At 70.8% G+C, this 54862-nt stretch carries 52 protein-coding genes (2 of these 52 running past the window's edge); 17 read left to right on the top strand and 35 right to left on the bottom strand.

What is annotated here, in order from left to right; translation table 11 throughout:
• Positions 1-1488 carry the 3' portion of a transketolase gene (tkt, locus tag ACZ5MC_RS19330; RefSeq protein ID WP_464516540.1) on the top strand. It extends 510 nt beyond the left edge of the window, so the window shows 1488 of its 1998 coding nt (coding positions 511-1998); its start codon lies beyond the left edge, outside the window; its stop codon occupies positions 1486-1488.
• Positions 1489-1555: 67 nt separating this feature from the next.
• On the opposite strand, the gene ACZ5MC_RS19325 is transcribed toward tkt, so the two are convergent.
• Both ACZ5MC_RS19325 and ACZ5MC_RS19320 read right to left on the bottom strand, forming a co-directional pair.
• Entirely contained in the window at positions 1556-3310 is a 1755-nt protein-coding gene (locus ACZ5MC_RS19325; RefSeq protein ID WP_306602129.1) for a serine hydrolase, read from the bottom strand.
• 192 nt (positions 3311-3502) lie between these two features.
• On the bottom strand, positions 3503-3739 hold the full coding sequence (locus ACZ5MC_RS19320) for a hypothetical protein (protein ID WP_306602128.1): 237 nt from the start codon (positions 3737-3739) through the stop codon (positions 3503-3505).
• 203 nt (positions 3740-3942) lie between these two features.
• On the opposite strand from ACZ5MC_RS19320, the gene ACZ5MC_RS19315 reads away from it, so the two are divergent.
• Genes ACZ5MC_RS19315 through ACZ5MC_RS19305 form a run of 3 tightly spaced genes read left to right on the top strand, consistent with a single transcriptional unit; the run spans position 3943 to position 6495 of the window.
• A complete protein-coding gene (locus tag ACZ5MC_RS19315; RefSeq protein ID WP_306602127.1) occupies positions 3943-4905 on the top strand; it encodes an ABC transporter substrate-binding protein in 963 nt (320 codons plus the stop codon).
• 4 nt (positions 4906-4909) lie between these two features.
• Positions 4910-5716 (top strand): ABC transporter permease, encoded by an 807-nt coding sequence (locus tag ACZ5MC_RS19310; RefSeq protein WP_464516539.1) that lies wholly within the window; start codon positions 4910-4912, stop codon positions 5714-5716.
• Positions 5716-6495 (top strand): ABC transporter ATP-binding protein, encoded by a 780-nt coding sequence (locus ACZ5MC_RS19305; protein WP_464516538.1) that lies wholly within the window; start codon positions 5716-5718, stop codon positions 6493-6495. The genes ACZ5MC_RS19310 and ACZ5MC_RS19305 overlap by 1 nt, the downstream gene beginning before the upstream one ends.
• A gap of 6 nt (positions 6496-6501) precedes the next feature.
• Here the strand turns inward: ACZ5MC_RS19305 and ACZ5MC_RS19300 are convergent, their stop codons facing one another.
• From ACZ5MC_RS19300 to ACZ5MC_RS19285, 4 genes are all read right to left on the bottom strand, one after another.
• A complete protein-coding gene (locus ACZ5MC_RS19300) occupies positions 6502-7689 on the bottom strand; it encodes a CsgG/HfaB family protein (protein ID WP_306602124.1) in 1188 nt (395 codons plus the stop codon).
• Positions 7690-8001: 312 nt separating this feature from the next.
• Positions 8002-10668, bottom strand: coding sequence for a helicase-related protein (locus ACZ5MC_RS19295; protein ID WP_464516537.1), 2667 nt, complete (start codon positions 10666-10668; stop codon positions 8002-8004).
• Complete coding sequence (locus tag ACZ5MC_RS19290; RefSeq protein ID WP_306602122.1) at positions 10665-11570, bottom strand: RluA family pseudouridine synthase; 906 nt, start codon at positions 11568-11570, stop codon at positions 10665-10667. The genes ACZ5MC_RS19295 and ACZ5MC_RS19290 overlap by 4 nt, the downstream gene beginning before the upstream one ends.
• Positions 11567-12334 carry a TrmH family RNA methyltransferase gene (locus tag ACZ5MC_RS19285; protein ID WP_464516536.1) on the bottom strand — a complete coding sequence of 256 codons (768 nt, stop codon included), beginning with the start codon at positions 12332-12334 and terminating at the stop codon, positions 11567-11569. Before ACZ5MC_RS19285 ends, ACZ5MC_RS19290 begins: the two co-directional genes overlap by 4 nt.
• 53 nt (positions 12335-12387) lie before the next feature.
• Here ACZ5MC_RS19285 and rsmH point away from each other — a divergent pair, with 53 nt between their 5' ends.
• The 4 genes from rsmH to ACZ5MC_RS19265 all read left to right on the top strand — a co-directional run bounded on the left by rsmH (position 12388) and on the right by ACZ5MC_RS19265 (position 15874).
• The gene (gene rsmH / locus ACZ5MC_RS19280) at positions 12388-13404 is read left to right on the top strand and encodes a 16S rRNA (cytosine(1402)-N(4))-methyltransferase RsmH (protein WP_464516535.1); all 1017 of its coding nucleotides are present in this window, start codon (positions 12388-12390) and stop codon (positions 13402-13404) included.
• A 90-nt stretch (positions 13405-13494) separates the two neighbouring features.
• The gene (locus ACZ5MC_RS19275) at positions 13495-13632 is read left to right on the top strand and encodes a hypothetical protein (protein WP_464516534.1); all 138 of its coding nucleotides are present in this window, start codon (positions 13495-13497) and stop codon (positions 13630-13632) included.
• Positions 13633-13705: 73 nt separating this feature from the next.
• Positions 13706-15268, top strand: coding sequence for a serine hydrolase (locus ACZ5MC_RS19270; RefSeq protein ID WP_464516533.1), 1563 nt, complete (start codon positions 13706-13708; stop codon positions 15266-15268).
• A gap of 123 nt (positions 15269-15391) precedes the next feature.
• Entirely contained in the window at positions 15392-15874 is a 483-nt protein-coding gene (locus ACZ5MC_RS19265; protein ID WP_464516532.1) for a Rieske (2Fe-2S) protein, read from the top strand.
• Here the strand turns inward: ACZ5MC_RS19265 and ACZ5MC_RS19260 are convergent.
• Positions 15857-17470 (bottom strand): B12-binding domain-containing radical SAM protein, encoded by a 1614-nt coding sequence (locus ACZ5MC_RS19260; RefSeq protein ID WP_464516531.1) that lies wholly within the window; start codon positions 17468-17470, stop codon positions 15857-15859. The two genes, ACZ5MC_RS19265 and ACZ5MC_RS19260, sit on opposite strands and share 18 nt — an antisense overlap.
• 88 nt (positions 17471-17558) lie before the next feature.
• On the opposite strand from ACZ5MC_RS19260, the gene ACZ5MC_RS19255 reads away from it, so the two are divergent.
• Genes ACZ5MC_RS19255 through ACZ5MC_RS19240 form a run of 4 tightly spaced genes read left to right on the top strand, consistent with a single transcriptional unit; the run spans position 17559 to position 20015 of the window.
• Positions 17559-18170: a LemA family protein gene (locus ACZ5MC_RS19255; RefSeq protein WP_464516530.1), complete on the top strand. Its 612-nt coding sequence runs from the start codon at positions 17559-17561 to the stop codon at positions 18168-18170.
• Positions 18171-18175: 5 nt separating this feature from the next.
• Positions 18176-18901, top strand: coding sequence for a TPM domain-containing protein (locus tag ACZ5MC_RS19250; protein WP_306602114.1), 726 nt, complete (start codon positions 18176-18178; stop codon positions 18899-18901).
• A gap of 16 nt (positions 18902-18917) precedes the next feature.
• Positions 18918-19364: a TPM domain-containing protein gene (locus tag ACZ5MC_RS19245; protein ID WP_464516529.1), complete on the top strand. Its 447-nt coding sequence runs from the start codon at positions 18918-18920 to the stop codon at positions 19362-19364.
• 18 nt (positions 19365-19382) lie between these two features.
• Complete coding sequence (locus tag ACZ5MC_RS19240; protein ID WP_306602112.1) at positions 19383-20015, top strand: LysE family translocator; 633 nt, start codon at positions 19383-19385, stop codon at positions 20013-20015.
• Here ACZ5MC_RS19240 and ACZ5MC_RS19235 read toward each other — a convergent pair.
• On the bottom strand, positions 20005-20217 hold the full coding sequence (locus ACZ5MC_RS19235; RefSeq protein WP_306602111.1) for a hypothetical protein: 213 nt from the start codon (positions 20215-20217) through the stop codon (positions 20005-20007). The two genes, ACZ5MC_RS19240 and ACZ5MC_RS19235, sit on opposite strands and share 11 nt — an antisense overlap.
• An 18-nt stretch (positions 20218-20235) precedes the next feature.
• On the bottom strand, positions 20236-20976 hold the full coding sequence (locus ACZ5MC_RS19230; protein WP_464516528.1) for a tetratricopeptide repeat protein: 741 nt from the start codon (positions 20974-20976) through the stop codon (positions 20236-20238).
• Positions 20977-21342: 366 nt separating this feature from the next.
• On the opposite strand from ACZ5MC_RS19230, the gene ACZ5MC_RS19225 reads away from it, so the two are divergent.
• From ACZ5MC_RS19225 to lysS, 4 genes are read left to right on the top strand one after another with little or no spacing between them, the layout of a single operon-like run.
• Positions 21343-22488, top strand: coding sequence for a 3-oxoacyl-[acyl-carrier-protein] synthase III C-terminal domain-containing protein (locus ACZ5MC_RS19225; protein WP_464516527.1), 1146 nt, complete (start codon positions 21343-21345; stop codon positions 22486-22488).
• Positions 22485-23648: a bifunctional 2-polyprenyl-6-hydroxyphenol methylase/3-demethylubiquinol 3-O-methyltransferase UbiG gene (ubiG, locus tag ACZ5MC_RS19220; RefSeq protein WP_306602108.1), complete on the top strand. Its 1164-nt coding sequence runs from the start codon at positions 22485-22487 to the stop codon at positions 23646-23648. The genes ACZ5MC_RS19225 and ubiG overlap by 4 nt, the downstream gene beginning before the upstream one ends.
• 31 nt (positions 23649-23679) lie before the next feature.
• Positions 23680-24150 (top strand): hypothetical protein, encoded by a 471-nt coding sequence (locus tag ACZ5MC_RS19215; protein ID WP_306602107.1) that lies wholly within the window; start codon positions 23680-23682, stop codon positions 24148-24150.
• Positions 24151-24204: 54 nt separating this feature from the next.
• Entirely contained in the window at positions 24205-25734 is a 1530-nt protein-coding gene (gene lysS / locus ACZ5MC_RS19210) for a lysine--tRNA ligase (RefSeq protein ID WP_464516526.1), read from the top strand.
• Between the two features lie 6 nt (positions 25735-25740).
• On the opposite strand, the gene ACZ5MC_RS19205 is transcribed toward lysS, so the two are convergent.
• From ACZ5MC_RS19205 to ACZ5MC_RS19120, 18 genes are all read right to left on the bottom strand, one after another.
• Positions 25741-26517, bottom strand: coding sequence for an HvfC/BufC family peptide modification chaperone (locus ACZ5MC_RS19205; RefSeq protein WP_464516525.1), 777 nt, complete (start codon positions 26515-26517; stop codon positions 25741-25743).
• On the bottom strand, positions 26510-27337 hold the full coding sequence (locus ACZ5MC_RS19200; RefSeq protein WP_464516524.1) for an MbnB/TglH/ChrH family RiPP precursor modification enzyme: 828 nt from the start codon (positions 27335-27337) through the stop codon (positions 26510-26512). The genes ACZ5MC_RS19205 and ACZ5MC_RS19200 overlap by 8 nt, the downstream gene beginning before the upstream one ends.
• A gap of 1 nt (position 27338) precedes the next feature.
• Positions 27339-27623, bottom strand: a complete 285-nt coding sequence (locus ACZ5MC_RS19195) for a hypothetical protein (RefSeq protein WP_306602103.1) — start codon at positions 27621-27623, stop codon at positions 27339-27341.
• A 288-nt stretch (positions 27624-27911) separates the two neighbouring features.
• Entirely contained in the window at positions 27912-28814 is a 903-nt protein-coding gene (locus ACZ5MC_RS19190; RefSeq protein ID WP_464516523.1) for a hypothetical protein, read from the bottom strand.
• Positions 28815-28906: 92 nt separating this feature from the next.
• Positions 28907-30334: an acetyl-CoA carboxylase biotin carboxylase subunit gene (gene accC, locus ACZ5MC_RS19185; protein WP_306602101.1), complete on the bottom strand. Its 1428-nt coding sequence runs from the start codon at positions 30332-30334 to the stop codon at positions 28907-28909.
• Positions 30335-30338: 4 nt separating this feature from the next.
• Complete coding sequence (gene accB / locus ACZ5MC_RS19180; RefSeq protein ID WP_306602100.1) at positions 30339-30878, bottom strand: acetyl-CoA carboxylase biotin carboxyl carrier protein; 540 nt, start codon at positions 30876-30878, stop codon at positions 30339-30341.
• 19 nt (positions 30879-30897) lie between these two features.
• Positions 30898-31383 (bottom strand): transcription antitermination factor NusB, encoded by a 486-nt coding sequence (gene nusB, locus ACZ5MC_RS19175; RefSeq protein WP_306602099.1) that lies wholly within the window; start codon positions 31381-31383, stop codon positions 30898-30900.
• Positions 31383-31871, bottom strand: coding sequence for a 6,7-dimethyl-8-ribityllumazine synthase (ribH, locus tag ACZ5MC_RS19170; protein WP_306602098.1), 489 nt, complete (start codon positions 31869-31871; stop codon positions 31383-31385). Before ribH ends, nusB begins: the two co-directional genes overlap by 1 nt.
• 60 nt (positions 31872-31931) lie before the next feature.
• Positions 31932-33176, bottom strand: a complete 1245-nt coding sequence (locus ACZ5MC_RS19165; protein ID WP_306602097.1) for a hypothetical protein — start codon at positions 33174-33176, stop codon at positions 31932-31934.
• A gap of 58 nt (positions 33177-33234) precedes the next feature.
• Positions 33235-34245: an agmatine deiminase family protein gene (locus ACZ5MC_RS19160; RefSeq protein ID WP_464516522.1), complete on the bottom strand. Its 1011-nt coding sequence runs from the start codon at positions 34243-34245 to the stop codon at positions 33235-33237.
• A 7-nt stretch (positions 34246-34252) separates the two neighbouring features.
• Positions 34253-35119 (bottom strand): carbon-nitrogen hydrolase, encoded by an 867-nt coding sequence (locus ACZ5MC_RS19155; RefSeq protein WP_464516521.1) that lies wholly within the window; start codon positions 35117-35119, stop codon positions 34253-34255.
• Between the two features lie 118 nt (positions 35120-35237).
• Complete coding sequence (locus tag ACZ5MC_RS19150; protein ID WP_464516520.1) at positions 35238-36371, bottom strand: Kelch repeat-containing protein; 1134 nt, start codon at positions 36369-36371, stop codon at positions 35238-35240.
• 474 nt (positions 36372-36845) lie between these two features.
• On the bottom strand, positions 36846-37604 hold the full coding sequence (locus ACZ5MC_RS19145) for an NADH-quinone oxidoreductase subunit B family protein (protein WP_464516519.1): 759 nt from the start codon (positions 37602-37604) through the stop codon (positions 36846-36848).
• Positions 37604-39115, bottom strand: a complete 1512-nt coding sequence (locus tag ACZ5MC_RS19140) for a hydrogenase large subunit (RefSeq protein WP_464516518.1) — start codon at positions 39113-39115, stop codon at positions 37604-37606. Before ACZ5MC_RS19140 ends, ACZ5MC_RS19145 begins: the two co-directional genes overlap by 1 nt.
• Positions 39112-40545 carry a proton-conducting transporter transmembrane domain-containing protein gene (locus ACZ5MC_RS19135; RefSeq protein ID WP_306602091.1) on the bottom strand — a complete coding sequence of 478 codons (1434 nt, stop codon included), beginning with the start codon at positions 40543-40545 and terminating at the stop codon, positions 39112-39114. Before ACZ5MC_RS19135 ends, ACZ5MC_RS19140 begins: the two co-directional genes overlap by 4 nt.
• Positions 40546-40549: 4 nt before the next feature.
• Positions 40550-41185 (bottom strand): hypothetical protein, encoded by a 636-nt coding sequence (locus tag ACZ5MC_RS19130; protein ID WP_306602090.1) that lies wholly within the window; start codon positions 41183-41185, stop codon positions 40550-40552.
• Positions 41186-41188: 3 nt separating this feature from the next.
• A complete protein-coding gene (locus ACZ5MC_RS19125) occupies positions 41189-42118 on the bottom strand; it encodes a respiratory chain complex I subunit 1 family protein (RefSeq protein WP_306602089.1) in 930 nt (309 codons plus the stop codon).
• The gene (locus tag ACZ5MC_RS19120; protein WP_464516517.1) at positions 42115-44064 is read right to left on the bottom strand and encodes a proton-conducting transporter transmembrane domain-containing protein; all 1950 of its coding nucleotides are present in this window, start codon (positions 44062-44064) and stop codon (positions 42115-42117) included. Before ACZ5MC_RS19120 ends, ACZ5MC_RS19125 begins: the two co-directional genes overlap by 4 nt.
• 131 nt (positions 44065-44195) lie before the next feature.
• Between ACZ5MC_RS19120 and ACZ5MC_RS19115 the strand changes: the two genes are divergently transcribed.
• A complete protein-coding gene (locus tag ACZ5MC_RS19115; protein WP_464516516.1) occupies positions 44196-45167 on the top strand; it encodes a YoaK family protein in 972 nt (323 codons plus the stop codon).
• Here the strand turns inward: ACZ5MC_RS19115 and ACZ5MC_RS19110 are convergent.
• From ACZ5MC_RS19110 to ACZ5MC_RS19075, 8 genes are all read right to left on the bottom strand, one after another.
• The gene (locus tag ACZ5MC_RS19110) at positions 45151-47190 is read right to left on the bottom strand and encodes a transglutaminase domain-containing protein (protein ID WP_464516515.1); all 2040 of its coding nucleotides are present in this window, start codon (positions 47188-47190) and stop codon (positions 45151-45153) included. The two genes, ACZ5MC_RS19115 and ACZ5MC_RS19110, sit on opposite strands and share 17 nt — an antisense overlap.
• Positions 47187-48386: a hypothetical protein gene (locus ACZ5MC_RS19105; RefSeq protein WP_464516514.1), complete on the bottom strand. Its 1200-nt coding sequence runs from the start codon at positions 48384-48386 to the stop codon at positions 47187-47189. The genes ACZ5MC_RS19110 and ACZ5MC_RS19105 overlap by 4 nt, the downstream gene beginning before the upstream one ends.
• Before the next feature lie 771 nt (positions 48387-49157).
• The gene (locus ACZ5MC_RS19100) at positions 49158-49457 is read right to left on the bottom strand and encodes a hypothetical protein (RefSeq protein WP_464516513.1); all 300 of its coding nucleotides are present in this window, start codon (positions 49455-49457) and stop codon (positions 49158-49160) included.
• A gap of 80 nt (positions 49458-49537) precedes the next feature.
• Complete coding sequence (locus ACZ5MC_RS19095) at positions 49538-51103, bottom strand: hypothetical protein (protein WP_464516512.1); 1566 nt, start codon at positions 51101-51103, stop codon at positions 49538-49540.
• On the bottom strand, positions 51094-51828 hold the full coding sequence (locus ACZ5MC_RS19090; RefSeq protein WP_306602082.1) for an ABC transporter ATP-binding protein: 735 nt from the start codon (positions 51826-51828) through the stop codon (positions 51094-51096). Before ACZ5MC_RS19090 ends, ACZ5MC_RS19095 begins: the two co-directional genes overlap by 10 nt.
• Before the next feature lie 11 nt (positions 51829-51839).
• The gene (gene asd / locus ACZ5MC_RS19085) at positions 51840-52892 is read right to left on the bottom strand and encodes an aspartate-semialdehyde dehydrogenase (protein WP_464516511.1); all 1053 of its coding nucleotides are present in this window, start codon (positions 52890-52892) and stop codon (positions 51840-51842) included.
• On the bottom strand, positions 52889-53896 hold the full coding sequence (locus ACZ5MC_RS19080) for a M20 family metallopeptidase (RefSeq protein WP_464516510.1): 1008 nt from the start codon (positions 53894-53896) through the stop codon (positions 52889-52891). The genes asd and ACZ5MC_RS19080 overlap by 4 nt, the downstream gene beginning before the upstream one ends.
• 51 nt (positions 53897-53947) lie before the next feature.
• A protein-coding gene (locus tag ACZ5MC_RS19075; protein WP_464516509.1) for a type III PLP-dependent enzyme domain-containing protein crosses the window boundary here: on the bottom strand, positions 53948-54862 show its 3' portion. 228 nt of this gene lie beyond the right edge of the window; only the last 915 of its 1143 coding nucleotides appear in the window; its start codon lies beyond the right edge, outside the window; it ends in the stop codon at positions 53948-53950.

Here is a 54862-nt window from a genome sequence, read left to right as displayed (position 1 = left end):
GCCGCCAGCATCGCCGGGCACCTGGCCCTGGAGAAGCTGGTGCTTCTCTACGACAACAACAGCATCACCATCGAGGGCCGCACCGACCTGGCCTTCACCGAGGACGTGGGCAAGCGGTTCGAGGCCTACGGCTGGCGCGTGCTCCACGTGGCCGACGGCGAGAACATCGAGGCCCTGGCCCGGGCCTACGACGAGGCCCGCACCCCTTGCGGCAAGCCCACGCTCATCGACTGCAAGACCGTCATCGGCTTCCCCGCCCCCACCAAGAAGGACACCCACGGCGCCCACGGCGCCCCCCTGGGCGAGCCCGAGATCCGGGCCACCAAGGAGATCCTGGGCTGGGACCCCGACGGCCACTTCGTCGTGCCCGCCGAGGCCCAGGCCCACTGGAGCGAGTGCGGCACCCGGGGCGCCGCCCAGGAGGCCGCCTGGAAGGAGCTCTTCGCGGGCTACGCCAAGGCCTTCCCGGAGGCGGCCGCGGAGTTCGAGGCCTTCATGAAGGGCGAGATGGCTTCCGACTGGCAGGAGGCCCTCCCGGTCTTCCAGCCCGGCCAGGACCAGGCCACGCGCGAAGCCGGCGGCAAGGTGCTCAACGCCCTGGCGCAGAAGCTCCCCAACCTCATCGGCGGATCCGCCGACCTGGCCCCCTCCAACAACACCCACCTCAAGGACGGCGGCGACTTCGAGGCCACCACCAGCGGCCGGAACTTCCACTGGGGCATCCGCGAGCACGGCATGGGCGCCATCCTCAACGGCATGGCGCTCCACGGCGGGCTGCGGGTCTTCGGGGCCACCTTCCTGATCTTTTCCGACTACATGCGCCCCAGCGTGCGCCTCGCCGCGCTCATGGGCCTGCCCGTGGACTACGTGTGGACGCACGACTCCATCGGCGTGGGCGAGGACGGCCCCACCCACCAGCCCGTGGAACAGGTCATGACCCTGCGCATGATCCCGAACATGACCCTCATCCGCCCCGCCGACGCCAACGAGACCGTGGAAGCCTGGCGGGAGGCCATCCGCCACACCACCGGCCCCGTGGGCCTGGCCCTCACCCGCCAGAAGCTCCCGGTGCTCGACCCCGCCAAGGCCAAGGGCGCCGCCAAGGGCGCCTACGTCCTGGAGGAGGGCAGCTCGGCCCCGAAGCTCATCCTCATGGCCACCGGCAGCGAGGTGCACCTCGCCCTCGCGGCCCGCAGGGAGCTCGAGGCCCAGGGCGTCCCCACCCGCGTGGTATCCATGCCCAGTTGGGAGATGTTCGCGAGGCAGTCCGCCGCCTACCGCGAGGAGGTCCTGCCCAGGGCGATCACCGCCCGCGTCTCCATCGAGGCCGGCGTGACCTTCGGCTGGGAGAAGTGGGTCGGCTTCGAAGGCGCCTCGGTGGGCCTGGACCGCTTCGGCGCCTCGGCGCCCGCGGAAGTGCTGTTCGAGAAGTTCGGGTTCACGGTCGAGAACGTCGTAAAGACCGCCAAGGCCGTGCTGGGCAGATAGGCGCAGGGATATTCCGGTGAAGGGGGGAGGCTTCGGCTTCCCCCTTTGCTTTCAAGTGCATGGATCGCTACTTGCGGTTCAGGACGTGTTCCCCGCCCGGGTCGATCTCCTTGAGGGCCTTGACCTCGCCCTTCTCCATCACGAATTCGAACATGAGGTCCGAGTACTCGTTGCACTTGAACTTCAGGCCCTTGTAGGGCAGCAGCTTCATGTCGGGCCGGCCGGGGATGGCGATGACAAGGCCCTGGCCGTCCTTCGCCTTCACCTGGATCCGGGATCCCGTGGCGGTTTCGTACGTGCCGGCCACCTTGTTCAGCGTGTCCGGGTCGAGGGACGCGGCCTTGCGCACGAAGACGGCCTCCCCCTCGTCCAGGCTCATGACGGCCTTGTCGACGTCGCCCTGGGGGTTGGTCAGGAAGTTCACGGAGGACTTGCCTTCCAGTTCATCATCCGGGGTGTCGAACCGGTCGTAGTGGAAGTGGGTGAGGGGGAATTTCATGCCGTGGAAGTCGTACTGGAGCTGGTCCCCGGTCCTGCCGATGCGCAGGAAGCCGTAGGCGGGGTGCTCGTAATCCCCGGTGAAATCCTCCAGCGGGTGGGAGGGGCGGGTGTTCTTCACCTGGTCCGCGCCGGCCTTGGCCCGGGCCGCGGTGCCTTCCTTCTTCCCCTTCAGGCGGATGTCCAGCATCCGGGCCGGCCAGGGGGTCTGCTCCATCCCGAGCAGGTATTCATAAATATTATAGCTTATGGGGTTATACAGCATCCCCGCATGGTCGCCGAGCACGAAGACAATGACGCCCAGGCGCTCCTTGGGCATGAGGGACACCTGGGAATGGAAGCCGGGCAGGTCGCCGCCGTGCAGGGCGATCAGGTGGCCGCGGTAGGAGGCCGTCTGCCGCCCCATGCCGTAGGTGGGATTGAGCACTTCCCACCACCCGCGGGTCTCGGGGTTGGCATTGGCGAGGCCGATGGCGGGCTCGAGGGTCGCCTTGAGGACCGAGGGCGGCAGGACCTGCTTGCCCTTGTACGTTCCTTCGTTCAGCAGGGCGATCACCCAGTGGGACATGTCCTCCATGCTGGAGACGATGGCCCCGCAGGGGGCCATGCCGGCCGTATCCTCGTAGTAGGGGGCCTTGTAGAGCTCGTTGCCGTCGCGCTTCTCGTTGTAGCCCACGCCGAAATCGGGCTGCTTGAGCATGTCGGGAATGGTGTAGAGGGTCCGGTCCATCTCGAGGGGTTTGAAGATGCGCTGGCGGACGAAGTCCTCCCAGGTGCTGCCCGACTTCAGTTCGATGATCTGGCCCACGGCGGCGTACATCATGTTGTTGTAGAGGAAGAGCTGCCGCATGGGCACCTTGGGCTCCATGAACCGGAGCTTCCCGAAAAGGGTGGCCCGGGAGTCGGCGGACTTGTACCAGATGGAATCGTGGCGGGTGATGCCCGTGCGGTGGGCGAGCATGTCCCTGAGGGTCACGCGGGCATCCAGGTCCCGGTCCTGGAACTGGATGGATGGCACCGCCTCCTTGATGGGCTGATCCCAGGCGAGCTTGCCTTCCTCCACCAGCATGCCCGCCGCCACGGCCGTGAAGAGCTTGGAGTTGGAGGCGATCTGGAAGAGGGTGTTCCGGGTGAAGGGCAGCTTCTGGCCGTAGTCGCGGTAGCCGTAGCCCTTGGCGAACACCAGCTGGTCCCCGGAGACGACCGCGATGCCGATGCCGGGGCTGTTGAAGTCCTTCATGACTTTGGCCATGTAGGCGTCCAGCGGCTTGAGCCGGGCCGCGACGTCCGTCGCGGGGACCTGGGCCACGGCCAGGGTGGCCATCAAGCAAACAAGGATCCTGGGAAGCCAGCGCATGGGTCGCCCTCCATGGGTTCGGTATGCCGGGTGATCGCTTTGGACTGGCCTGACCTTAACCCCAAAAGCATCCCCTGTCACCTGGGCGTACGGCGCACCCCGGGCTGGATATCCGCCATGCGGAATCCCGCCCGGGATGGGGATCCGGCTCTGTCGGGTCTAGTTGCCGAACTCGCGGACCCAGTCGACCTCGGTCTTGGCTTCCTTCTTCAGGCGGGAGATCTGGGCCTTCCAGTAGTTGGCCTGGCTCTTCAGCTCGTTGACCTGGAAGTGGAGGGCGTAGCGCTCGGGCTTCACGGCGGCGGCCTTGAGGGCCTGGGCCTGGACGAGGCGCGCGCGGATGGCTGCGAGGTTCTTGGCGATGGTCTCAATGGCCTCGGCCTTGGGGATCTTCACGACGGGGGTGGCGGGCGCTAAATTTTGTTTTTCCATGACTTGCTCCTGTGCCTAGCCCTTGAAGGTAGCACGCGGATCCGGATTCGATGACGTTTATTTGGGAATCGTAGGGTCGATTCGGAAAAAAGCGTGGAACGGGGATAAAGGTGGCGTGTGGGTGAATTCCAAATAATATGAGTCCACCTTGTCCTCCGGAGTAACCCATGAAGCGTTCCGTCCTGGTCGCAATCCTGGCCCTTGTGGCCGCCAACGCACTCATGGCCCAGGACCTGGTGCGCCTGGGCAACCTCAAGTTCGCCCACTACGGCGCGGTCTCCTACATGAAGGAACTGGCGCCGAAATATGGGCTCCGCATCGAGGAGCGGATGTTCGCCAAGGGCATCGACATCAACCCGGCCATGCTCGCGGGCGAGATCGACGTGAGCGCCAGCGCGGCGGACGCGGCCATCGCGGGGCGGGCGGCGGGCGTGCCGCTCGTGGTGGTGGCGGGCTTCGCCAAGGGCGGGGCGCGCATCGTGGCCCGCACCCAGTTGGGGATCCGCACCGTCGAGGGGCTGAAGGGGAGGAAGGTGGGCGTGGCCCGCGGCGGGGCGCAGGAGCTGCTGCTCCTGGCGGAGCTGGCCAAGCACAACCTCACGTGGGCCGACCAGCCCGGGAAGGACGTGCAGGTCGTGTACCTGGCCTTCCCGGACCTGAACCAGGCCCTCATGTCGGGCAACATCGACGCCATGTGCCAGTCCGAGCCGTACTCCTCCCAGGCCATCCGGCGGGGCTTCGGAACCGAGGTCATGAAGCCCTACGACACCCCCATGGGCGAGCCCGTCCGCGCGCTGGTGATGACCGAGAAGCTCTACCAGCGCCGGGACGTGGCGCTGCGGTTCATGCGGTGCTTCGTGGACGCCACCCGGGCCTTCCTCCAGGACCAGGCCCTCGCCGAGCGCTTCGTGCGGGAGAAGATGTTCAGCAACCAGCTCTCGAAGGAGGAGTACCAGGACGCCATCGGCAACTCGCCCTTCACCTACGACATCACGGTCGAGCACATCCAGGTGACCACGGACCTCATGGCCAAGTACAAGGTCGGCCGCATGGCGAACCCGCCCAGGGCGGCGGACTGGACCCGTCTGGACCTGCTCGCGCAGGCCAAGGCCGACCTGAAGGTGAAGTAGGCCCATGCGGCGCTTCCTTCGCGGCGTCCTGGTGCCCCTGGGGATCCTGCTGACCTGGCAGGCGCTGGCCTCCCTCGGGGTCTTCAACGCCATCATCCTGCCCTCGCCCCTGGCGGTGGCCACGCGCTGGCTGGCCTACCTGCGGCCGCTGGAGGCCTTCGATCCCGCCGCCATGTCCCGGATCGCGTGGCTGGTGTCGGGGGAGCTGCCCCGGGACGCCTGCGGCAGCCTCTACCGCGTGCTGGTGGGCTTCGCCCTGGGCACGGGCCTCGCGCTGCCCCTCGGGCTGGCCATGGGCTACAGCCGGCTGGCCAATACCCTCTTCGACCCCCTGGTGCAGGTACTGCGGCCCATCCCGCCCATCGCCTACATCCCCCTGGCCATCCTCTGGTTCGGCCTGGGCAATCCGCCGGCCTTCTTCCTCATCAGCCTGGGGGCCTTCTTCCCGGTGCTGGTGAACACCATCGCCGGGGTGCAGCACGTGGACGGCATCTACCTGCGGGTGGCCCGGAACCTGGGCGCGGGGCGGGCCACCACCTTCCGCCGCGTCATCCTGCCAGCCGCGGCGCCCTACATCATGGCCGGGGCGCGCATCGGCATGGGCACGGCGTTCATCGTGGTGATCGTCGCGGAGATGATCGCGGTGAACAACGGCCTGGGCTACCGGATCCTGGAGGCCCGGGAGTACATGTGGTCGGACAAGATCATCGCGGGCATGTTCACCATCGGCCTCCTGGGCCTGGGCATCGACACCCTCATGAACCGCCTCAGCCGGTGGCTGCTGCGCTGGCACCGCGGCCTGGAGCAGTGATGGACGCGCACATCCGGATCCAGGGCGTGGGCAAGCGCTTCGAGGGGGCGGGCCAGACGGTGACGGCCCTTCAGGACATCAGCCTGGACATCGGCAGGGGCGAGTTCGTGTGCCTACTGGGGCCTTCCGGCTGCGGGAAGTCCACCCTGCTCAATGTCATCGCCGGCTTCATCGGGCCTACGGGAGGGACCGTGACGGTCGACGGCGCCCCGGTGGCCGCGCCCGGGCCCGACCGGGGCATGGTGTTCCAGGAGTACGCCCTCTTCCCCTGGATGACCGTGGAAGCCAACATCGCCTTCGGCCTCGAGATCAAGGGGCGCCCCGCGGCGGAGATCCGGGACACCGTGGGCCGGCTCCTGGCCATGCTGCGCCTGGAGGAGTTCCGGTCCCGGTTCCCCAGGGACCTGTCCGGGGGCATGCGCCAGCGGGTGGCCATCGCGCGGGTGCTGGCCCTGGATTCCCCGATCCTGCTCATGGACGAGCCCTTCGGGGCCCTGGACGCGCTCACGCGCCGCACGCTCCAGGACGAGCTGCTGCGGGTGTGGTCGGAGCTGAGGAAGACCGTGGTGTTCGTCACCCACAGCCTCGAGGAGTCCATCTACCTCGCGGACCGGACGGTGCTCATGACCTACCGCCCGGGCACGGTGAAGCTGGACCTGGCCGTGGACCTGCCGCGGATGCGGGACCCCGCCTCGCCGGAGTTCAACGCCATCAAGAAGGAGGTGGGCGCGCTGCTCATGCAGGAGCAGGCGCGCCACCTGGAGGCGGAGGGGGTGTAGAACCCCCTAAAGGTCCTTCATGATCTCGGCCTTCTTGGCCTTGTAGTCCTCGGGCGAGATCAGGCCCTTCTTCCGCAGCGACTCCAGCCTGGTGAGGCGGTCCTCCGCGGAGGCGCCGCCCTTGGCGGCCGCGGGCTCCGGGGCCCGCGCGGGCTCGGCCCTGGGCGCCTCCAGCTCCACCTTGGCGCTGCGGGCGTCCACCTTGGTCATCTCCTCCATCAGGCTGACGGCGCGAAGGCACTCGGCCTCGGCATTGGAGAAGATCTTGTGGGTGGGGTCGGTCTCGCGGGCGGCCTTGAGGAAGGGGAGGGCCGCGGCGTAGTCGCCGAGGATGAACTGGCACATGCCGACGTTGTAGCTGGTGCGGCCGAGGTACTTCGGCTTGCACTTGGGGTCGGTCCTGGCGGCCTCCAGGGCCTCCAGGGACCTGGCCAGGGCGCCGCGGCCGTCCTGCAGCTGCAGGCGCTTGTAGGCGTCCTTCATGCCGTAGTCCTTGTCGTCGTAGAAGATCAGCTTGCGCTGCTCGGTCCAGGACAGGAGCATTTTGTGCACCTGGTCCCTGGCCATGTTCACGGCCATCTCCCGCACCTCGGTGTCCGAGGGGTACTCGGGCCGGCCCTGGGTGGAGGACGTCTCGCGGCTGGGGGACACGGCGATGCGCTGCTGGCTGTAGATGCGGCCCGTGGCGAGGTCCACGGCCTGGATCGACCCGTTGAACTCCACCTGGGTCTTGGAGGTGTACGTGGTGACGGCGGGGTGGTACTCGCCCTTCTTGTCCGTCCAGGCGGCGTCGGTCTTCTGCAGGGGGATGTGCTTGACGTCGGACCGCTGGACCTTCACGAACAGCAGCACGGGGGATCCCAGGAGCCTGCCCAGCTCCACCGCGGTCTTCTCGTCCACGAGGCCCGAGTTGGACAATTTCTGCTCGCCCAGGACCTTCTCGATGTTGCCCCGGTCCAGGACCTCCAGCTGGCCCGAGGACGTGAGGTCGGCGATGCAGGCCGAGAGCAGGTCCTCGGCAGCCGAGTTGTTCACCGGGGCGAAGGCCACGCGCTGGACCTTGATGCCCAGGCCCGGGGGGTGGGTGAGGGTGACCTGGACGTCCGGGTTGATGAGGGCGTCCCAGAACTGGGCATGGGCGGGGAGGGCGAGAGCGCCCGCTGCGAGGACGATGGCGACGGGGCGGAGGTGCATGGGGGTTTCCCTTTCTGGGGTTGGGTGGCGGGCATCGCAGGGAGGAGCGGGGCAAGTTTATCCCAGGTGGTCCGGGAACCTTCCCGCTGCGTGGAACCGGCGTCCCAGGAGGGTGGGGCCCGGGCCGCCGCCTTGACAGGCGGACAGGACGAGGATGCCGGGAAGGGGAACATGGAAATGGCCGCGCATGGGGATCCTCGTGATGGCGCTCCTCGTACAGAGCAATATAAAAAATTAATGCACACCCAACCAATGTCAAACGCAGAATCCGATGTTGAATGAACTATATATTGAAACTTTCTGGCCTGGCCTTCAGCCCCGGTGGATCACGTGGATCGCGTCCAGCCGGAGCCGGGCTTCCCGCAGGTGCTTGTCCAGGGCCGTCTTCTGCTCGAGCAGACGGGCGAGGTCCCCGGGGCCGACGCCGCCGTTCACCCGGCGCAGGGCCTCCAGCCGCCCGTATTCGCGGTCCAGCTGGGCTGCCAGGTCCTGCCGGGCCTTGGCCAGGAGGCCGGGCGCCCGGCTTTCGACCAACCGGCCAGCCTGCGCCAGCATGCGTGGGAGCAGGTCCTGGCGCACCTCGGGCCGGGACAGGAGGCCATGCCCGGGGGCGGGCTTGGCGCTGCGGGCCAGGAGGGCCCTGGGAAGGGTCCGGGTGAGGTCGCGGCCCTGGGCGTCCACCACCACGCGCAGGGGCGTGGGGGGCAGGAAGCGGTCCACGTGGAGGTGGGGCGGGGCGGCGCAGGCCAGGACGTAGACGGCCTCCAGGTAGAGGCCCGAGCCCTTGGGATCCGGCCACCGGCTGAAGCAGGAGGTCCCCCTGGCGCCGCCCAGCAGGAGGTCCAGGGTCCCGCTCACCAGGGGGTGGTCCCAGGTGAGGAACTGGAGGTCCTCCCGGGCCAGGGCCCGCTCCCGGTCGAAGGTGACGGTGAGGCCCTCCGCGGAAAGGCCGGGCAGGGCCTCGGTCAGGACGCCCATGGAGCCCAGCTGGTAGGTGCGGGGCCCCAGTTCCTCCACGTCCACGAGGAGGTGCTCGAACACCGTGAGCAGGAAGCCCTCCAGGGCGCGGTCCCCGTCCTGGCGCCGGAGCTCGGCCACCAGGTCCGCGCAGGCCGCGGGGCGGAAGGAGTTCAGCTCCAGCAGGCGGTCCCGGCCCCGCTCCAGGCGGTCCCGGAGCTCCTCCCGGGCGGCGCGGGTGGCCTCCACCAGCGCGGCGGTGTCGCCGGTCCGGGCGAGGCGGTCCCGGAAGCGCTCCAGGAGCTCGCGTCCGCCGTGGAGGTTCGAGCGGAAGGCGTCCAGGCCCTCGTGATACCAGCGCGCCAGCACCTCGTGGGCGCCGCCGGTGGGGTAGGGGACGTGGAGCTCAACCTCCCGGGTCTGCCCGATGCGGTCCAGGCGCCCGATGCGCTGTTCCAGGAGGTCGGGATCCAGGGGGAGGTCGTAGAGGACGAGGTGGTGGGCGAACTGGAAGTTGCGGCCCTCGCTGCCGATCTCGGAGCAGAGGAGGAGCCGCGCCCCCTGGGGCTCGGCGAACCATGCCGCGTTGCGGTCCCGCTGCACCAGGGTGAGGCCCTCGTGGAAGACGGCCATCTTCACCTGCACCCGGAGCTTCAGGGCCTGGTGGACGGCCTCGGCCTGGGCCCGGGTGGCGCAGATGAGCAGGACCTTGTCCGGCGTGGAGCGAAGGAGGTCCGCCAGCCAGTCCAGGCGCGGATCGCGGGGGGCGGGGGCCAGGGGCGCCATGTGCACCACGCGGCCCGGGAAGCCCGCGACGGCGGCGCGGGTGTTGCGGAACATCACGCGGCCGGTGCCGTGGCGGTCCAGGAGGGCGTCCAGGGCCTCGGCGCGGGCCTCCTCCAGGCGCGAGCCCAGGTCCTCGCCCAGCAGGGCGGCCAGGTCCGCCGCCAGGGCCGGGGACAGGGGGCCGGGGGCCAGGAGGCCCGCGGCCAGGTCGGCGATGGCGCGGTAGTCCGCGGCCTGGCGCAGGTAGGCGTCCAGGTCGTGGAAGCGGTCCGGATCCAGGAGCCGCAGCCGCGCGAAGTGGCCGGGGACGCCCAGCTGCTCCGGGGTGGCCGTGAGGAGGAGGAGCCCGGGCACGGCGGCGCCCAGGGCTTCCACCACGCCGTAGGCCGCGCCCTCCAGGTGGTGCGCCTCGTCCACCACCAGCAGGTCCCAGCCCGCCTCCAGGGCCTGCCGGGCCCGGTCCGGGCTTCCGGTGAGCAGGCCCAGGCCGCACAGCACCAGCTGATCGTCCAGGAAGGGGTTGGCGCCCCCGGCCTCCAGGGCCACGCAGCGCTCCTCGTCGAAGATGTGGAACCAGAGGTTGAAGCGCCGGTACAGCTCCAGGAACCACTGGTGCACCAGCGAGTCCGGCAGGAGGACCAGGACCCGCGCGGCGCGGCCCGTGAGCAGCAGGCGGTGCAGGATCAGGCAGGCCTCGATGGTCTTGCCCAGGCCCACCTCGTCGGCGAGCAGCACCCGCGGCGCCAGGCGCCCCGTCACTTCGGAGGCGATGTGGAGTTGGTGGGGGATCAGCTCGATGCGGCCCCCCGCGAATCCGCGCACTGGGGACCGGCGCCGCCGGTGCTGGTGCTCCAGTCCCGCCACGCGCAGGGCGAAGGCCTCGGGACCTTCCTGGCCCCCGGCCACCAGGCGCTGCAGGGGGTCGCTGAAGGAGAGGCGGTCGCCGAGGTCGGCCTCGGGCAGTTCGCGGCCCCCGCCCAGGTAAACCAGGAGTCCCGAGCGCAGCGCGACCGCCTCCACCACCAGGTCCTGGTCCAGGCGGTCCCGCACGGTGTCCCCGGCCAGGAACTCGACGCGGCGCAGGGGGGCCTGGTCGCTGGCGTACTCCCGGGTCTCGCCGGTGGCGCCGAAGTGCACGGTGACGGTGCGGGCCGTGGCCAGGCGCACCGTGCCTAGGCCCAGGTCGGGCTCGGTCTGGCTGATCCAGCGCTGGCCGGGAAGGAAGGGGGGGTTCATGGCGTGGGCCCGCTTCGCGACCGGAGCCGCTCGGGCGGTTCCGCCCGCAGGTCCATGGGCAGCCCCGTGACCGGATGCCGGAAGGCGAGGCGCTCGGCGTGCAGAAGGTAGCCCAGGTCCCCCGGCAGCGCTACGAGGTCCTCCCGGGGCAGGCCTCCGGGGGCGTAGAGGGGGTCGCCTGCCAGGGGATGGCCCACGGAGGCCAGGTGGATGCGGATCTGGTGGGGGCGGCCGGTGTGGAGGTCCACCTCCATCAGGGCGGCGTCCCCGCGCCGCTCCAGGACGCGGGCGACGCTGCGGGAGGCCTTGCCCCCGGGGCTGGCGGCGAAGACCGTGCCCAGCCAGGGGTGGGGCACGGGGCCGATGGGGGTCCGGATGTCCAGCTCGTCCCAGGCGGGGTCGCCGGCCGCCAGGGCGCGGTAGCGCTTTTCCACGCGGTGCTCGCGCCAGGCGGCCTGCAGCGCCGCCCCGGCTTCGGGAGTGCGGCCGAAGAGCACGAGGCCCGAGGTGCCCCGCCCGAGGCGGTGCATGGGGCTGCACCCGGGGTAGCGGGCCCGCACCAGGGCCATGAGCGTGTGCTCCAGGAAGCCGCCCCCGGGCAGGGTGGGCAGGCCCGAGGGCTTCACCACGGCCAGGAGGAAGGCGTCCTCGTGGACCACCTGGATGTCCAGGTCCACCTCCGGCTCCTCCCAGGGGGGGCGGTGCCAGGCCAGCTCCTGGCCCGGGGCGAGGACCGCTGCGGGATCGGGGGCGCGGCCGTCCAGTTCCACCTCGCCCCCCTCGATGCGCTCCCGCCACCGCTCAGGGGTGGAGTGGGGGTGGTGGCGCGCGAAGTGCTCCAGGACGGTGAGGCCGCCCCGCTGCACCCGCTCCCGGTAGCAGAAGCCGGCGTTGAGGGTCACGGGCCCACCATGCGGTGCATGAGGATGGCGCCGGCGGCGGCGACGTTGAGACTGTCCACGCCCGGGGCCATGACGATGCCCACGGTGCGGCCGCAGCGGGCCAGGTCCGCCTCCGAGAGGCCCGGGCCCTCGGGACCCAGCACCAGGGCGGTGCGGGCCGCGGGGCGCCAGGCGCGGACGTCCTCGCCGCCCAGGGCGGCGGCGACCACCTCGCCGCCCTCCGCCTTCCAGCCTTCGAGGGCCTCCCACACGTCGTCGCGGCGCCAGACGGGGAGCTTCCAGGCGGTGCCCATGGACACGCGGATCACCCGGCGGCTGAAGGGGTCGGGCCCGGGTCCCTGGAGGACCCCGTCCAGGCCCAGGGCGGCCGCGGTGCGCAGGAGCTGGCCCAGGTTCTCGGCGTCGGAGACGCTGGGCAGCGCCAGCAGGCGCCGGCAGGCCCGCAGGCGATCCTCGCCGGGCGGATCGGGCACCCGGGCCGCGGCCATGAGGCCCCGGTGGAAGGGGAAGCCCGCGAGGGCCTCCACCTCCGCGGGCGTGGCGACGATCAGCTCGGCGCCCTCCGGCAGCAGGGGGCGCACGGCGTCCGCCGAGGCGGTCTCGGCCAGCACGGCCACGACCTCCACCTTGCCGGCGCGGCCCCAGGCCAGGAGATCCTCCACGAGGATCCGGCCCTCGGCCACGAAGCAGGCCCCGCGGGGGTGGTTCCGCTGGCCCGCGAAGCGGAGGTCCTGGAAGAGGGGCCAAGGGTCGGGGAGGGTCATGGCTTCATCATAGCTGTTCCCCGGGAGGGGCCGGTCTGGTCCAGAATCGAGGGATGACCGATGCCCCGCCCCCGAGAAAACGCCGGATCCGCTACAAGGGCACCCACCCCCGGCGGTTCGAGGAGAAGTACAAGGAGCTGAACCCCGACCTGCATGCCGCGGAACTGCAGAAGGTCATGGACCGCGGGCAGACGCCGGCGGGGACCCACCGGCCCATCTGCGTGGCGGAGATCCTGGCGTGCCTGGATCCGCGGCCCGGCGAGGTGGGGCTGGACGCCACCCTGGGCTACGGCGGCCACGCCCAGGAGCTGCTGGCCCGGATCCAGCCCGGGGGCAGGCTCTTCGGCGTGGACGTGGATCCGCTGGAGCTGCCGCGCACCGAGGCCCGCCTGCGGGCCCTGGGGTTCGGCGAGGATGTCCTGGTGGTCAAGCGCATGAACTTCGCGGGGCTCCCCGCGCTCCTGCCGGAGACCGGCGGGGGCCTGGACTTCGTCCTGGCGGACCTGGGGGTCTCCAGCATGCAGATCGACAACCCCGCCCGGGGCTTCACCTACAAGAGCGACGGCCCCCTGGACCTGCGGCTCAACCCCAACCGGGGGCGGTCCGCCGCGGCCCTGCTGAAGGCCCTGGCCCGGGAGGACCTGGCGGCGCTCCTGGTGGAGAACTCCGACGAACCCCACGCCGCGGCCATCGCCGCCGCCCTGGACGGGCAGGACGTGGCCACCACGACGCAGCTGGCGCGGCTGGTGCGGGGCGTCCTCCCCGAGGACGAGGCGCGCGCGAGCCTGCAGCGCACCTTCCAGGCCCTGCGCATCGCCGTTAACGACGAGCTCAAGGTGCTGGACCAGTTCCTGTCCCTGCTGCCCATGGCGCTGAAGCCGGGGGGGCGCGTGGCCATCCTCACCTTCCACTCGGGCGAGGACCGTCGGGTCAAGAAGGCCTTCCTGGAAGGCCACCGGGCGGGCGTCTACCGGGACGTCGCCCCGGAGCCCATCCGCCCCTCGTTCCAGGAGCGCCATGACAATCCGCGTTCCTCGTCGGCCAAGCTGCGCTGGGCCGTCAAAGATTAGTCTGGAAAAAGCCGACCCCTGCGCGCCTTTGGGGCCATGCTGGGTGGGAAGGTCCGCGCCGCTGTCGGAGGGGACCCTCAAGGAGAAAGCATGTCCAACGACAAGAAGCCGAAGAAGGCCAAGCCGGCCGTGATCCACGGTGCCACCAGCCGCGGCAGCGACCTCGCCAGCAAGCTCGCCGAGCCCGTGAAGAAGGCTGCCGCCGTGCCGGCCAAGAAGAAGAAGTAGCTTTCCCGCCGCCCCGCGTTGACCCGCGGGGCGGCGCGGGGAGTACCATGGGCGGGCATCCCCGGAGTCCGCCATGACCTTTCCAACCCGCTGGTTCCCGCCGGCGCTGATCCTCGCCCTCCCCCTCGCCGCCCAGGCGGACCTCGACCGCGCCGTGGAGCGCACCCGCGCGGCCTTCAACGTGCCCGGCATCGCCGTGGCGGTGGTGCAGGACGGCAAGGTCGTCCTGGCCAAGGGCTACGGCGTGCGAAAGCTGGGCGAGCCGGCCCCCGTGACCCCGCGAACGCTCTTCGCCATCGCCTCCAACACGAAGATCTTCACGGCCTCGGCCCTGGCCATGCTCGTGGACGAAGGGAAGCTGGCCTGGGACGACCGGGTCGTGGACCGCCTCCCGGGCTTCCAGATGAGCGATCCCTACGTCACCCGGGAGATGCGGATCCGGGATCTGCTGTGCCACCGCAGCGGCCTGGGGCTCGGGGCCGGGGACCTGATGTTCTTCCCGCCGACGGACCTCACCGGGGAGGAGATCGTCCACCGCCTGCGGTTCGTGCCGCTGGCCACGAGCTTCCGGAGCGCCTACGCGTACGACAACATCCTCTACACGGTGGCGGGCGAGGTGATCCGGGCCGTCTCGGGCCGGCCCTGGGCGGAGTTCATCCGGGAGCGCTTCTTCGGGCCGCTGGGCATGGCCTCCAGCCGCACCAGCATCCGGGACGTGCGGACCGGGGACGACGTGGCCGCGGCCCACGCCATGGACGGCGACAAGCTTGCGCCGGTGGAACACGATGTCATGGACAACAGCGCCCCGGCCGGGGCCATCGTCGCCTCCGCCGAGGACCTGACGCGCTGGGTGCGGGCGCTGCTGGCCAAGGGGGACCTGGGCGGCGGCAGGCGCCTGTTCAGCGAGAAGCGGGCCCGGGAGCTGTGGACGCCCCTGACCCTGATCCCCCACGGCGAACCCCCCGCGGCGCTGGCCGAGGCGCGGTCCGATTTCCTGGCCTACGCCATGGGCGAGGACGTGCGGACCTACCGCGGCCACCTGCTGGTCTCGCACACCGGCGGCCTGAAGGGCATGGTCACGGAGGTGAGCATGGTGCCGGGGCGCAACCTGGGCGTCATCGTGCTCACGAACCAGGAGGAGGGCGCCGCCTTCAAGGCCGTCACGAACACGGTGCTCGACCACTACCTGGGCGCGCCGCCCAAGGACTGGGTGGCGGCCTTCCAGGAGGTGAGGGCGGCCCAGAAGGCCCGGGCGAAGGAGGAGGTCGCCAAGGCCGCCGGGACCCGCAACGCCGCCTCGAAGCCCGCCCTGCCCCTGGAGGGCTATGCGGGGCGCTACCGGGACCCCTGGTACGGGGACGTCCTCGTGGAGGCCTCCGGCGGGAAGCTGGCCATGCGGTTCACCCACACCCCGGGCCTTTCGGGAACGCTGGAGCACTGGCAGTACGACACCTTCGTGGTGCGTTGGAAGGACCGCACCCTCGACGCGGACGCCTACGTCACCTTCTCCCTCGACGCCGCCGGGAAGGTGGCCCGGGTGGCCATGAAGGCCGTTTCGCCGTCCACGGACTTCAGCTACGACTTCCACGACCTGGCCCTGGCCCCCGTCGCCCCCGGAGCTCCGGAGCGCTGGTAGGGACCGGATGGGGCGCTATTCCCGAAGCGGATCTGGAGGGACCCCCTTCCCGGATGGATGCTGGGCCATCCCTCCCCCGCGGCGGGGGCGGGCCGAACCCGACCACCCCCCCTGGGAGAAGCCATGGCTGCGCCCGAAACCACCCTCCAACTCGACCGCCGGACCTTCTGCCTGGGCGCCGCCGTGTGCGGCATGGCCCTGGCCTGCGGCTGCGGGGGAGGCGGAGGAGGCTCCACCGCCGCCCCCCCTCCGCCGCCTCCCGCCGGGGGCGTGACGACCCAGGACACCAAGGCAGCCCTCCTGGCCGCCCCGGACGGCACGGTCCGCGACTACCGGAACCTGGCGAACTTCTTCCTCATCAAGGACGCCTCGGGCATCTACGCCATGACCGCCATCTGCACCCACCAGGGCTGCACCGTGGACCTCCCGGCGGGCACGAAGATCACCTGCCCCTGCCACGGCAGCCAGTACGACCTCTCCGGCGGCAACCTCCTGGGACCCGCGGTGAACCCCCTGGTGCACTTCGCCGTGACCGAGGCCGCCCCTGGCGGCGCGCTGGTGGTGCATGTGGACCAGACGGTGGCGGCCTCAGCGAGGCTCAGCTAGGCAGGCTTCGCCGTCCCTGAAATGGAGGATCCGCTCCCCGGGGTCCGCGGGCAGGACGAAGGACAGGTCCTCCAGCTCGGTGATGCCCGCGGCGAGCTGGTCCAGGAGGAGGGCGGGGTCGTGGGCGAAGAACCCGCTGCACGGGCCCGCCAGCGGCTCCCGCCGCGCCTCGGCGTCGGCGAGGCGCGCCGAGAGGCCGAACCAGGTGATGAGGTCCGCGGCCACGGAACCCTGGGCCTCCAGCCCGAGGGCTTCGAACTGGGCCGTGATGAAGTCGCGCTGCAGGCCGATGACGTCCCCGGACCCGGGGTGGTCCGCGAAACGGCGGAAGAGTTCGGAGGGCTCCAGGCCCAGGGCGCCCTGGACGATGGCGAACCAGGGCACCGCCTTGCCGTCGTTGTAGAAGGTGTCGCAGGCCCGGGCGATGCGCGCGGCCTGGGCCAGGTCCCCCGGCGGGAACCCCGGGGAGGCGGTGACCAGGTAGGGGTTCGCCGCCTGGTGCTCCAGGCCGAAGGAGGCCGCCGTCTCGAAGAGCCGGGTGCCCGGCAGCACCGCCAGGCAGAAGATGTCCAGGTGGTTGGGCGCCAGGCCCAGGGCGTAGTCGAGGCTGGCCTTGAAGCCCTCCAGGTCGTCCCCGGGAAGGCCGTAGATGAGGTCGAAGCCGTAGGTGGCGCCGGCGCGGTGGAGCAGGAGGACCCGGCTCTCGAATTCATCCGGGTCGATGCGGCGGTTGATGTTTCTCAACACGGCGTCGTGGGCGCTCTGGAGGCCGATCTGGAGGGTGCAGCGGATGGACGCGAACAGCCTGGCCAGCTCGCGGTCGATGAACTCGGTGCGGATCTCGAAGAAGAAGTGGATGGCCGGCGCCTCGGCGGCGATGAGGCGCAGGACCTCCTTGGCCCGGGCGCGGTCGAAGTTGAACGTGGGGTCCAGCACGAAGATCTGGCTGACGCCCTTGGCCTCGAACAGGCGCAGTTCGGCCTCCACCCGCTCCATGGGGACGCGGCGGGTGCCCGTGCCTCCCCGGGACTCGAAGCAGAAGTCGCACTTGAAGGGGCAGCCCCGGCTCAGCTCCCAGAGCTGGCCCGGGTAGGCCGAAGGGTCCAGGGTCCCGTCCAGGTAGGGGCTGGGGAGCGCGGCCAGGTCCGCCACGGGGGCCGGGCGGAGGGTGGCCTGGAGGGCGCGGGGGTCCTGGCCCCGGAGCAGGTGCTTGACGGCCTCCACGATGAGGTCCTCGCCCTCCCCGGGCAGCACCAGGTCCATGGAGGGGTCGCCCAGGACGCCCTCGGGGTCCGCGGTGGCCTCCGAGCCGCCCGCGAAGATCACCAGGTCCGGCCGGCGCGCCCGCAGGACCCGGGCCACGGCCATCGTCAGGTCGCGGTTCCAGAGGTACATGGAGAACCCCACCCACCGGGGGGCGTCCTCCAGGATCCGGTCGGCGCAGGCCTCGGGGGTCTGGTCCAGGTAGAGGTCCAGCACCCGCACGGCGACTTCGGCGCCGAAGGAACGCCGCAGCACGGAGGCCAGCATGGCCGGTCCCAGGGGCACGGCCCGGGCCGAGGCTTCCAGATGTATGGCCACCAGAACCAGATCCATGCGTGCGGGCCCCCCACCTGCATCATAGGCGGGTCCCGCTGCGAAAGGGCAATGGGGGTATGCTGGCAGGGCACTCATCGGAGGCAACATGGGACTGGGCGGAAAGATCGCTTTGGGGTGCGGCGGCATCCTGGTGCTGTTCCTCGTGATCCTGGGGCTGAGCGCCGTGGGCTCCTACAATTCCCTCAACAGCCTCGGCCAGGGCGTGGACGCCCAGTGGGGGCAGGTGGAGAACGTCTACCAGCGCCGGGCCGACCTGGTGCCCAACCTCGTGGCCACGGTGAAGGGCGCCGCGGCCTTCGAGAAGGACACCTTCACGGCCGTCACCGAGGCCCGCGCCAAGGTGGGCCAGATCAACCTGGGCGGCAAGGCCCCGGCCACCCCCGAGGCCCTGGCCTCCTTCCAGAAGGCCCAGGAGGGCCTGGGCTCGGCCCTCTCCCGGCTCATGGTCGTGGTGGAGAAGTACCCCGACCTCAAGGCCACCCAGAACTTCCGTGAGCTGCAGGCCCAACTGGAGGGCACGGAGAACCGCATCGCGGTCGAGCGCATGCGCTTCAACCAGGCCGCCCAGGCCTTCAACACGAAGCGCAACAGCTTCCCCACCCTGCTCATCGCCGGGTTCTTCGGCGACCGGTTCCGTGAGAAGGCCTACTTCAAGGCCCAGGCCGGCTCCGAGACCGCGCCCAAGGTCGCCTTCTAGCCGCCATGCGGCGCCTCCTGGTCCTGCTCTGCCTGCTGGCGGGGATCCTCGGGGCCGCGCCCCCGCCGTCCCCCACCCGGTGGGTGACGGACGGCCCCGGCCTCCTGTCGCCCGCGGTGCGCACCGGCCTGGACCGGCGCCTGGAAGCCTACCAGCAGGGCACGGGCCACCAGGTGCTGGTGTGGATCGGCGAAACCACCGGCGGGGACCCGCTGGAGGACTGGACCGTCAAGGCCTTCGCGGCCTGGAAGGTGGGCCGCAAGGGCCTGGACGACGGGCTGGTGCTGTTCGTCCTGGCCGCGGACCACAAGGTGCGCATGGAGGTGGGCTACGGCCTGGAGGGGCAGGTGCCCGACGTGGTGGCCTACCGCATCATCCAGGAGAGCATCATCCCCGGACTGAAGGCCGGCGACCCGGACAGGGCGATCACGGAGGGGGTGGACCGCATCCTCAAGGTGGCGGGGGGCGACGCCGCCGCGGCGAAGGCCCGGCGCCCGCAGGGAGGCTCCTTCGATTTCGCCTCGCTGGGCCTCGGGACGAAGATCATCATCGGGCTGCTGGCGCTGGCCTTCCTGGGGCTGCTGGCCACCCACCCGTCCATGGCCATCTACCTCCTGCTCGACATCCTCACCTCGGGCCGGGGTGGCGGGGGGGGCGGGGGCGGCGGCGGAGGCGGGTTCTCCGGCGGCGGGGGCAGCTCCGGCGGCGGGGGGGCATCGGGATCATGGTGAAGCGCGGAGGACCGTCATGTGGGGCATGAGCCGCAGGCGCCTGAGGCAGTGCGTGGACGCCGGGAAGGTGGTCGAGGCCATCCGGGAGGCGGAGCGCGCCTCCTCCGGGGAGATCCGGGTGTCGGTGTCCCGGTTCTTCTGGGGCGATGTGGAGAAGGCGGCCGCCAGGGCCTTCAGCCGGCTCCACATGGAGGCCACCGCCGACCGCAACGGCGTCCTCATCTTCGTGGTGCCCAGCCGCCGGCGTTTCGTGGTGCTGGGGGACGCGGGCATCCACGCCAAGGTGGGGCAGGCCTTCTGGAACGATGTGGCCGCATGTCTGACCGCCCAGTTTGCCCGGGGCGCCTTCACCGAAGGGCTGGTGGAGGGGATCCACCTGGTGGGGGTCCGGCTGGCGGAGCATTTCCCCTGGGGCGGCGAGGCCGACCGGAACGAGCTGCCGGACGACGTGGACTTCCGGTAGTCCGCGGTATATTTCCCCATGGTCGTCGCCATCCTCGTCGGATTCGCCTTCGGTTTCATCGGGTCCATGCCGGTGGCGGGGCCCATCGCCCTGCTGGTGCTCCGGCTGGGGCTCAACCAGGACGCCCGCCATGCCCGCTTCGTGGCCATCGGCGGGGCGGTGGCGGAAGGGATCTATTCCCTGGCGGCCTTCTGGGGCCTCAGCACGGTCCTGGACCGGCACCCCCGGGTCCTGCCCGCCAGCAGGGTCGTGGGCGCCGTCCTCTGCCTGGTCCTGGGCATCATCCTCCTGCTGCACAAGCCCAAGCCCGGCCCTCCGCCGGGCCAGCCGGAACGCCGGAAGGGCACCAAGCGCAGCCTCCTGGGCGGCTTCCTCCTCACGGCCCTGAACCCCACGCTGCTGGTCACCTGGACCGCGGCCCTGGCGGCCCTCCACGCCACGGGCCTCGTCACGCTGTCCCCCGAACGGGCCGTGCCCTTCGCCCTGGCGGTGTTCCTGGGGATCGTCTGCTGGTTCTCCACGCTCCTCTGGCTGGTGAGGAGGTTCAAGGGGCGGTGGAGCCCCGCCTCGGTGGAATGGTTCATCAAGGGCATGGGGGCCGTCCTGGTGGGCGCCGCGGGCGTGGTGCTGCTCCGCGCCCTTACCGGGTGAGCCTGCGCCACCGGGTGCGCAGGCCCCACGCAAGGTAGGCGAGGGCCGAATTGCCGCGCCGGTCCCCGATCCTGCGCTCGACGGCGACGGGGCGATCCTCCTGGCGGCGGTCGGTCTTCCGCCGTTCCTCCTGGTGGATGGCGTGCAGCACGAGCCCGAAGAAGACGATGACGACGAGGATGAAATAGAGGGTGTCCAGCAAGGCCGCCTCCGACAGGATCTATCTTGCCACCGTCTCCGCGGGGCGGCCCGCCCCGAGTGCCTCCGCCCGCCGCCGGCCCTGCTCGAGCTGGTCCGGCGTGAGATCCCGCTTGAGGGTCTCCAGGGGCTGGGCGACCTGGCGGTTCCCGCCGGCCTCGGCGCGCGTGAGCCAGGCGTAGGCTTCCGTGGGGTCCCGGGGAACCCCCTCCCCCACGGCGTACATGAGCCCCAGGCAGCCCTGGGCGTAGGCATCGCCCTGGACGGCGGCCCGTTGGAGCCAGGTGCGGGCCTCCTGCAGGTCCCTGGGCACGCCCTCGCCCAGGTAGTACTTCACGCCGAGCTTGACCTGGGCGTCCAGGTCCCCGCGCTGGGCGGCCATGACGAAATACCGGAGGGCCTGGTCGGGGTCGCGGGACACGCCGTCGCCATCCTCGTGCATCATGCCGAGGATCATCATGGATTTCGCATCTCCCCCCGCCGCGGCCCGGAGATACCAGGCCACGGCCTCCCGCACATCGGCCGGAACACCTTCGCCCAGGTAGAACATGGAGGCGACCCGGGCCTGGGCCTCGGTGTCCCCGCGCTCCGCGGCGCCCAGGCAGGCGAGGAACGCAAGGGAGGGAGCGGGCGCGCCCCCCGTCACCCGCGTGAGGGGAATGGGGCCGGCCCCGTTCTGCCGGGAGGACGGCGTCACGGGACCGGCCACCAGGAGGCAGAAAGGCAGGCAGGGAAGGAACAGGGACCGCACCCGCATCTGCATGGCATCTCCATCGGCAAGTCAGCGAAGAGTCCGGGTCCCACGCGAGCTGGCCTCGACTCCTGGTTGGACTATCGGCAGGCCCCGGGCCGGGAGATAGCGGCATATTCGCGCAGGCGCCTGGGCGGCCCGGCCCGGGAGCTGAGACCGGTTGAGGGGTCTCGCGGAATCTTACGAGTGGACGCAAGCGCTGGGGATGTGGGGCCTGACGGACATCCCCGGGGCGGGCGGCTTCCGGGCCCCGCTTTGATTGTTAAAAAAAGAGCAATTTTTCAGGACAGGCCCATTATTGACCTGGGCGTGCATGCCCATCCTGGGCATTTCCTTTCCCCGACCGGCAGGCGCTTGAATTCCATGAGGCAGGCTTCCATGACCCAGCTCCCGATCCTTCTCCAGGGTTTCCAGAATCAGTCTCCCACGCACCAGGCCGCCCAGGGGGACATCCTGGAGTGGATCGCCGCGGCCCACGCCCGGGCGGAACTCACGCTCCAGCGCCCGGACTCGGAGGAGGCGCGGGAGGCGCTGACCCGGAAGCTGAAAAAGCTGGTGCTTCGCTTCGGGTGCAGCACCGACCGCATCAGCGCCCGGGGCGCCTTCCTGGACGATTTCACCCACACCGACTGGGACCGCATGCGGATCTTCCGGCTGAACGAATTCCCCTCGGGCAGGCCCTGCGGGGAGCGGAGCCGGTTCTACGGGGAGGTGTGCGGGCGCGTCTTCGAATCCTTCTACACCGACGAGCTGGAGCCGCCGCCGGTGATCATGCACGTGACCTGCACGGGGTACATCTCCCCCAGCGGCGCCCAGCGCCTGGTGGCGCACCGCGGGTGGGGACGCTCCACGGAGGTGATCCACGCCTACCACATGGGCTGCTACGCCGCGATGCCCGCCATCCGGCTGGCCGCTGGGCTCCTGGAGCGGGGGAAGGCCCGGGTCGATGTGGTCCACACCGAGCTGTGCACGCTGCACATGGACCCCGCCCAGCACCAGCCCGAGCAGCTGGTGGTGCAGACCCTGTTCGCCGACGGCGCGATCCGCTACTCCGTCTCCCGGGCGGAGGGGCCCGGCCTCGAGCTGCTTGCCGCCCGCGAGGAGATCGCGCCGGAGACCACGGACGCCATGACCTGGATGGTCTCCGATTCCGGCATGCAGATGACCCTGAGCCGCAAGGTGCCGGACTACATCCGCGCGGCCCTCGGCCCCTTCCTGGACGATCTGGCGGCGGGCGCGGGCCTCACGGCCGGAGCTCTTTTCCGGGACGCGGTCTTCGCCATCCACCCCGGGGGCCCCCGGATCATCGACGAACTCGCCGAGCACCTGGGCCTGCGCCCCGCGCAAGTGGAGGCCAGCAATGCCATCCTTCGCGACCACGGGAACATGTCCTCGGCGACCCTGCCCCACGTGTGGCAGGCCATCCTGGCCGACGCCGCCGTGGCGCCCGGGACCCTCGTCGTCTCCCTGGCCTTCGGGCCCGGGCTCACCATCGCGGGCGCCCTCCTCCGGAAGGCGGGGTGAGCGCGCCGGCCCTGGCCCTGCTCCCCTTCGCCCTGCAGGGGCTGACCATGGGCGTGGACGAGTTCGGTTTCCACCGGTGGCGGGACGTGCCCCGGTGGGAATGGGCGGGCCACCTGCTGGATACCGCCGTGTTCCTGGCGTGCCTGACGCTGCCGCTGGTCCTGGCGCCGACCGGGGGTCACCTTCGCGCCTACGGGGCGCTGGCGGCCTTCTCCTGCCTGCTGATCACCAAGGACGAGTTCGTCCACCAGCGCCTGTGCACGGCCTGGGAGCACTGGGTGCACGCCGTGCTGTTCATCCTGCACCCCCTGGTCCTGCTGGCCACCGCCTGGGTGTGGGTGGCCGGCGGCCCCCGGGGGGCGCTGGGCCTCCAGGTCGCGCTCGTGGGCGCCTTCCTCGTGGTGCAGGCCCTGGCGGGGGCGGGCCGGCGGCGCCGGCCGGAGATCGACAATCGCGTCTACGACAGCCTGGGGGAGCGCTGGTACGAGGCCGACGACGATCCCGTGGCCCTCCTGCGGGCGGAGTCACGCCTGCGCACCGCCTGGATCCTCGGGGAGCTGCCCGCGGCCTCGCACGTCCTGGACGTGGCCTGCGGGGCGGGGTTCCTGGCCAACCCCCTGGCGGCGGCGGGCCACCGGGTCACGGGCATCGATCTGTCCGGGGAGAGCCTGGCCGTGGCCCGCGGGCACGACCCCACCGGGACCGTGGCCTACCTCCCCATGGACGCCCGGAGCCTGGCCTTCCCCGACGGGCGCTTCGACGTGGTGTGCATGATGGATTTCCTCGAGCACCTCGAGGAACGGGACGCGGTGATCCGGGAGGCGGCCCGGGTCCTGAAGCCGGGCGGGTGGTTCTATTTCCACACCTTCAACCGGACCCCGCTGGCCGGCCTCGTGGCCATCCAGGGGGTGCGGCTCTTCGTGCGGAACACGCCGGAGCACATGCACGTGTACCACCTGTTCCTCAAGCCCTCGGAGCTGCGCGGCATCTGCGGCCGCCACGGGCTGGCCGTCGACACGCTGCGGGGCGTGCGCCCCCGGATCCTCTCGCGGGCCTTCCTGGGGCTGCTGGCCACCGGCAGGGTCGGGGACGGGTTCGAGTTCCTCTTCACCCCGTTCCTGGGCATGGGGTACTGCGGCCGGGCGGTGAAGGGGGACTGACTATACTGGAGGCCTGACTCCGAGGTCCTCCATGGCGTTCCTGCTCCAGCTGCCCCCCTGGCCCCACAAGGTGGACGGCGGCGTCCTCCTCCTGGTGGCCGCGCTCTTCCTGGCCTCGGTGCTGGCCCACCGCTACTGGCGGGCCAAGATCCGCCTGGAGGACGAGCTGGAGGCCCGGGACCTGGACGCCCGGCGCGCCTTCGAGCGCTACCGCGAGGCCTTCCGGGGTCTGACGGCGCCCGCGGCCTTCGTCGACCGGGTCTCGGGGCTGGTGATGGAGGCCACCCCGGGCTGGGCCGGCAAGGGCCTGCCCGGGCCCGGGGACGTGATCTTCCTGGAGGACCCCGCCCTGGAGGCGGCGTGGCGGGGGATTCCCGCCCCCGGGCCCGACCACGTGCCCGCGGGCCCCGGACCCCTGACCCTCCGGGGGCGGGCCTTCACGGCCATCTGCCTGGGCGGGGCCAGCCTGGGGGTGGTGCTCCTGGTGCCAAGAGAGGGCTGAAAAGAGGCCTTCCCGCGATAAACTGGTTTTTTGCCCCGAAGGAATGGAGACCGCATGCAGCTCAGCCAGTACCGCCAAGTCCGCATCGAGAAGCTGGAGAAGCTCAAGGCCCTGGGTCTGGACGTGTGGCCCCGCAAGGCCGAGCGCACCCACGGCATCGGGGACCTCCTGGAGGCCCACGACCGGGAGGGGGCCAAGACCACCAATGAGGAGCTGGAGGCCCTGGGCAAGGTCGTCAGCGTCATGGGCCGGGTGATCGCCATCCGGGAGATGGGCAAGAGCGTGTTCGCGACCATCACCGAGATGGGGGTGAAGCTCCAGGTGTACTTCCGCATGAACGACCTGGCCGAGCCCGGCTGGGAGGTGGTCAAGCTGCTGGACCTGGGCGACTTCATCTCGGTCACCGGCCCGGTCATGCGCACCAGGATGGGCGAATTGTCGGTCCGGGCCCGGCGGATCCAGTTCCTCACCAAGGCCCACAAGCCCCTGCCCGAGAAGTGGCACGGGCTGCAGGACAAGGAGGTGCGCTACCGCCGGCGCTACCTGGACCTGGTGGCCAACCCCGACGTCCTTCTCACGTTCCAGACCCGCAGCCGAATCATCGCCAAGGTGCGCAGCTACATGGAGGGCCAGCGCTTCCTGGAGGTGGAGACCCCCATGATGCAGCCCATCCCGGGCGGCGCCACGGCCCGGCCCTTCGTCACGCACCACAACGCGCTCGACATCCCCCTCTACCTGCGCATCGCCCCCGAGCTCTACCTCAAGCGCCTGATCGTCGGCGGCTTCGAGCGGGTGTTCGAGATCAACCGGAGCTTCCGCAACGAGGGCGTCTCCATGCGCCACAACCCCGAGTTCACCATGATGGAGAGCTACGCGGCCGGCGAGGACCTGCGGGACGTGATGGTGCTCACCGAGAACCTCTTCGAGACCGTGGCCGGCCACCTGGGCGCCGTGGAGCGCCCCTACGGCGTGGACGCCGAAGGCAATCCCCGCCTCATCAGCTACCGCACCCCCTTCCGCCGCATGACCCTCAAGGACGCCACCGCCCACTACGGCGGCTTCGACCGGGCCCTCCTGGAGGACGACGCCCAGATCCTGCGGCTGGCCCGGGAGGCCCACGTGGAGGACGCGGAGAAGCAGACCCCCGGCGCCCTGCTGGGCGCGCTCTTCGAGCACCACGCCGAGAAGGAGCTCATCCAGCCCACCTTCATCACGGACTACCCCGTGGAGCTGAGCCCGCTGACCAAGAACCTCCCCGGGGACGACCGGTTCGTGGACCGCTTCGAGCTCTTCATCGGCGGCATGGAGCTGGCCAACGCCTACTCCGAGCTCAACGATCCCGTCGTGCAGCTGGAGCGCTTCGAGGCCCAGCTCGCCGAGCGCGAGGCCGGCAACGACGAGGCCATGCTCCTGGACGAGGACTTCATCGAGGCCCTGGAGCACGGGTTCCCCCCCTGCGGCGGCCTGGGCGTGGGCATGGACCGCCTGGTCATGCTGATGACCGACAGCTCCAGCATCCGGGACGTCCTGCTCTTCCCGCTGATGCGCCCCATGGCGAAGGGCGCCGAGGACGAGGAGCTCTGAACCCGGTCAGGCTTCCCTGAAGCCCAGCACGGCCCCCGCCTCCCGCAGGCCGGCCAGGAAGGACAGGAGCCCGGGCAGGTCCGCCAGCCCGAGCTCCTCCGCCACGGCCGCCAGGGAGGCGCCCCGGGCCCGCGCCAGGAGGCAGGCCGCGGCCTCCGTCAGTTCCCGCCACTGGATGAAGCCTTGCGCGTCCCGGCTGGCCAGGAGGCGGCAGGCCCCGGGCTCGGGCGCGGGCGCCTCCCAGGTGGCCTCGTGGACGCGGTACGCGTAGGCCAGAACCTGGGTGGAGGGCGCCAGCACCAGGAGGTCTCCGGGGCGGGGCACGGCGCGCAGGCCCGCGGGGGGGGCCTCGTCGGGGAGGTGCTCCACCAGCTGCCTGACCAGCTCGAAGTGGGCCAGCTCCAGGAGGAAGGGCCACCGGTCCAGGCCCCAGGCCGAGGTGGCCAGCCAGCCCAGGAACGTGGCGGAGATGTCCCGGTAGAAGGGGCTCCGGAAGGTCCGGCTGGAAAGGAAGCCGGCGCGGCACGCTTCCCACGCCCCGGCCCCCTCGAGCAGGGTCCGGGTGAGGGGGAAGTCCTGGTCGACGGGTTCGCAGATGTCCTCCCGCACGGCGTCCCGGTAGTACAGGAGCCGGTCGCGGTAGCGCCGGAAGGCGGCCTGGTCCCCCCCCGGCAGGCCCCGGGCCGCGGCGAAGGCGCCCGGGTCGGCCTCGAAGGCGGCGGCGTCGGGATCCAGGGCCAGGGCCGCGAGGCTGCGCTGCAGGGCCAGGACGGCGTCAGGCATGGGCGGCCAGGGCCTGGTCGTAGGCCTCCTGAAGCGCGGCGCGCTCGGCGAGCAGCTCGGCCAGGGGCGGGATGTCGTTGTCCCGCTCCAGCAGCACGGGCACGGGCCGGCCGATGCGGGGCAGCACGAAGCGCATGAGGTCCACGACCGGATCGGCCACCGGGGCCCCGTGGGTGTCCACCACCAGGTCGCCGTAGCGGTCGTGGCCGGCGATGTGGATCTGGGCGACCCGGTGCAGGGGCATCCCCTCGAACCAGCGGTAGGGATCGAAGCCGAAGTTCAGGGAGTTCACGTAGACGTTGTTGATGTCCAGGAGCCAGCCTGCGTCGGCGCCCTCGAGGACCTCGGCGATGAAGGCCGCCTCGTCCATCCCCGCCTGCCCCAGCTCGGCGTAGTAGGTGATGTTCTCCAGCAGGAAGGGCACCGGGAGCCGCGGCTTGAGCTCCCGCGCCCGGGCCGCGGCGTGGCGCGCCGAGGCCCGGGTGAAGGGCATGGGCAGGAGCTCGTGGGTGGTGGCGCCGTCCACCGAGGTGAAGCACAGGTGTTCGGAGTGCCAGGGGCTCCCCGAGGCGATGAGGAAGCCCGCCAGGTCGGCCAGGTAGGCGTCGTCGAAGGGATCGAAGCCGCCCACCGAGAGGCTGAGGCCGTGGGAGATCACAGGGGCCCTGGCCAGGATCGTCCGGGTCAGGGCGGCCACCCTGCCGCCGTCCCCGATGACGTTCTCCGGGGCGATTTCCCAGAAGGGGACGTCAGGGGCCTCCCGGGCCACCGCCTCCAGGTGGGGGAGGCGGAGGCCCAGGCCGACGCCGGAGAAGGCCATGCTAGCCCCTCCCGCCGCAGCGGGGCACGCTGGCGCAGCGATGTCCGCAGCGGGGCACGCTCGCGCATCTCCGGCCGCAGCGGGGCACGCCGGCACATCGCCGCCCGCCGCAGCGGGGCACGCTGGCGCAGCGCCTGCCGCCGCACCGGCGCTGTTCCAGTTCCGGCGCCGGGGCGGTCTGGCCCGCCGGGGCGATCTCCCGGGCGGAGAGGGTGGGCGCGGCGGTGGCGGGCAGGCTGGAGCCCGCGGAGAAGAGGGTGGCGATGCCGATGAGGGTCGTGATCATGGTGCGCTCCGCGCGGCGCAGGCCGCACTGGGATCCCGGGGGATCCGGATGGGGTGAGGGCCCGGGGACGGCGTCCGCGGGGCGGGTCGAGGGGACAGTGTTTTTGCCCAGACTTAACGTCTCGAATTCCATTGCTACAAATCGGACCAAGACCGAATTTACTTGAGTGGAAAAATCGAATTAAATATATATTATAAAAGAGTTTATACACATATAAAACGGATGGGGCCGCTGTCCTGGCGGACGGCGGCCCCTTGCATTTCTTACGTTATAATAATTCCAATTCCCTTACTTGGCCGTGGGTTCCTTCCCTTCGGAAGACGTGGAGGACGAGGACGAGGATGGAGCGGTGGCGGCATGGGGCCAATCGACCACGGCCTGGTTCAGGCGGTCCCAATGCCCTTTGAGGGGGACCCTCTCCTGGACGAACTCCATGCCCTTGGGCACCAGCCGGACGAGGTGGTCGTTTCCCGCGCGGTAGTAGGCCAGGCGGGTGCGCTGCGCCTTCCGGGTGGCCTTGTAGGGGAACAGCCAGTGGTTCCTCTCGCCCGGGCCGCCCGGTTCGATGCCCTTGAGATCGGCCTTCATGGTGGTCACCCCGTGGGCGCCGACGATCCAGATCTGGTGCTGGCCGGGGCGGGTGTAGGCCAGCTGCTCGGTGCCGTTGCCCAGGAAGTCGCCCGTGGCGGCCAGGAGATCCTGGTCCACCGAGAGATCGCTGGTGTCGGCCGGTATCAGGTCGGATTTCGGGGTGTCGGCCCCCTTCTCGAAGTGGCCGGCCACGAAGCCCTGGGAGGGCTGCTTGAGGCGGGCCCCGTTGGTGAGGACCTTCCACCCCGGGGCGCCCTTGCGGGCGTAGACGAGGTCGGACACCCCGGTACCCGTCAGGTCCAGGGGGGCGATGAAGGTGTCCTCCCCCAGGTCGGCCAGGTCCGCGGGGCCGGAGGCGCCGGGGGCGGCCAGCATGGGGAATGCAAAGGCTTCGGCCGAGTCCTGGGCCACGATGCGGAAGGCGCCCTTGTCCAGGGACGCGAGGCGCTGGAGGGGCTGCAGCGGGTGGATCGCCCCCTCCCCGACGGCGTCGGGGGCGGGCTTGAAGATGCCGTGGACGAGGCAATGGGTGAGGGGGGTGGTGGCGTGGGCGGTGGCCAAGCCTGCGGCCAGGGCAGCCCCGAGGAGGATGCGATGCATGGAGGTACTCCTTTATGGATAAAAAATGGACGTTATGGCGCGCCAATCCATGAATGCAAGGAGAACCTCCAAGGTTCTGTATAAATTAAAAATCAGGCTTCCTCGGCCCGTTCCTTCTCCAGCTGGGCCAGGAACACTTCCAGCCACTTGGTGGAGAACTCGCCCTTGATGAAGTCCGGGTGGTCCATGATGCGGCGGTGGAGGGGGCTGGTGGTCTTGATGCCCTCCACGACGATGGTGTCCAGGGCGCGGCGCATGCGGGCCAGGGCCTCGGTGCGGTCGTTGCCGTAGGCGATGAGCTTGGCGACCATGGAGTCGTAGTAGGGCGGGATGACCGCGTCCTGGTGCATGGCGGTGTCCATGCGGATGCCGGGACCGCCGGGGAAATGGAGCGCGGTGATGCGGCCGGGGCAGGGGGTGAACTTCCAGGGGTCCTCGGCGTTGATGCGGCACTCGATGGCCGCGCCCCGCAGGACGATGTCCTCCTGGGCGTAGGAGAGCTTGCGGCCCGCGGCGATGCGGATCTGCTCCTTGACGATGTCCACGCCCGAGACCAGCTCGGTGATGGGGTGCTCCACCTGGACGCGGGTGTTCATCTCCATGAAGAAGAAGTCGCCCCGCGCGTCCAGCAGGAACTCGATGGTGCCGGCGTTGAAGTACCCCACGGCCCTGGCGGCGCGCACCGCGGTGTCGTGGATGCGCTTGCGCAGCTCGGGCGTGAGCGCAGGGCTGGGGCTCTCCTCGATCAGCTTCTGGTGCCGGCGCTGGATGGAGCACTCCCGCTCGCCCAGGTGGATGATGTTGCCGAAGAGGTCGCCGAGAATCTGGACCTCGATGTGGCGGGGCTCCAGGAGGTACTTCTCCATGTACACCGAGTCGTCCGTGAAGGCGGCCTTGGCCTCGGTGCGGGCGGTGTTGTACATGTCCGACATCTCGTCGGGGGAGTTGACGATGCGCATGCCCCGGCCGCCGCCGCCGGCGCTGGCCTTGACGATGACGGGGTAGCCGATCTTCTCGCCCCAGGCCAGGGCGTCCTCCACCGTCTCCACGATGCCGTCGCTGCCGGGCATGAGGGGCACGCCCGCGGCCAGCATGGTGGCCTTGGCCTGGGCCTTGTTGCCCATGGTGCGGATGATCTCGGCGTTGGGGCCGATGAACACGATGCCGCAGGCCTGGCACACGTCCACGAAGTGCGGGTTCTCGCTGAGGAAGCCGTAGCCCGGGTGGATGGCCTCGGCGCCGGTGACTTCGGCGGCCGCGATGACCTGGGGGATGTTCAGGTAGGACTTCCCGCTCGGGGGCGGGCCGATGCAGATGTCCTCGTCGGCGAACCGCACGTGCAGGGCGTTGCGGTCGGCCTCGGAGTACACGGCCACCGTCTGGATGCCGAGTTCCTTGCAGGCGAAGATCACCCGGAGGGCGATCTCCCCGCGGTTGGCGATGAGGATCTTGCGGAAGGGCGGCTCGCCGTTCTTGACGGCGGGCTTGCGGTTGGGGGTCGCGCGCTTGACGGGGCTCATGGCGCTAGCGCACCCGAACGGCGAAGAGCCGCTCGCCGTACTCCACAGGCTGGCCGTTCTCCACCAGGACCGCCACCACCTCGCCGGCCACGTCGCACTCGATCTCGTTCATGAGCTTCATGGCCTCGACGATGCAGAGGGTCTGGCCGGGCTTCACGTAGTCCCCGGGCTGCACGTAGCTGGGGCCGTTGGGCGTGGGGCTGCGGTAGTAGGTGCCCACGATGGGGCTGGTGATGAAGTGGATGCCGGGATCCTCGGGCTTCTCCTCCGCCGCGGGCTGGGCCGGGGCCACCAGGGTGTGGGTGGGCATGGCCGCCAGGGGCATGACGGGAACCGTGGAAGGCGGGGGCGGGACGGGGGCGGGGGCGCCGCCCTTGCGGATGCGGAACTTCACGCCACCCGTCTCCATCTCGAATTCGTCGATGTGTTCCCGGGCCACCAGGCCGATGAGGGCCTTGATGTCCTCCAGGCCCAGGGCGAGGGCTCCGGAGGGAGCCTTGGCGGGGAGGGCGCGGGGGGGAGCGGGTTTCTTGGCAGGACTCATGGGCACTCCACGGGGAGCATCAATCGACGCTCGGGGGTTCGTCCGGGGTTTCCGCGAGGACGGCGGCCTTGCGGGAGCGTCCCTTCAGGCCGGTCTCGTCGGGCCGGAATTCCTTGCTGGCGGCGTCCAGGATCCCGTTCACGAACTGGGTTCCCTCCTGGTCGCTGAATTCCTTCACGATCTCCAGCGCCTCGTTGATGACGATGGGGAAGGGTATCTCCTTCAGGAACATGAGCTCGTAGACCCCGAGGCGCAGGAGGTTGCGGTCCACCACGGCCATGCGGTGGATCTTCCAGTGCTCGGCGAAGCGGGTGAGGACGGCGTCGATCTCCTCCAGGTGCCCGTGCACCCCGTCAACCAGGCGCCGGGCGTAGTAGAACGCGTCCCGGTTCAGGTCCTGGATGGCGTTGAAGCCCGCGAACACCTCGTCGGGGAGGTAGTCCGTGAGATCCATGGCATAGAGCATCTGGAGGGCGTATTCGCGCCCCCGCCTGCGAACACCCATTACTTCGTCCCCTTCCTGGGTCCCGGAAGGGCGCGGAAGAGATCCACGGATTCCAGGAGCGTCATGGCTGCTTCCCAGCCCTTGTTGCCCATCTTGGTGCCGGCGCGGTCGATGGCCTGCTCCACCGAATCGGTGGTGAGCACGCCGAAGATGACCGGGATGCCCGCCTCCAGGCCCACCTGGGCGGTGCCCTTGGTGACCTCGTTGGCGATCATGTCGAAATGGGGCGTCCCGCCGCGGATGACCGCGCCCAGGACCACGATGCCGGCGTAGTTGCCTGTCTGGGCAACCTTCCTGGCCACCTGGGGCAGCTCGAAGGCCCCCGGAACCCGGATGAGGTCGATCTGGGCCTCGCTTCCCCCGTGCCGGAGGATGCAGTCCGTGGCGCCGCCTATCAACCGGTCCACGATGAATTCATTAAAACGTGCGGCAACGAGAGCGAACCGGTCGCCCTTTTCCACACGTAGCTGGCCCTCAAAGATCCCCATGGGAACCCCCCGAAAGGTGGTTGAATTGAAGACAATAGCACAACTGGAGGCAAAGTCGAATCAAAGGGGGTGCTCCAGGGCCAGGCCCGCGTCCGCAAGTCCCCAAGGCACAAGGTGATCAATCTGATCCCGGCCCAGGGTGATGCCGAAGAGTCGCCAAACGGCCAGGGAGTAAACGTCGGGCAGGTACCGGCCCCACATCTTCACCGGCAGCTCCCCCACCTCGATCGTGGGCGACAGGGCCAGCATGAGCATGTACTCGATGAGGAAGGACGCGTTGGACGCGATGCGGCCCGAGTAGGTGACGCCCGCGCGCTGCTCCAGGATGCGGGCCTCGTGGATGCAGGAGCCGAACTCGCTCTCCACCAGGTCGGCATGGGTGGTGAGGATCACCTCGGCGCGGAAGCTGCGCTCCCCCCCTTCCACGAAGGCCGGGAAGCCCTCGGCGAGCTCGGCGGGCGTGAGCCCCTTGCCGGCGTGGCGGGCCCAGTCCCAGTCCCTGGCCAGATCCACGAGGACGCCGGGTTCGGGCACCCTCAGGTCCACCAGGAGGTTGATGTCGTTGTAGCGGCCCCGGTGCTCCTCCTTCACGACGCCCACCACGGCGGGGTGGCGGCGGATGGCCTCCTCCATGGACTCCATCTCCCCGGGGGTGCCCACGAACTTGAGGCCGATGCCGTCGTCGATGCGCAGGTCCTCGGGCTTGAAGACCAGGACGCCGTCCCGGAAGGTGCGGCTCACGATGCGCTCGGCCTGGTCGTAGTCCTGGGCCATCTCCTGCTTGGAGGAGAGGAGCTCCTTCAGGGGGATGCCGTAGGTCTCCGCGCGCTGCTGGGCCAGGAGCCGGGCCCGCTCGTTGATGGCCCCCGCGAGCCGGTCCGCCACGCGCCGCGAGCACTTCTCGGCGATGCGCCGCAGCCGCTTGATGCGGGCCATGCCCAGGATGGTGCCGTCCTCCCGCAGCCCCAGCATCACGTCCGAGGGCGTGCCGGGGAAGAAGTCCTCGGGATGGTTCCGGTAGAGGCTGAAGAGCTCCTGCTCGCGGGGGCCCGGGTTCCTGCAGGAGGCGACGATGGCGTCCCGCAGCTCGTCCTTGGACCGCAGCCGCGTGAGCGTCACGGGCCCGGGGTGCACGGCCTGCTTGATGCCCGTGAGCAGGTCCCGGACCACGGGGGCCGAGATCAGGTTCTCGTACGTGGTCACCTGCGTGAGGAAACGGCCGTCCCCCCGGAGGGGGCAGTCCGCGAACCAGCGCGTGGCCAGCTCGAAGAGTTCTTTGCGGTGCGTGATGCTGGTCAGGTGCATGGATCCGTGCCTGGTTCTGCTTGATGTTACTCCCCCCGGCAAGGGCCGGGGCGCCCAATCAGGCCGGCTGCTGCTGGGTCATGCAGTGCATGGCGCCGAAGCCCCAGATGAAGTCGCCGCTGTAGATGCCCACCACCTCCCGGTCCGGGAAGAGGGAGGCGATGAGGTCCAGCGCGACCCGGTCGTTGGGGTCGTTGAAGACCGGCACCAGCACGAGGCCGTTGGCGACGTAGAAGTTCCCGTAGCTCGCCGGGAGCCGAATGCCGCGGTAGGAGAGGGGCCCGGGCAGGGGCAGCTCCACCACCTCCAGGGGCCGCCCGTCCTGGTCCGTGGCGGCCCTGAGGCGGCGCAGGTTCTCCTGGAGCGGGGCGTGGTTGGGGTCGTCCTTGCGGGGCTCCACCACCGTGACGACGGTGCGCTCCCCCACGAACCGGGAGAGGTCGTCCACGTGGCCGTGGGTGTCGTCGCCCTTGATGCCGTCGCCCAGCCAGATCACCTTGCGGATGCCCAGGTGCTCTGCGAAGGCCTTCTCGTAGCCTTCGCGGCCCAGCCCCGGGTTGCGCTCCTGCACGTTGCTGAGCAGGCACTCCTCGGTGGTGAGCAGCGTGCCCCGGCCGTTCACGTCGATGCTGCCGCCCTCCAGGACCATCGCGGCGCGCCGGGCCTTCACGCCCGCGGCGCGGGCCATGAAGGTCCCCACCTTGTCGTCCAGCTCGAAGTTGTCGTACTTGGCCCAGGCGTTGAAGCGCCACTTCACGGCGCCCAGCGCTTCCCCGTCCTTGACGAAGCAGCACCCGGAGTCCCGCAGCCAGATGCGGTCGGTGGGCAGGGCATGGAAGCGCACGTTGTCCGAGAGGGCCCCGGCCCGGTCCAGGACGCCCCGGGCCCGGGCCTCCATCGCCGCGTCCCGCACCAGGATCTCCACCCGCTCGCGCCTTCCCAGGTGGCGGATGATCTCGGCGAACACGAGGGGGATGGCGGCGAACTTGCCGGGCCAGTCCATGCGGTTGTGGGGCCAGGCCAGCCAGGTCGCGGCATGGGGCTCCCATTCTGCGGGCATTCGGATCATGAGTCCCTCAGTCCAGATACCTTCGGGGCAGGTCCCCGTAGGCGTCGATGCGGCGGTCCCGCAGGAAGGGCCAGTTGCGACGGGTGGTCTCCAGCAGCTCCAGGTCGATGTCGCCGATGAGGATCTCCTCCTTGTCGTGGCTGGCCTGGGCGAGGATGCGCCCGAAGGGGTCGGCCAGGAAGGAGCCGCCCCAGAACTCCAGCCCCTGGCCCGGGGCCTCGTCCCCGCGGATGTTGCCGGTCTCGAAGCCCACCCGGTTCACGCCGGCCACGAACACGCCGTTGGCGATGGCGTGGCCCCGCTGGATGGTGCGCCAGGCGTCGTACTGCGATTCGCCGTATTCCGCCTTTTCCGCGGGGTGCCAGCCGATGGCCGTGGGGTAGAAGAGGACGGACGCCCCCATCATGGCCGTAAGCCGGGCCCCCTCGGGATACCACTGGTCCCAGCACACCAGGGTCCCCAGCCTGCCGAAGGTGGTGTTGTGGGCCTTGAAGCCGAGATCCCCCGGGGTGAAATAGAACTTCTCGTAGTAGAGCGGGTCGTCGGGGATGTGCATCTTGCGGTAGAGGCCCTTGATGGCGCCGTCGGTCTCCAGCACCGCCAGGGTGTTGTGGTAGAGCCCCGCGGCCCTGCGTTCGAAGAGCGAGGCGAGGATCACCACGCCGCACGTGCGGGCCACTTCGCCCAGCAGGTCCGTGGCCGGCCCCGGGATGCTCTCGGCCAGGTCGAACAGCGCGATGTCCTCCCGCTGGCAGAAGTACTGGGTCTGGAAGAGCTCGGGCAGGCACACCACCTGGGCGCCCCGGGAGGCCGCCTCCACCACGAAGGCCGCGGCCCGGCGGAGGTTCTCCTCCGGCTCGGGCCCGCAGGCCATCTGGACCAATCCAACTCGGAAGTGCTTGGGGGACAAGGCGGACCTCTGAAAAGGGGAACCCAGGATAGCAGGTCGGTTTCCCGGACGCCTTGACGGGAGTGTGCCAATAGTCGAATCGTTATTTATAAAGGGCTGCGGCGTTTGTGGGTTCAAGGAGTGAATCCAGGCCCCCTGCGACCAGGACCTTTCCGCCGGGAAGCAGCGTCGCGGTGCCGTTCCTGACGCCATCCTCCTGTTTGGCCGCGGGAACGAACGCCATCCGGGCGGGATCGAACAGCTCCGCCTGCCCCGTGACGGTGGACCCTCCGGCCGCGGGGCTTCCCCCCGTGATCAGGACCGGGCCACCGGGAAGGAGGGTCGCGGTGTGGTCGCGGCGGGGCACCCCCATGGCCTGGGCGGCGGTGAAGGTGGGGGCGGCCTGGGAGAGGTCGCACACCTCGTTCCCGGCCAGGGCGCCGCTCGCATGCCCCCCGGCAAGGAGCAACCGGCTGCCCGGCAAAAGGGTCGCCGTATGGGCCGATCGCGCCTGGAGCATGGATCCCGCCACCGCCAAGGTCCGCGTGGCCGGATCATAGACTTCCACCTCGGCGGAAGCCTGGCCGCCCGCAATGATTACCCGGCCGTCCTCCAGCACGGTGGCCGTGTGCCGTGTCCGCCCCCCGGCCAGGGCCGCCGGACACGGGGCGAAGGTCCCCGCGGCGGGATCGAACACCTCCATGGAGGCCAGGGGCGCGCCGGCGGCATCCTCGCCCCCGATGATCAGCACCTTGCCGGCATCGGGCCCGACGGTGAGGAGGGCGGCGGCGTGGTTGCTCCGGGGCGTGGCCATGGAACCCAAGGGGGACACGGTTCCCGAGGCCGGGTCGTACCGCTCGGCGCTGGCCAGGGCGCTCCCGCCCATGCCTCCCGCCAGAAGAACGCTCCCGTCCTGCAGCAGGGTGGCGGTGTGGGCGTAGCGGGGCGTCCCCATGGCCGCGGCGGGGGCGAAGGCGCCGGCGGCGGGATCGTAGGTTTCCATGGACGCCGTTGGCACGAGACCGGCGGCGTAGGTGAGACCCCCCGCCACCAGCACCTTGCCGGACGGGAGGAGGGTGGCGGTGTGGTGGGCTCGCGGGGTGGCGAGGTCTCCCGTGGCCGTGAAGCTCCCCGCGGTGGGCGCCTGGGCGGGACGGGGGCCACCTTGGCCCCCGCCGCCACAACCGATGGCCAGAAGGGCCCCGAAGGGTATGAAAAACCTAAATAAAAATTTCATGGATGGACCTCTCGTGCAATAAGTGATTCAAATCAGTCCCGGGTTTCAGCCAGGGAACCGATTCCCTTTCATTTCTTTGGATGACTATATATCTGCCTGTATTAAAGGCGTTTAGTCATGAACATCCCTCCGGGGCTTGGCGCCGGGGCGCCCCGGCAGGATGAAAAATTCTATAAATTAATACCTTCTTTGGGCACTCCTGATGACCCTGCTGGTAATCCTGGATCGCCCGTGTTCCGAACTTGCGCCCTGAACCGAGGCCCTTTTCGGACGGCGAAGGCTGCGCCGTGGCCGTGGACGGCGGCACCGTGCGGGTCGCGCGGGCGAGAACGGATGGGGCCGCCCAGGCCTTCGGCGACCCCTGGGTGCCCTCGGAGGCCTATGCGATCGCGGCCGCGCGCCGCTGGGACGCCAGGGAGCGCAGTCCGGGCCGGGACGAAGGAAGGAATGGGGTGAATCCAAACCAGGGCCGGTTCAGACCCGGTCCAACAACCTCAACAACCCATCCAGAATCGTAAGCGGATGCGGCGGGCACCCCGGGATGAACAGGTCCACGTGGATTCCGGCCCCCACGGCGCCGCACAGCTGCTCCTCCTGCTCCAGGTAGGGGCCGCCGCTGATGGCGCAGGCGCCCACGGCGATGACGAGCTTGGGGTCGGGGGTGGCCTCGAGGGTCTTGGCCAGGGCCAGTTCCATGTTGCGGGTGACGGGGCCGCAGATGAGCACGGCGTCGGCGTGGCGGGGGCTGGCGACGACCTGGATGCCGAAGCGGCCCAGGTCCCAGCCGATGGTGCCCAGGACGTTCACGTCCACCTCGCAGCCGTTGCAGCCGCCCGCGCTCACCACGCGAAGCTTGAGGGAGCGGCCGAAGAGGGCCAGGGCCTTGGCCTCCAGGGCCTCGGCCACCCGGTAGCCGGCGCCGGAGCGCACCAGCAGGTCCTCCCGGGTGCGCGTGGCCAGGCGGAACTCGTCCGTGAACCGCAGGCTCCTGTCGGGGCAGGCGTCGGTGCAGGCGGTGCAGAACAGGCACCGGCCCAGGTCGATGGCCAGGCCGGGCACGGCGCTGATGGCCTCGGTGGGGCACGCGTCCATGCAGGCCCTGCAGTCCGGGGGGCAGGGGCCCTCGGGCACCTCGGGAAGGCCGCGGAAGCGGTCCGGCATGGCCGGGACGACGTCCGGGTAGTGGTTGGTGCGGTGCCCTTGCCGCAGTCGGGAAGCCAGGATCTTCAGCATCAGAGGTCGAACCCGCAGTATGAGAGGTTGAAGCTCTTGTTGCACAGGGGAAAGTCGGAGATCTCCTCGCCCCGCAGGGCCAGGGCCAGTCCGGTCCAGTTGTGGAAGGAGGGGTCCACGATCTTGTAGCGGGAGAACCGGCCGTCGTCGTCCGTGAGGGCCAGGTGGGCGATCTCCCCGCGCCAGCCCTCGGTCATGCCCAGGGCCAGGTGGTTCGGGGGCAGGGCCCGGGGGGCGTCGACGTGGACCGGTCCCGGCGGCAGGGCCCGGAGCACGTCCAGGGCCCAGCGCAGGAACTCGACGCTGGCCTGGATCTCCTGGGTGCGCACCCGGGCGCGGGCCGCCACGTCGCCCATGTCCTCGTTCACGGCCGGAATGGCCGCCTCCAGGTAGGGGCCGAAGGGGTGGTCGCGGCGCACGTCCCGGTCCAGGCCGCAGGCCCTCGCCGCGGGCCCTACCATGCCGATGTTCTTGGCCTGGGCGCGGACGATCCGCCCGGTGCCCTCCAGCCTCGCCAGGACCGACGGGGTGTGCCAGAGCAGGTCCACCGCGTTGGCGGTGTCGCCCGCGGCGGCCTCCAGGCGCCCACGCAGGTCGTCGATGCGGGCCGTGTCCACGTCGAAGCGCACGCCCCCGGGCCTCAGCAGGTCCCGGCCCAGGCGGCTGCCGCAGAGCACCGCGGTCATGTTCAGCCAGTCGCCCCGCAACCGCCCGCAGTAGGAGAGGGTGGGGAGGAAGCCCACGTCGCCGGCGATGGCGCCCAGGTCCCCGGTGTGGTTGGCCAGGCGTTCCAGCTCCAGGGCCACCGCGCGGATGAGGTTGGCCCGCAGGGGCACCTCCAGGTCAAGCAGGCCCTCGACGGCCAGGCAATGGGCCCACAGGTGGCCGATGGTGGTGTCGCCCGCAGCGGTCTCCATGTGCTTGAGGGTGGAGCGGTGGGGCCCTCCGGCCAGGGTGCGCTCGATGCCGCGGTGCTGGTAGCCCAGGGCGATCTCGAGGTTGAAGACGGTCTCGCCGTTGCACTGGAAGCGGAAGTGGCCGGGCTCGATGACCCCCGCATGGACGGGGCCGACGCCCACCTCGTGCACCTGGCGGCCCTCCACCCGGTAGAAGTCGGCCACGCCGGGCCGGATGGGCCCGGTGCGGTCCCAGGCGTCCCTCGGGGTGCCCAGGGCGCGCTGGTAGCGCACGGGCTTGAACCAGGGGTGGCCGAAGATCTTCAGGCCGCGCTGTTCGGCGATCTCCCGCTCGAAGAGGTGGGCCTCGGGGCAGCGGGGCGTGATGGACGGGAATCCCGCGGCCGGGAAGGTGGTGCGCACCGCCCGGAGCACCGGGCCGGCCCCGGAGGCCAGCACCGCGCAGCCCGCCAGGTCCGGGCCCACCGAGAGGGCCACGAGCCGGTGGCTGTCGCCGCAGGACTCCACGATGAATTCCTGGAAGTCCGGGAAGGAAAGGAGGGGCACCTCGGAAAGGGGGATGGCGGTGCCGTTGATGATGGGCGCGCTGGTCACGGCTGGCCCTCCACCAGGAGCGCCGCCCGGGCCAGCAGGGACTGGAGGGGGCCCGGAAGCCAGGTGCCCAGGATCAGCGCCAGGGCCAGCGCCAGGACCAGGGGCGCGGTGAGTCCGAAGGTGTCCTCGTAGTGGGTGCGCACGCTGGCGGGGTTGGGGTTGCCCTGAAGCACGGGCAGGATCACCGAGCCCATGGCGGTGAAGATGGCGGCCAGCAGCGCCAGGAAGAGCGAGCCCGCCATGAGGTGCCCACCGCCCAGGGCGGTGGACGCGATGCCGAAGATGCTGGTGAAGGGCGCGAAGGGGGGCGAACCCACGATGGCCAGGAAGCCCAGCAGGAAGCACCAGCCCGACACCGGCAGGCGCCGCATGGCCCCGCTCACGTCGGCCAGGCTCTTGCTGGAGAAGCTCCGCACGATGTTGCCCGAGCCCAGGAAGAGCACGCTCTTCACCAGGGCGTTGGCCGCCACGTGGAAGAGGGCGAACAGGGTGGCCTTGCCGCCGATGCCCACCCCGAAGGCCAGGATGCCCATGTGCTCGACGCTGGAATAGGCCAGGAGCCTGCGCAGGTCCCCCTGGCGGATCATGAACACGAAGGCCCAGGCCATGGACAGGAGCCCCATGCCCACCAGCAGCTCCCGGCAGAAGAGCCCCAGGCCCGCGGCGGCCATGATCGAGAAGAAGCGCAGCAGCGAGAGGAAGGCCATGGTGGTGACGCCCCCGGCCAGGATGGTGCCCACGATGCCCGGGGTCTCGCCGTAGGCGTCGGGCTTCCAGGTGTGCATGGGGGCCAGGCCCATCTTGGTGCCGTAGCCCACCAGCAGGAGCACGAACCCGGCCTTGAGCCAGGGGGTGGGCATGGCGCCGGCGTTGGCCACGAGCCGGTCGATGTAGATGGGTTCGCCCAGGCCGCCCTGCTGCGCGGCGTAGGCCACGAAGAAGGTTCCCAGGAGCGCCAGGGCCATGCCCACCGAGCAGATCAGGAGGTACTTCCAGGTGGCCTCGAGGCTGCGCTTGTTCTTGTTGTAGTAGAGCAGCGGGGTGGTGGACAGGGCCGTGGCCTCCATGCCCACCCACAGGACGCCGGGGTGGCGCGAGGTGGCCACCAGCGAGGCCATGCCGAGGAAGCCCAGCATGGCCACGCCGAACACGCCGAAGTTGCGTTCCATGCGCAGGGCGAGGTAGGCCGGGGCGTAGAGGGAGCACAGGGTGAAGATCGTGGAGACCACCAGGAGCATCCATCCGCCCAGGGCGTCCAGGCGGAACCAGGCGTCGGGCTGGAGGTGGGAGGAGCGGGTGAGGGCCACCAGCACCAGGGCCAGGTGGAGCACGCCCGCCACAGGCAGGACCCGGGCCCGGTGCAGGCCCGGCTTCATGAACCACACGATGGCCGCGGCGATCAGGGGCATGTAGATGAGGGCGAGGATCACGGGGTCAGTCCTTCAGGTGCGCCAGGCGATGGGTGTCCTGGGAGTCGAAGGCGGTCTGGATGTGGTTGATGACGATGCCCATGACGAAGATCCCCACCACCAGGTCCAGCAGCACCCCCGTCTCCACGAGGAGCGGCATCTGCTTGACCAGCAGGAGGCTGAAGAGGTACACCCCGTTCTCCAGGACCAGGTAGCCCACCACCTGCAGGAGGGCGCGCTTGCGGGTGGTCAGGAGCAGGAAGCCCGTGAACAGGGCCATGATGGAGGCCGGCACGAAGAGCGTGCCCAGGTTGCCCGCCTGGAGGGGCAGGCGCCGGGCCAGGATGAAGGCCAGGCCGGTGCCGGCCGCGGCCATCACCAGGGTCAGGGTGTAGCCCACGTAGGGATCGGGCTCGCGCTGGGGCTTCATGCGGTCCTGGGCGCGGTTGAGCATGGCGGGGATCACCACGCCCTTGATGGCCACGGTGCTGAAGGCCATGAGGAGCACGTGGAAGGGCCAGTGGTCGTGCATGACCAGGAGCAGCAGGGCCAGGAGCCCGCCCTGGATGGCGGCGAGCTGGATGCACTTGCTGACGCGGCTGCTGGCCACCAGCATGAAGTTGATGAGCATGATCGCGGCGAGCAGGAGGTTCGGAGTCATGGTTCAGGCCAGAAGGAGGAGGAGGAAGCCGAAGGTGCCCGAAACCACGGCGGCGATGAGGGCCTGGGAGACCCGGCGCATGCGCAGGCGGGCCATGATGGACTCGAGCACCCCCACGGCGCAGGCAAGCAGGGCCATGCCACCGAGGAACGCGGGCCAGTCGATCCACCACGCGCCGCGCAGCGGCAGGCAGAGCTTGACCACCAGGGCGCCCAGCACCCAGAGCTTGAGGCTGGCGCCGTAGAGCACCGCGGCCAGGGGCGGCCCCGAGTGGTCCAGCACCATCACCTCGTGGATCATGGTGAGCTCCAGGTGCGTGTTGGGATCGTCGAAGGGGATGCGGCAGTTCTCGACGAGGAAGACGATGACCCAGGCCGTGAGCACCAGCGCCAGGGGCCCGCTGGCGGCGCGCCAGCCCTGGCCCGCGGCGGTGAGCATGGGGGCCATGGAGGGCTCGCCCGAGAGGCGGGCCAGGGTGGCCAGGCCCATGAAGAGGGCGGGCTCGGCCAGGACCGCGAAGGTCACTTCGCGCGCGGCGCCCATGCCCTCGAAGGCCGATCCGGTGTCCAGGGCCGCCAGCACCACGAAAAAGCGCGCCACGCCGAAGAGGTAGGCCAGCACCACCGCGTCTCCGGCGAAGGACACGGGGGCCGTGGCCGAGCCCATGGGGATGAGCAGCGCCGCGGTGAAGGGCACCGCCACCGACACCGCGGGCCCCGCGAGGAAGACGCCGGTGGTGGTCCGGCTGAACACGGCGCCCTTGCGCATGAGCTTGGCGAGGTCGTAGTAGAGCTGGAGCACGGGCGGCCCCAGCCGCCCCGCAAACAGGGCCTTGACCTTGTTCACGATCCCCGGGAGCAGCGGGGCCAGGGCCAGCGTCAGGGCCATCTGGGCCAGGAGCACGAGGGCGGGCTGTGCCAGGTTCCGGATCATTTCAGGGTCCACGCGAAGAGGGCCACGAGGGTGAGCACCACGTAGAGGAGGTAGATGGGCAGGTGCCCGGCCTGGAGGAAGCGCAGCCAGCTCAGCACCGAGGCCACGAAGGAGGCCGCGGGGTTCAGGCCGCGGTCCAGGAGGGTGTCGGGGGCCTGGGACTGGAAGCGGGCCTCGCGGGGGAAGAGCCCCTGGATGCGGGGGATGCGCTCGATGGGCAGGAGCAGCCACCGGAAGGCGTCCGTGAGCATGCGGGAGAAGCTGGAGGCCGTGTACTGGATGCGGGCCGTGGGGGCGGCGTAGCCGCAGTCCCAGGTGACGGCCCGGGTGGAGGGGCCCCTGCGGATGGCCTGCCACACCGCCAGGCCCATGGGGATGCCGATGACCGCCACCAGGGAGAGCGACCCGAGGCTGGCCAGGCTCCCCAGGGAGGGCAGGCCCGGGCCCAGGTCGCGCGCCGCCGCCTGCAGGGCGGGGGCCAGGGCGGCCGGGAACAGGCCGATGAACAGGCAGATCCCGGCCAGCACGGCCATGGTCCCGGTCATGCTGCGGGGGGACTCGTGGGCGGGGGCGCCCAGGTCCTTCCGGGGCTCGCCCAGGAAGACGATGCCGTAGGCCCGGGTGAAGCAGGCCACGGTCAGGGCCCCGATGACGGCCAGCGAGGCCAGGGTCACCACGGACCACACCCAGCCCTGGGGCTGGATGCCGCGGAAGGCCCCCAGGTAGATGAGCCACTCGCCCGCGAAGCCGTTGAGGGGGGGCAGGGCGCAGATGCCGAAGGAACCCGCCAGGAAGAGGAAGGCCGTGCGGGGCATGGCGCGGGCCAGGCCTCCCAGCCGCTCCAGGTCGCGGGTGCCCGTGGCGTGCATCACCGACCCGGCGCCCATGAAGAGCAGGGGCTTGAGGAGGGCGTGGTTGAGCAGGTGGAAGAGGGCGCCGGCGCCGCCCAGCAGCACCAGGGCGGGCAGGCCCAGGGTCTTGCCCGCCAGGGCCAGCCCCAGGCCCAGGGCGATGACGCTGACGTTCTCGATGGAGCTGTAGGCCAGGAGCCGCTTGAGGTCCTTCTGGCCCAGGGCGAAGGCCATGGACATGATCCCCGAGGCAGCGCCCAGGCCCGTGAGGAGTCCCGCCCACCAGAGCGGCGGGTCCGGGGTCCAGGCGATGATCCGCAGGATCCCGAGGATCCCCATCTTGAGCATGAGCCCCGACAGCAGGGCGCTCACGTGGCTGGGGGCGGCCGCATGGGCCCCGGGGAGCCACACGTGGAGGGGCCCCACACCGGCCTTGAGGAGGAAGCCCCCGAGGAGCAGGAGGAAGGCCGCGGTGCCCGCGGGCGTGGAGGCGAAGCCCGCGCGCACGGGCCCCAGGTCGAAGCCGGTGCCCGTGCCCAGGGCCAGCAGGGCGAAGCCCGCGAAGAGCATGAGGGCGCCGGTGTGGGAGGCCACCAGGTAGATCCACCCGGCATCGCGCACCGCGGCGTCCTGGTCGCTGGTGGTGACCATCAGGAAGGCCAGGATCGCCATGATCTCCCAGCCGAAGAGGAAGAGCACGGCGTTGGCCGCGGCGGTGAGCAGGACCATGCAGCCCACCGAGATCCCGAAGAAGAGCCGCAGGGTCGGGGCGGTGTCGGCGTGGGTGCCGTCGCTCCAGTAGCCCTCGGCGTAGAAGGAGAGGATGGCGGGCACCAGGGTCGCCGGCACCAGGATGAAGGTCCCGATGGGGTCCCCCCTGAAAAGGAAATGGGCCCCGGGAAGGGCCCACCGCAGTTCGGCCTGCCAGGCCAGCCCCCCGTAGAGGACGCTCCCGGCGAGTCCGAGGGCGCACAGGGCGGAACCGGCAAGCATCCAGGACACCGCGCGCCCCCCGCGGGCGGGCCACGCCAGGCCGGGCACCCCGGAAAGGGTGGCCAGGAGCAGTGCGCTGAAATAGAGACTCTGAAGCACCATCGTTCCGCCGGAGCAGCACGGTCCCGGTTCGATGCTCGGAGTTCTTCCTGGGGTGCGTCGTATCGGGGCGTGGCTCCGAAGAGTCTATCATTTAATCCCCATCCGCTGCCGCGGCCGGAATAATGGAGACCATGAGCCCGCATCGCCCCCCCGTCCATTCGCGGCGGCACCATCGATACCTGCGCGTGGCCCGGAAGCGGACCGTGAGGGCCCTCCAGGGCCACCTGAACCTCGAGACCGTGCCCCACGGCATCGGCAAGGCCATCGGGACGACCCTGGACCTGCTTCCCCTGGACGCCAACCTCCTCACCAAGCAGGGCGCGGACCGAAGCAAGATCCTGAACCGGCAGCTGGCCTGGTCCATGGCCTTCATCGCCGGTGCCGTCAACGCCGGCGGGTTCCTGGCCGTGAAGACCTACACCTCCCATGTGTCGGGCACCTTCTCCCGTTTCGCCGACGAGCTGGCCCGGGGCCGCATGCGCCTGGCCTACGCCGCGCTGGAGATCCTGGTGTGCTTCACCCTGGGCGCGTTCACCGCGGGCACCCTGATCAACCTGGGCCGGCGCCTGAAGTTCCGGGCCCACTACGCCCTGAGCCTGATGATCGAGGCCGGCCTCCTCCTGCTCTTCGGGCTCATGGGCGCCACCCTCAGCCACCAGCGGGAGTTCTTCCTGCCCATGACCATCATCCTCCTCTCCTTCATGATGGGGATGCACAACTCCGTGGTCACCAGCATCTCCAACGCCGAGGTCCGCACCACCCACATGACCGGAAACCTCACCGACTTCGGCATCGAGCTCAGCCGCCTGGTGTACCCCAACGTCTTCCACCGCCGCGGCAGCGACCCCATCCGGGCCAACCGCGACCGCCTCAAGCTGCATGGCCTGATCCTGCTGTCCTTCGCGGGCGGCGGTTTCGTGGGGGCCGTGGGCTTCCGCCACGTGGGCTACAAGGTCACGGTCTTCCTCGCTGCCTTCCTGTTCATCCTGGCGGTGCGGCCCGTGGTGCACGAGCTGCGGGTGCGCTGGCGCATGATGGGCGGGATGCCGGACTACACTGATGCCAGGGCGCTGGCGCGGGACCTTTTCATCCGGGGGAAGTAGGCCGCTTCTTCGCCTTGGGGGGCTCCGGCGCGGGGGGCTCGGGAGCGGGGGGCGGCGGCGGGACCACGGTGAGGGCCGCGTCCACGAAGGTCCGGAACCGCTTCCAGTCGTCGCGCTGGTCCTGCACGCCCTCCTCGCGGCGCTCGTAGGGATAGAGCACCTGCCTGCGGGTCTGGCGCAGATGAAGGTCCAGGGTCAGCCCATCGCGCTTCGCGGTCCAGTGGAGGGTGCGGAAGGGCGTCTCCAGGTCCGCTTCGGGCGTGGCGGGGGCCTTGGGGGCGCGCAGGTGGAGGGTGGCGTGCCAGTCCCATCCGGGCCCGTCCTGCACGGCGACCGGCAGGCGCCGGGGCTGGCCCAGCCGCTGGATGGACGCGGGGCTGGGCGGGAGGCCGAAATGGGGGAGGAGCCATTCCGAACCCGTGGGCTCCAGGGCTTCGGGCACCTCGAAGGCCACCTGCGCCTGGAAGGTCTCCTGGCCGTCCTTGGGGTCCGCCAGGCGCGCCAGGTCCCACCTGGACCCCGCGGGAAGGTCCAGCAGCGTGGCGCAGCGCTCCCGCACGGCCTTGGACCCTCCGGAGAGGGCCAGGTGCCGGAGTCCCGCGCCGCTGCCCGTCTCGGTGACGGAGAGGGTGCCCTTGAGGCCGCCGCTGTCGGTCTCGGTGCCTTCCAGGCGCACCTCCACCCTGGACGGAACGATGGCCGCCGCGGGGATCTCCGCCCAGGCCGCGCCCTGGGCGGTGCAGATGAGCACGCGCCCGCCCCGGTGGGCCTCTCCCAGGCGGCCCAGGGGCGTGAACTGCTCCGTGAGGTCGACCAGCAGGAACCGGCCCAGGGGCGTGACGACCTCCGCGGGCATTCCCGAGGTCTTTTCCAGCCGGATGCCGGCGATGACGTGGTTGAAGGCGAAGGGGCCCACGGGTTCCCCTGGCTCGATGGAGCCCTCCACGATGCGGGCCTTCACGGGGACCGCCTCGAGACCCGCGTCCCTGGCGGCCGCCATGAACAGCCCCGCCAGATCCTTGCAGTCGCCGAACCGCGCGCGGAGGACCTCCCTGGGGGATTCGGGAACCCAGCCCCGGTCCGGTGTCAGGTAGACCTGCTTGTAGGTCATCTCCCGCTGCATCCAGCGCCGGATGGTCCGGAGCGCGTCCAGCCCGGTGGCGCCGGCGAGGTCAACGGGCCTGCACGGAAGGGTGCGGGCCTCGTAGACGCCGTGGACCCATTTCGCGTAGGTGTCCCAGCTGGCGAGGTCGGGGACGTTCTTCAGGGAGGCGTCGGCAAAGGCCAGGGCCACCCAGGGCAGGAAGTTCCTGGCGCCGGGGGCGGCGGCTTCGTTCCGGGGCAGGGCGGGCAGGTCGCTTAGGGCCAGGGAGGTGGCCTTGGGGTCGGGCTGGGGGAAGAGGGGCGGGAAGTGGCGGGTCTCCAGCCGCAGGCTGACGCCCTCCGTGGAGGTGGCGGTGAACCATCCCACCGACTTGGCCATCGCCAGCTCCCAGCGCCGGATGGGCCGGGCCTCGAGGATGGTGGAGCCATCCAGCGGGCCCAGGGGATGGGTGATGGTCTCCTCGGATTCGAAGGCCACGTAGCTGCCCTTGACGACCCGGTCCAGGACGGCGACCGTGGTGGTGCCGGTGGAATAGTCCGCGGCGCTCCCCCCGCCCACGGTCTCGATGAAGTCCCGGTCGAGCCTCACGACCTCGCCGTCGGGGCGGAGGTTCCAGCCCTTGAGCTTCCTGATCCGGCTCGAGGCGCCGCCCAGGCCGTGGATGAAGTAGCCGCCCTGGTCCAGTCCCCGCTCCGTGCGGATGTGCACAAGGCGGAAGTTTCGCTTGCGGATTTCTCCGTCGCCCCGATAGGCGAATTCAGTGCGGTCCAGGATCACCCAGGCGTCGGGGTCCCCGGCGGGGGTTTCCGAGGCTCCCTGGATGGCGTGCGGCATGGCCCAGTCGGGCAGGCCCCGGATGGCCTGGGCCGCGAGGGCCGGGGCGAGGAGCGCGAGGAGGGCGAGGCTGCGTAAGCTCATGGCTTCCTCTCGAGGATGAGCTGGGTCGAGCCGGCTTCCCGGATCCAGCCCAGGAAATCCTTGAACGCGCTCCACCGGCCCGGGTTGGCCATCGCCTTGACGACCTTGACCTGGAGCGTGGCGACCCCCTCCGGGCCCCCGGGGCCCTCGACGAGCTCGGCGGTGAGGCTCACCGAGCCGAACTCGTTGGACCGCTGGTAGGGCGGGGCGCCCTTCCACGCGTAGCCCGGGGGCAGGAGGAAACGGCTCACGGCAAGGCGTTCCAGCTGGTAGGGAAGCACGATCCACTCCGACCTCGTCTCGGGGAGGGCGTCGGGAACGGACAGGGCATAGGGCGTCATGGGGAAGGGGTCCACCCGGCGATGCCTGCCCACGGCCCGGTCGATGCGGCCCTCGGCCTTCCACTGGATGGGCTTGCGGGGATCGGTGGCGTTGAGCACCTGGGCCTTGTCGATGAGGGTGTCCAGGCGGCCTTCCAGCTGTTCCCGCAGCTTGCGGTCCTGCTCCCGGGGCTCCAGGTTCATGAAGGCCCACTTCCCGTTGTAGTCGTCGTTGCCCAGGAAGTCCGCCTCCAGGGTGAACCGGTCCTGGTCGGGCAGGAGTTCCAGGCGGTAGGTGTCCCGCCGCTGGTTGGTGGAGGAGGCCTGGGAAGGCAGGTCGACGAACCTGCTGGTCCAGCCTGCGGTCTCGATCTCGATGCAGGGCGTGCCCTGGTAGTTGGGGAGGACCAGGGTGGGCGGGGCGAACCGCAGGGCGGGATCCAGCCAGATGGGGGGCTTCCCGGGCTCCTCGACGCTCACCAGGTAGTCGTCGATCTGGTTGATGTTCTTCTCCTCGGCGTGGAAGATCCCCTTTTCCCGGTCCACCACCAGAAGCAGCTTGGGCGTGACCCCGGCCTCCTTGAGCAGCTGCAGGAACAGGGTGAAGATCCCATCGCCGTTCGCGGTTCCGCGTCTGGCCAGCGCCTCCAGGTCCTTGGCCTCGATGCGCTCCTCGGACTCCTTGCGGGTCCTGCGGGACCTTTCATCCAGGCTCAGCCTGCTCAGGTTCAGGACCTTGTCCTGGATGCGCAGGGCCAGTTCCTGGGCGAGCGCCTGGTGCCCGGCCGGAAGACCCGTGCGGATGACATCCGAGAAGGCCCGGTAGCGGGTGCCCATGACCAGGTCCTTGGTGAAGAAGTCCTTGTAGAGCTCCACGACCTTCTTCCAGAAGGCCTCCTTGCCCTGGCGAAGCGGCCCGGATGAGGTTGCCCTGGACGTAGAGCTTCAGCAGGGGACTGTTGCGGACCGACCTGAGGGAGAAGGGGACGTCGATCGAAGCCGGCACGTCCTTGATGGTCAGAACCTTGAATCCGGGGGCGTCGTACGGGACGCACGCCAGTCCCCCGGAATTGAAGAAGAAATCGAACCAGTTGGCACGGCTCACTTCGATGGTGAGGATCCGGGTGGGGAAGCTGGAGGCCAGGTGCCAGGACTCGCTGCCCCGGCCGAGCTTGGCCCAGTAGGCCCAGTACCTGGGCTCCTCCCACCGCAGGTCCACGACGCAGTCGTCGGTGAGCCCCGGCGGCACGAGGACCTTCTCCTGGATCTCCCGGTCGCGGGTGGAGAGGCTCGTCTGGAGGTGGAAGTCCTTCTGGGAATCGAAGGCCAGTTCCCGGCCGTCGGGGTAGACCACCCTGCCGACGACGGTCCCGTCCTTGGCGAAGGGCGTGAATTCCGCGGCTCTCCGGCCGCGCTGGCTGCAGATGCGGATGCGGAACTCGTTCAGGACCGCGGTGTCCGTGACGCGCAGGCGCCGCGCGAGGTTGACGGCCCCGAGGCCCCCGGGCAGGCTGGCCTCGGTCATGGCCCAGACGTCCGCGGGGAGGGGTCGCCAGTATTCCGGCGCCGGTTCCGCGCCGGCGAGGGCAGGGAGAAGGGCGAGGCAGAGAAGGGCGGCGGCCGGGAAGCGTCGCATGGATCCTCCGGTCAGGGCTTTTCTAGGTAGCACCGGTACGTCCCGGAGGGGCCCACCGGCTCCGCCGTGCCGTCGTTCCTGTCGGGCGCGAAGGTCAGTCCCCAGGGCTCGGGCGCGAACCTGCCCTGGAGTTCGTAGAAGTCGATCTTGCCCTCCGAGGGCTGCCAGGCGACTTCCAGCACCAGGTAGGACGTCTGCGTGACCTTGACGGCCGTGGGGGGCGCCACCGGTGAGCCTCCGATGCCGCCGCCGCAAGCCAGGAGCAGCGGCAGGGCCGCGGCGAGCGCGGGGAGGGCGGGATTCCAATTCATGGCGGAGCCTCTTGGGTTCTTGAGGGCGGGCAAGGCTGTCGTTGGGGATGCCCAACGTTCCCGTGGACCCGAAAGTCCTGTCAAGTCTGTGACATGAGGCCCAGTGTGAGGTCTTCGCGCCTGAGCGCGAGTTCCGCCGCGGCCGCCTCCAGGCGCCCCCTGAACCGGGCCGCGGCCACCAGGGCCAGGAGGGCCATGGCCGCAGCGGCCGCCTTCCAGTCCAGGAGCAGGGCCGCGCCGTAGGCCGGCACCATCCACGCCAGCGGCGCCAGCAGGATCGCCACCCGGGCCACCTTCTCCTCGTCGAATTCGGTCTTCACTCCGTAACTGCCCAAGGGCATGGGCCAGGGCGCCCGCAGCGACCGGGCCAGGCCCGACCCGGCCCACCAGAGGAAAAGGGCGGCCAGAAGGAGGGCCAGGGCCAGGGCTTCGCCAGGGGCCATGGGCCGCGCCGAGGGGAGCACCCGGAGGCCGTCCCCGCCGGGCCGCTGCAGGCTCCACGCCTGGGCCTTGGCGAGGAGGGCCAGCAGCACCGGCGCGGCCAGGGCGGCGTAGGCGGCGCAGCCCAGCACCTTGCCCAGCAGGAGGTCCCGGGCGGCCAGGGGCGCCGTCCACCAGGTCTGCACCCCGCCGCGGTCGAACCCCAGGAGGTTGCACAGGGGCACCACGAGCACGGCGCCGAAGGTGAGGCCCGCCGCCAGCGCCGGCCAGGCCCGGGGCATCTGCACGGTGCCCACGGTGAGGAGCTCGGGCTCCTTCGCCAGGAGGACGGAGAGCAGGAGCATCAGGAGCCGCATCTGCCCGGCCCGGCTGGCCAGGAGCTGGTGGAACTGGAGCCGCGCGAGGCCGGCCCAGGGCCGGCGGAAGGCCCAGATCCGGCCCCCGTCCAGGGCCGCTCCCGGCCGGCGGTCGACGGCCAGTTCCCGGCGGACGCAGGCGCCCGTCAGCGCCAGGAGGCCAAGGGTCGCCCCCAGCGGGACGGCCAGCAGCGGCCAGGCCCCGGTCTGCCAGAACCTCACCAGGCGGATCCCGGGCAGGGCCCAGAGGCGCTCCGCCGCCGTGACCCAGGCCGGGACCGCGGCGCCGCCCAGGGTGGACAGGGCCGCCAGGCCCGCGCCGAGGCCCAGGATCACGCCCAGGAAGGCCCGCTGGCGCAGGATGCCCGCCGGGGCGAGGACATGGATGACCCGCTCCAGGCACGCGGTCCAGAGGACCAGGAGCAGGGAATACGACAGGCCCAGGGGGACCCGTCCGGGCCCGCCCCAGCCCAGCCCCGCGGTGAAGGACAGCCCCAGGGCCGCAAGCGCCAGCTTCACCGGCGTGGTGAGGCCCAGCATCGCTTCCGCCAGCACCAGGGTGCGGGGGGCGATGAAGTGGGGGCGGCAGGGACGGGGGTCCACCACGCAGCCGCCGTCCCAAAGGGCTCCGGCGAAGCCCAGGACCAGCGGGAGCCTCCACAGGAGGGTCCCCGCGGCCGCGGGGTCCAGGCCGGCGAGGCCGCTCCCCGCGCGGGTCCCGGCCCAGAAGGCGGCGCCCCCGAGCCAGACGGCCACCGGTGCCAGGAGGGCGGCCAGGGCCGGGCGCAGAGGCGGGCGCGGGGTCCCGCTCCGGGCCGACCACAGGGCGCCCAGGGCCCTCAGATCCACGAGAGCCGCCCGGCCCGGCCGCGCCCCACCAGGCGCAGGAAGAGGCCCTCCAGGTCCTCGTCGGGGCCCAGCACGTCTCCGGCGGCGCCGTCCACCAGGAGGCGCCCCTCCTCCACCAGCAGGATCCGTGTGGCCAGACGCTCCGCGAGGCTCAGCTGATGGCTGGTCATGACCACCGTGACCCCCCGGTCCCGCAGCTGCCCCAGGGCCGCCAGGAGGCTGCGCACGACGGACGGGTCCAGCCCCTCGAAGGGTTCGTCCAGGAAGACCAGGCGCGGCCCGTGGAGGAGGGCCGCCGAGAACGCCAGCTTCTTCTTCATGCCGTAGCTGTAGTCCCGGATGGGCCGGGGCCCGAAGCCCACTTCCAGGCAGGCCTCCAGCTCCGCGACGCGCTCCGCCAGGACCTCCCGGCCCAGGCCGTGGAGGCGGCCCACGAACTGCAGGTACTGGGCGCCCCCGAGGTCCTCCAGGAGGGCGCCCTCCTCGGGCATGACGCCGACCATTCGCCGCAGCTCCAGGGGCGCTCCGGCGGGATCGAGCCCCGCCACCCGCACCGAGCCCTCCGTGGCGCGCAGCTGGCCCGTGAGCAGCCGCACCAGGGTCGTCTTGCCCGCGCCGTTGCGGCCCAGCACCGCCAGGAAGGCGCCCTCCGGGACCCGGAGGCTCAGGTCCCGGAGGGCCCAGGTGTCGCCGAACCGCTTGCCGAGCCCCTCCGCTGCGATCATGGCCGGAGGGGCTAGGACACGAAGTCCTGCGCCACGGCCAGCTCCGCGTTGAGCACCGAGCCCCCGGCGGCGCCGCGCTCCGTGTTGTGGCCCAGGAGCGAGAACTTGATGCCCAGGACGTTGCAGGGGCGGATGCGGCCCACGTGGACGCTCATGCCGCCGTCCATCTCCACGTCCCTGCGCACCTGGGGCCGGTTCTCGGCCGCGTGGAGGCGGATGGGGACCTCGGGGGCGCTGGGCAGGCCCAGGCGCTGGGGCAGGGGCTTCCAGGCCGCCAGGGCCTCGCGCACCTGGTCGGGGGTGGGGTTCCCCCGGAGGCGCACGCTCACGCTCTCGGTGTGCCCGTCGATGACCGGGGCGCGGTAGCACAGGGCCGAGACCGTCATGGGATCGGATACGGCGAGGCCGCCTTCCACCTTTCCCAGGAGCCGCCCGGTCTCGATCTCGACCTTGCCCTCCTCGCCGCCGATGTAGGGGATGATGTTGCCCAGGATGTCCAGGCTGGGCACGCCGGGGTAGCCGGCGCCGCTCACGGCCTGCATGGAGGTCATGATCACCGTCTCCACGCCGAAGGCCTCGTGCAGCGGGGCCAGGGCCATCACCAGGACGGTGGTGGTGCAGTTGGGGTTGGTGAGGATGCTGCCCTTCCAGTCCCTCCGCGAGCGCTGGGAATCAAGCAGGGCCAGGTGGCCGGGGTTGACTTCCGGCACCAGCAGGGGCACGTCCGGGTCCATGCGGAAGGACGCCGCGTTGCTGAAGACGTGGCCCCCGGCGCGGGCGAAGGCGGGCTCGATCTCCCTGGCGGGAGCGTTGTCGAGCGCGCTGAAGACGATGGGGGAGAGGGCCTCGGCGGGGTCGGAGGGCACCAGCACCTGGTCCCCGAGGCCGCCGTAGGGCTCGCCGTCCAGGCGCCATTCGCAGGCGTCCCGGTACCGCTTGCCGGCGCTGCGGTCGCTGGCGGCGATGCACACCACTTCGAACATGGGGTGGTTCAGGAGGCGGCGCACGAAGCGCTGGCCGACGACGCCGGTGGCGCCAAGGACGGTGACGGGGATGCGGTTCATGGGTGCTCCTGGAGAAAATGCCGGGCGAGGCGCAGGTTGAGCTGGGCGCCGGCCGCGAGGTCCTGCATGGTGAGGTGTTCGCCCGCGGTGTGGGCCACCCGGATGCTGCCGGGGCCGGCGAGGACCGCGGTGAGGTCCGGGATGAGATGGCGCAGGCAGGGGGCGTCGGAGCCGAAGGGCATGAAGGCCCTTTCGAAACCCGGCAGCGCGGGGTAGAGGCAGGGGGGCTCGTCCACCTGCAGCTCGACCGTGCCGAGGGGGGGGCGGAGCGCCTCCACCCGGGCCTGGAAGGAGGACCCGGGGACGGTGCGCACGTTGAGCAGGGCCTGGGCGCGGTCGGGGACGATGTTCACGGCCTCCCCGCCCTGGATGGTGCCCAGGTTCCACACCTCGGGGCCCAGGTCGGGATCCTGGCCCGGCGGAATGCGGCGGACGCCCTCCAGCCAGTCCAGGAGGTCCAGGATGGCGCTGTGGCCCAGCTCGGGGCTGCCGCCGTGGGCGGCCTTCCCGCAGCAGGCCAGGCGCAGGTTCTTCACGCCGCGCTGGCCCGTGGCCACCTTGAGCTCCGTGGGTTCCCCGTTGACCAGGGCCCGGCAGGTGGTGAAGCGGTCCTTCCAGGCCAGGGCCTCCTGCGCGCCCAGGCTGTCGGTCTCCTCCCCGGCGACGCCGAGCCAGGCCACGCCTTCGCCGCGCAGCTGCTCCGCTGCCAGGAGCTGGGCCACGATCTGGCCCTTGGCGTCGCAGGCGCCGCGGGCGAACAGGGCCTCCCCCTCCCAACGCGGGGGCAGGAAGGGCGGCACGGTGTCCAGGTGGGTGGAGAAGAGCACCCGGGGCTCGCCCCAGGTGGCCAGCACGTTGCAGCGGCCCGGCCGGAACTCCCGAATCTCCACCCGCGCTCCCAGGGCCTCCAGGGCCGGCAGGAGGGCGGGGAGCAGCGCGGCTTCCCGGCCCGTGGTGGAATCCAGGGCGCAGAGGTCCTCAAGTAGCCGGCGCGGCTGCAGCATGGATGCTCCCACCCAAGAACCGTCCCATGGCGGGCCAACGATTTCAACCATTCAGGCCTCCCACCGTTCCCGCGGGGCGGGGTGGGAGAGGAAGGGCGTCATGGCCTCGGTGAAGCCGTAGGCTCCCGCCATGCCCATCGCCAGCAGGGTCCCGGGTCCCACCTCGGGCAGTTCCACCTCGCCCAGGCGGTCCAGGCTGGTGCACAGGGGCCCGGCCAGGGTCGCGGGGCGCCGCGCGCCCGCGGAGGCCACGGCCCGGGTGGGGAAGGCCTGGCCCGTGAGCAGGGGCCGCAGCAGGTGGTTGACGCCCCCCTCCAGGATCACGAACCGCACCCCCCGGCTCTCCTTCACGCGGGTGACGCGGGTGAGGTAGATTCCGCAGGGGCCGGCCAGGAACCGGCCCGGCTCCAGGACGAGTTCGCCCTTGAACCAGGGGCAGGCCGCGAGCAGCTCGCCCAGGCCCCTGCCCAGGGCCTCCACGTCCAGGGGCATCTCGCCGGGGGCGTAGGGGATGCCCAGCCCTCCGCCCAGGTCCACCTGCTCGAGCTCCGTGCCCAGGGCCTCCTGGAGGAGGCGCGCCATGCCCAGGACGTGCCGGTGGGTGGCCAGGAGCCTGGAGGCGTCCCGCTCGTTGCTGGCGGCGAACACGTGCAGGCCGCGTATGGCCACCTTGCGCAGGCCTTCGGCCCGCTTGAGCAGGACCGGCAGGTCCTCCTCGTCCACCCCGAAGGCGGAGGGGCCCGTGCCCCCGATGATGGGCGAGCCCTCCTGGATTCCGCCGGCGGGGTGCACCCGCAGGTTCACGGCCACGGGGCCCGGGGCCAGGCGCTCAAGGCGCTCCAGGTCCTCCCAGCCCTCGGCCTGGACGCGCACCCCCAGGCTCAGGGCCAGGTCCAGTTCCGCGGTGCGCTTGCCGGGGCCGGCATAGAGGATCCGGCCCGGGGCGAGCTCGGCCACCCGCGCCAG

The organism is Mesoterricola sp. JemC181 (assembly GCF_055384585.1).
The sequence above is the reverse complement of the archived record's forward strand: the minus strand, read 5'-3'. Positions and strand labels throughout refer to the sequence as shown.

What these genes read in the sequence shown, in the direction of transcription:
- ACZ5MC_RS19255 (WP_464516530.1), top strand. Translation starts at nt 17,559, where the DNA reads ATGGGACTGGGCGGAAAGATCGCTTTGGGGTGCGGCGGCATCCTGGTG.
- ACZ5MC_RS19160 (WP_464516522.1), bottom strand. Translation starts at nt 34,245, where the DNA reads ATGATCCGAATGCCCGCAGAATGGGAGCCCCATGCCGCGACCTGGCTG.
- ACZ5MC_RS19260 (WP_464516531.1), bottom strand. Translation starts at nt 17,470, where the DNA reads ATGGATCTGGTTCTGGTGGCCATACATCTGGAAGCCTCGGCCCGGGCC.
- rsmH (WP_464516535.1), top strand. Translation starts at nt 12,388, where the DNA reads ATGACCGATGCCCCGCCCCCGAGAAAACGCCGGATCCGCTACAAGGGC.
- nusB (WP_306602099.1), bottom strand. Translation starts at nt 31,383, where the DNA reads ATGGGTGTTCGCAGGCGGGGGCGCGAATACGCCCTCCAGATGCTCTAT.
- ACZ5MC_RS19270 (WP_464516533.1), top strand. Translation starts at nt 13,706, where the DNA reads ATGACCTTTCCAACCCGCTGGTTCCCGCCGGCGCTGATCCTCGCCCTC.
- ACZ5MC_RS19275 (WP_464516534.1), top strand. Translation starts at nt 13,495, where the DNA reads ATGTCCAACGACAAGAAGCCGAAGAAGGCCAAGCCGGCCGTGATCCAC.
- ACZ5MC_RS19090 (WP_306602082.1), bottom strand. Translation starts at nt 51,828, where the DNA reads ATGATCGCAGCGGAGGGGCTCGGCAAGCGGTTCGGCGACACCTGGGCC.
- ACZ5MC_RS19125 (WP_306602089.1), bottom strand. Translation starts at nt 42,118, where the DNA reads ATGATCCGGAACCTGGCACAGCCCGCCCTCGTGCTCCTGGCCCAGATG.
- ACZ5MC_RS19300 (WP_306602124.1), bottom strand. Translation starts at nt 7,689, where the DNA reads ATGCACCTCCGCCCCGTCGCCATCGTCCTCGCAGCGGGCGCTCTCGCC.
- ribH (WP_306602098.1), bottom strand. Translation starts at nt 31,871, where the DNA reads ATGGGGATCTTTGAGGGCCAGCTACGTGTGGAAAAGGGCGACCGGTTC.
- ACZ5MC_RS19110 (WP_464516515.1), bottom strand. Translation starts at nt 47,190, where the DNA reads ATGAGCTTACGCAGCCTCGCCCTCCTCGCGCTCCTCGCCCCGGCCCTC.
- ACZ5MC_RS19130 (WP_306602090.1), bottom strand. Translation starts at nt 41,185, where the DNA reads ATGACTCCGAACCTCCTGCTCGCCGCGATCATGCTCATCAACTTCATG.
- ACZ5MC_RS19150 (WP_464516520.1), bottom strand. Translation starts at nt 36,371, where the DNA reads ATGAAATTTTTATTTAGGTTTTTCATACCCTTCGGGGCCCTTCTGGCC.
- ACZ5MC_RS19215 (WP_306602107.1), top strand. Translation starts at nt 23,680, where the DNA reads ATGGCGTTCCTGCTCCAGCTGCCCCCCTGGCCCCACAAGGTGGACGGC.
- ACZ5MC_RS19240 (WP_306602112.1), top strand. Translation starts at nt 19,383, where the DNA reads ATGGTCGTCGCCATCCTCGTCGGATTCGCCTTCGGTTTCATCGGGTCC.
- ACZ5MC_RS19190 (WP_464516523.1), bottom strand. Translation starts at nt 28,814, where the DNA reads ATGCATCGCATCCTCCTCGGGGCTGCCCTGGCCGCAGGCTTGGCCACC.
- accC (WP_306602101.1), bottom strand. Translation starts at nt 30,334, where the DNA reads ATGAGCCCCGTCAAGCGCGCGACCCCCAACCGCAAGCCCGCCGTCAAG.
- ACZ5MC_RS19115 (WP_464516516.1), top strand. Translation starts at nt 44,196, where the DNA reads ATGAGCCCGCATCGCCCCCCCGTCCATTCGCGGCGGCACCATCGATAC.
- ACZ5MC_RS19310 (WP_464516539.1), top strand. Translation starts at nt 4,910, where the DNA reads ATGCGGCGCTTCCTTCGCGGCGTCCTGGTGCCCCTGGGGATCCTGCTG.
- ACZ5MC_RS19250 (WP_306602114.1), top strand. Translation starts at nt 18,176, where the DNA reads ATGCGGCGCCTCCTGGTCCTGCTCTGCCTGCTGGCGGGGATCCTCGGG.
- ACZ5MC_RS19285 (WP_464516536.1), bottom strand. Translation starts at nt 12,334, where the DNA reads ATGACCCTCCCCGACCCTTGGCCCCTCTTCCAGGACCTCCGCTTCGCG.
- ACZ5MC_RS19315 (WP_306602127.1), top strand. Translation starts at nt 3,943, where the DNA reads ATGAAGCGTTCCGTCCTGGTCGCAATCCTGGCCCTTGTGGCCGCCAAC.
- ACZ5MC_RS19165 (WP_306602097.1), bottom strand. Translation starts at nt 33,176, where the DNA reads ATGCACCTGACCAGCATCACGCACCGCAAAGAACTCTTCGAGCTGGCC.
- ACZ5MC_RS19120 (WP_464516517.1), bottom strand. Translation starts at nt 44,064, where the DNA reads ATGGTGCTTCAGAGTCTCTATTTCAGCGCACTGCTCCTGGCCACCCTT.
- ACZ5MC_RS19230 (WP_464516528.1), bottom strand. Translation starts at nt 20,976, where the DNA reads ATGCAGATGCGGGTGCGGTCCCTGTTCCTTCCCTGCCTGCCTTTCTGC.
- ACZ5MC_RS19265 (WP_464516532.1), top strand. Translation starts at nt 15,392, where the DNA reads ATGGCTGCGCCCGAAACCACCCTCCAACTCGACCGCCGGACCTTCTGC.
- ACZ5MC_RS19200 (WP_464516524.1), bottom strand. Translation starts at nt 27,337, where the DNA reads ATGGCCTTCTCCGGCGTCGGCCTGGGCCTCCGCCTCCCCCACCTGGAG.
- ACZ5MC_RS19100 (WP_464516513.1), bottom strand. Translation starts at nt 49,457, where the DNA reads ATGAATTGGAATCCCGCCCTCCCCGCGCTCGCCGCGGCCCTGCCGCTG.
- ACZ5MC_RS19080 (WP_464516510.1), bottom strand. Translation starts at nt 53,896, where the DNA reads ATGCTGCAGCCGCGCCGGCTACTTGAGGACCTCTGCGCCCTGGATTCC.
- ACZ5MC_RS19325 (WP_306602129.1), bottom strand. Translation starts at nt 3,310, where the DNA reads ATGGCCACCCTGGCCGTGGCCCAGGTCCCCGCGACGGACGTCGCGGCC.
- ACZ5MC_RS19225 (WP_464516527.1), top strand. Translation starts at nt 21,343, where the DNA reads ATGACCCAGCTCCCGATCCTTCTCCAGGGTTTCCAGAATCAGTCTCCC.
- ACZ5MC_RS19195 (WP_306602103.1), bottom strand. Translation starts at nt 27,623, where the DNA reads ATGATCACGACCCTCATCGGCATCGCCACCCTCTTCTCCGCGGGCTCC.
- ACZ5MC_RS19245 (WP_464516529.1), top strand. Translation starts at nt 18,918, where the DNA reads ATGTGGGGCATGAGCCGCAGGCGCCTGAGGCAGTGCGTGGACGCCGGG.
- ACZ5MC_RS19155 (WP_464516521.1), bottom strand. Translation starts at nt 35,119, where the DNA reads ATGGCCTGCGGGCCCGAGCCGGAGGAGAACCTCCGCCGGGCCGCGGCC.
- ACZ5MC_RS19305 (WP_464516538.1), top strand. Translation starts at nt 5,716, where the DNA reads ATGGACGCGCACATCCGGATCCAGGGCGTGGGCAAGCGCTTCGAGGGG.
- lysS (WP_464516526.1), top strand. Translation starts at nt 24,205, where the DNA reads ATGCAGCTCAGCCAGTACCGCCAAGTCCGCATCGAGAAGCTGGAGAAG.
- ACZ5MC_RS19145 (WP_464516519.1), bottom strand. Translation starts at nt 37,604, where the DNA reads ATGCTGAAGATCCTGGCTTCCCGACTGCGGCAAGGGCACCGCACCAAC.
- ACZ5MC_RS19295 (WP_464516537.1), bottom strand. Translation starts at nt 10,668, where the DNA reads ATGAACCCCCCCTTCCTTCCCGGCCAGCGCTGGATCAGCCAGACCGAG.
- asd (WP_464516511.1), bottom strand. Translation starts at nt 52,892, where the DNA reads ATGAACCGCATCCCCGTCACCGTCCTTGGCGCCACCGGCGTCGTCGGC.
- ACZ5MC_RS19205 (WP_464516525.1), bottom strand. Translation starts at nt 26,517, where the DNA reads ATGCCTGACGCCGTCCTGGCCCTGCAGCGCAGCCTCGCGGCCCTGGCC.
- accB (WP_306602100.1), bottom strand. Translation starts at nt 30,878, where the DNA reads ATGAGTCCTGCCAAGAAACCCGCTCCCCCCCGCGCCCTCCCCGCCAAG.